Source organism: Pyramidobacter sp. CG50-2, assembly GCF_003612005.1.
GTDB lineage: Bacteria > Synergistota > Synergistia > Synergistales > Dethiosulfovibrionaceae > Pyramidobacter.
Genome location: NZ_RAWT01000003.1, coordinates 1 through 55106 on the forward strand (window position 1 = coordinate 1; position 55106 = coordinate 55106).

The window sequence follows — 55106 nt, forward strand, 5'->3', positions numbered from 1 at the left end:
TTTCAGTTGAGGGTCACTTTTGTATGCTCTTTTTTCGGACAATTTCCTCGTAACAGCTTTTCATCCCCTTGAATTTGCTCCGTTAGCGCAATCTTGATCGTTATTATGTGTTCGTAATGACTGCTTGCTGCTTTTGTCCTGTCAAAGTAAATGCAACCCCGTCGCATTTACTTTGACGAGGTTGCATTTACTCTGAAAATTTACCTTGTTCAGTGATAATGTCACTCGTAACTGTTCAAAGAAAGTGTCACGCTGAGATAATACCGTTCATGAAACAGGAGCGAATGACATTGTCATGTCAAAAGCTGATACAGTTTCTCGATTAAAATATTAAATGGGCAGAGCGTCCCGAGGAAGATTCACGGCGCCCTTAAATTCAAACTTTTTATAAGGATGCTTTGAGAGGACGCGGGAATTTTACGAAAAAGACGGGATTTCGATCGAGCAATATATACTAGGGCATCAGCAGATTGGGCAACCAGGTGGAAATCTGCGGCACCAGCGTCAGCACGATGAGCATGACGACCAGCGCGGGGAAGAAGGGCATGAAGCCTTCGAAAACCTCTTCGATCTTCTGGTGCGTGATGTCTGCAAGGATATACAGCCCCATGCCGACGGGCGGAGTGGCGATGCCGATAGTGAGGGCGAAACACATCAACACTCCCAGCTGGATCGTGCTGACGCCGAGTTTTTCCATCAAGGGCAGAAGGATGGGCGTGAGCAAGATCATGGCGCTGGAAGCGGACATGAAACAGCCCAGAACCAGAAGCAGCAGATCGATCAGAAAAAGCACGAGGTACTTGTTCTGCGTCAGGCTGAGGATCAGCGTCGCTAGTTTTGTGGGCAGCATCTCCATGGTGAGAATGTAGGACATGGTGGAGGCGAAACCGAACAGGATCAGGCTCGAGGCGGCCATGATCATCGAATCTCTGACGGCGTTCCACAGCGCGTTCCACTTCAGCGTGCGGTAAATGGCGCCCAGCAGCAGCGAGTAAAGTACGGCCACGACGCCGGCTTCGGTGGGGCTGACGGAACCGGAGGTCATGCCGATGACGATAATAACGGGAGCCAGCAGCGACCATACCGATTTTTTGAAGATGCGCCAACGTTCCTTCATAGGGGTGTAACTGCCGCGCGGAAAAATGTCGGGCCGTCTGATGGAGATGCGCGCGCAGACAAGCATCAGCGCCAGGCTGATGACGACGCCGGGAACAATGCCGGCGATGAACAGTTTGGCGATGGACGTGTTGGTAACGACGCCGAACATGATAAAGAACACGCTGGGCGGGATGATCGGCCCGACCATGGATGACGCCAGCGTGATGCCGGTGCTGTATCTCAAGTCATATCCCTTGTAGGTCATGGACTTGATCTCGATCGGCCCGAGCGCGGCGCAGTCAGCGGCGGCCGCGCCGGAAATGCCGGCGAAGACCATGGAACACAGACAGTTGACGTGCGCCAGTCCGCCGGGCCAGTGCCCCACGCAGGCATTGGCGAAGCTGAAGATCTGATCGGCGACGCCGCAGACGTCCATGATGTTGCCGGCCATCATGAAGAAGAAAATGGACAGAAGGCTCCAGGACATGGAACCGTCGATGACGCCTTGCGCGATCAGATACAGCGGCAAGTCTCCCAGCCAACAGCCCACGGCGACCGACGTACCCATGGCGACAATGACCGGCGCTTTGAGGAACAGCATCATGATCAGCGTTGAAATGAGACCGACGGATACCATTTACCGCTCTCCTCCTTCGGGCGCAGGACCGGATTTTTCAATTTTACCGACGGCGATGCGGTGCAGGTTGTACAGGCCGTTCCAAATGACGGCAAAACTCAGCAGATAGACGGGCAGCAAGTTGGTCTCGGGCGGGAAGGGAAGGTACTGTTCGGGCGTGCCCATGCCGACAAGGCCGGTGTAGTCGTAGGTGGCGTACAGCAGGATAAAGCCGAAAACGACGCAGGCGGCGTTGATGGCAAATTCAGTAAGACGCCGCAGCGTACGGGGGAGATAGTCCACGATAATGCCGACCCGGGGCTCGGTGTTCTTGAGGAAATGCGAGGCGACGCCGGGAATGATGGAGAACAAACCCAAAAACGTCAGCAGTTCCACCGTCCACGCGACAGGACGCCCCATCATGCGTGAAACGATCTGGAGCGTGGCCGTTGCGATCATGAGGCAGCCGTTCAGGGCGAGAATCCAGTCGATGATTTTTGCGATCTTCTTAGCCACAGGGATCTCCCTCTCTCAAAAGATTCTCTCCAGATGTGGAGCAGAGGGTCCCCCCGGACCCTCTGCTCCACATCGTACAGATGGGAAAGCTGGCTTACTGGATGGCGCGGATACGTTCGGCAAATCCTTTGGGGATATAGTTGCTGTTCTCGAGTTCTTCGAGAAAGCCGTCCATCTTCGCTCTCCATGGGGCGAGATCGACTTCGATGATCTCGACGTTGTATTCTTTTTTCATGAGTTCGATGATCTCGGCGCTGCGTTTGTTGGCCTGTTCGGTCACGTAGTCGCCGGCTTTGTCGACTTCGTCGAGAAGGATTTCCTGCTGTTCCGCTGTCAAACGCTGGAATTTACGGTCGTTCATGACCACGGCGACCTGCTGAGGGTATTCGTTCGTGACGGTCAGGCAGGGAGCGACTTCGCAGAATTTTTGAAAATAGGCGTCGACGACCGGGCACGTGACGGCATCCACTGTTCCCTGTTTGAGGGCGAGATACGTCTCGGAATAAGGAATGACGGTGACGGCGCAGCCAAGGGCTTCCCATGCCTTGACGCTGGTGGGGTTGGAGTTCATGCGCAGTTTCAGTCCCTGAAGGTCTTCCAGCGAGCGGATCGGTTTGCGCGAGGCGATGACCCGGAAAGGACCGCGCAGCCAGTTGCGCTTCCTGTCGACGACGCGAAGTCCCGCTTTCTTGAGCAGGGGCTCCTCGATTTCTTTCTCGACGTCGCTGAGCAGAAAACGCCGATAGTGCTCGTTGTCGCGAAATATGTAGGGCAGCGAGGACACGCGCACGAGGGGCGAGTACATATCGTAATAGCCGTAGCCGTCGGCGTAGAAATCCTGTACGCCGCGGACCATGTTCTCGATCTGTTTCTTGTTGTCGCCGAGAACTTCGCCGAAGTAACATTGAATCTCCACTTCGCCGTTGGTACGGGTTTTTACGTTCTCGGCCATCATCTTCAAAGCCTGGCTCTCGTAGTGATCCTCGATCATCTTGTTGCCGAGGCGAAGTTTCGTCGCGGCTTCGGAAGGAACGGCGTTCATGGCGGCGCAGACGCAAAGCAGGGACAGAGCGATACGTTTCAGCATCAGAATACTCTCCTTTTCGAAATTCACAGCGAATGGTTCGCTGTGTTCAGTGACAGAGAAAGGACTTTCGGTGGAAATCACTCAGCCGGCCATACGTAAGCGCCCGGCTGCCGGTTTTTGAGGCTGGGCAGCTGTTCGCGGATCTGATTTACATAATCGGGATCGATCTCGGCGTAGATGATCGTTTCGCGGTCTTCGGCGCAGGCGACCGTGACGCCCCAGGGATTGATGATCATGGAACGGCCGTAGGCCTGGAACGCCGGCTTCTTGCCGATCTGAGCGGGAGCGACCACGTAGCATTGATTCTCGATGGCGCGGGTTTTGAGGATGCATTCCCAGTGGTCCTTGCCCGTGAACAGCGTGTAGTTGGCTGGCACGAACATCACCTTCGCGCCTTGAAGGGCCATGATGCGGTACATTTCGGGGAAGCGCATGTCGTAGCAGATCGACAGCCCCACTTTGCAGAACTCGGTGTTGGCGACGACGATCTTATGCCCCGGTTTTTTCGTGTCCGACTCGCGCGTGGAAGGCCCGTTCTCGATCTCCACGTCGTACATGTGGATCTTTTCGTAGCGGGCGGCCAAATCTCCCCGAGGATTGTAAAGCAGCGTCGTGTTGTAGAGCCTGCTCTCGCCGGGAACGACTTCGCCGATACTGCCGCAGTGCAGCCAGATCCTGTGCTGCTTGGCTTTGGCGGCGAAAAATTCGCTCATCGGCCCGGGAATCGGTTCGGCGCTGGCGAAGACGCCATCCTTTGGGCCGCAGTAGTGAATGTTCTCCGCCATGGCGACGAACCGCGCGCCATGAGACGCCGCTTCGTCGATAAAACGGCCGACCTTGTCGAGATTGGCTTTCTTATCGGCCTGCGAGTCGATCTGCAGCACGGCCATTAAAAATTTGCTCATGGTCGGTTCTCTCCTTATTTGGCGTTTTTCTCGAAATATTCTTTGATCAGAGCGCCGGCGCGAGTCACGTCGGCCATATGTTCGCCCTTGGCAATGCGATCCTTTTTGCCGGGCTCGGCGTTCTGAATCTCGATGGCTTTCTTGCAAACAGCCGCGGCCTCGCCGGCGGGAAGCGCCACGAAACCGTTTTCGTCGGCCACGATGATGTCGCCGGGATTGACCGTTACGCCGCAGCAACTGACGGTCGTGTTGATCTCGCCGTCAAGACCGAACAGGCGCGTGGTGATGGCTGACAGACGGCGATACAATACGACCAGCCCCATCTCGCGGATCTCTTCGATATCGGTGGCGGCTCCGTCGACGATGACTCCTTCTACACCGCTGATGTGCAGCGCCCAGGAAACCACTCCGCCCAAAGCGGCGTACTGCTGGTCTCCGGCGCGGTCGATCACAAGCACGTCGCCGGGGCCGACCATTTCGGTGACTTTGTGCAGCAGGGTGGAATCATTGGACGCCAGCTTGACGGTCACGGCGCGCCCGGTAAACCTTTTGCCCGGGAGGGAGATAAAAAGCGGCGCAGTGTTAAAGCCGAAATTGCGGAAGTGCCCGATTGTCGCCGGTTCGGCCTCCTCGATGGCGGCAAGTTCCTCATTGGACAGAGTGACAACGCTGGGATTGATGATCATTGACGGTACGTCTCCTTTTATTGAGAATAAACGGAACGCGAACAGAAGAACCGGCCTTGCGCTGATAATAGATAACATTGTAAACAATACTCATGTGATGTCAATATTGCTGATTGATTCCGGATTCTGAATTGAAATGATTACTCCAGAAAATCGAGCCCCCCGAACTTCCATCAGTTCGGGGGACTCGGTCTTTATAAAGCGGATTGTGGCGCGCGGATTACTTTTTTCCCTGCTTCCACTTCTCGCGCAGGGCGGGGAGGGTGCCGTCGGCTTCCATGGCGGCGATGGCGCCGTCGAGTTTGTTTTTCAGCGCGGTGTTGCCGAGGTTGACGGCCAGCGCTTTGCCGGCGCCGGTGAGCTGGAAGGTGTAACCGCGCACGGCCTTGCCTTTGAAGCTGGGCAGTTCGAGGATCTTGTCGGCCACGGGCACGTCCATGAGGGTGAAGTCACTGCGGCCGGTGACGATGTCCCACAGGCACTCTTCGATCTTGGCGAAGTTTTTGATCTGGAAGCCGAGTTCGCCCGCCAGCGGCGTGAGGAAAACGTCCTGCGTGGTGCCGACGGGCACGCAGCCGCGCAGGCCGCGCAGGTCTTCGAGCTTTTTCACGGCGACGTTGGGCGCGGTGACGAAGGAGGCCATGGTGGGCACGTAGGGAGTGGAGAAGAGCACGCGCTTGGCGCGGATGGGCGTGGCGCTCATGCCGGCGGCGATGACGTCGGCGCGATCGGTGACCAGCGAGGGGATGACCATGTCGTAATGGCCCGTGTCGAGCCAGACGATCTTTTCGCCGAGACGGCGGCCGATCTCTTCCATCAAATCTTTGTCGAAGCCGTCCAATTCGCCTTTTTCGTTGAGGAACTCGTAGGGCGGGTAGGTACTGGCGGTGGCCACGCGCAAATCGGCGCGGGCCGCCAGCGGCACGGTTGCAAGCGCCGCAAGCGCGGCGACGGTTTTCCCGAAAAATTTCATCCTCATTGCCTCCTTGAAAATGACCGGCGTTGACGGCCGCTGTGCGATGAAAATGTTCCACGTGGAACATTTTCATCGCACGACAGTCGGCGGCTGGATCCCTTTTTCCGCGCCGCCGGCGCGGAAGCGCTCTTTCACTGCACGCCGTATTATAGAGCAAAGAAAATCGCCATGCAATAATAAAATTGCATGGCAAACGCTTTTGTTTTTGGACGGCTAATCGGCGATCAATTCGGCAAGGACGCGCAGCCCTTTTTCGAGTTGGTCGCGCGGCGGCGTGCAGAAGGCGACGCGCACGGCGCGGGCGGGCGGCGTTTTGCCGACGGCGAAGCGTTCGGCGGCGGCGACGCGGACGCCCCGTGCCAAAGCGGCCTGCTCGAACTGGACGCTCGCGAAGCGTCCGGGCAGCGTCAGCCAGCGGAAGATGTCGGCGTCGCCGCCGCGGCATATCGCGTCGGGCAAAATCGCGCGCACGAGACGGCTGCGCTCGCCGATGTGCCGCCGGTGCGCGACGATGATACGCTCGAACTGGCCGGAGGCGATGACGCGGGCCGCCAGTTCGGCCATCATCGGCACGACGCCGACGTTGAGGCTGTACAGCGCGCCGGCGACGGCCTCTTTGCAGGCGTCGGGCACGGCCACGCAGGCGGCGCGCAGCCCCGGAGCGATCACTTTCGACATCGTGGCGATGTAGAGGCTGCGCTCCGGCACGAAACTCGACACGGAGGGCACGCCGCGCTGCATGAGCTGGTTGGTGCCGTCCTCGATCAGCAGCGCGTCGTGGGCGCGCAAAACGGCGGCGATCTCGCGGCGGCGGTCTTCCGGGAGCGTGGCAGTGGTGGGGTTGTGGCAGGCGGAGATCAGGTAGACGCCGTGGATCTTTTCGCTGCGGCAAAGACGTTCGAGGTCGGCCGGTTCCATGCCCTCATCGCCGCTCCTGACGGGGACGAGTTTGACGCCGAACATGGCGGCGGCCGACTTGACGCCGGGATAAGTGTGGTCGTCCACGGCGATCTTTTCGCCGCGGCGGAACAGCGAGGCGAAGATGGCCGAGATCGCATTCTGGGCGCCGTTGGCAAACAGGATCTGCTCGCGGTGCGCCTCATGTCCGCACAGGCGCATGAACGTAACGGCGGCGTCCTTCTGCCACTCGTCCTCGCCCTGGGCGTGGAAGCTGAACAGCGCGGCGGCCTCGTCGCTGCGGAAGAGTGAGCGGGCCATCTCCAGCAGCGCGGCGTTGGCAGAATCCTCCGGCTGGACGCTGCCCATGTCGATAACGTGCACTCCTTCGGCGCGTTCGAGAAACCGTTTGTCGGTGAGCGCGCTGTACGCCACGAACGTGCCGCTGCCGACGGTGGCGGTGAGCAGCCCCTTGAGCTCGCAGAGCTTGAAGGCTTTGGCCACGGTACTGACGTTGACGTCGAGAAAGTCGGCCAGTTCGCGCTGCGGCGGCAGACGCGTGCCGGGCTTGAGCGCGCCCGACGCGATATCCTCCTCGAGCGTGCGCGCCAGCGTCAGATAGAGCGCGCGTTCGCTGCGGTCCAGCTTCGGCCGCCAGCTCATCGGATAGTCGTCGAAGAAATTGTAGGGCATGATCGTCACCTCGCCGTTCCATTATAGACGAGAGCCGCCGCCATTTCGCGTTTTGTTTTTGTTGTTTTCGCGGAAAGCAAGTTGACCGCGGTGTTATAATTTAACCGACGCACGATGAAGAGCCGCGTGTTTCGCTCTTTTGCCGCGCGTTTTTTATCGGCCGGCGCCGTGCCGAAGGCAGCGTGCGGGGCGGCCTGCCGTATCATGTGAAACAAGCGAGTTTGACAGTGCTAATACCGCTCTGTATAATGAAAAATAAGGGCTGGACGAATGCCCGGAGCCGCCGGCGGCAGTATGGACGGCGATTTTTTCGGACTGGAGGAGAGGCAGGCATGAAGAAAAAAAGAATATTGAACCTCGTGGTCTGTCTTTTCCTGGCCCTTTCGGTGCTCTGTTCGGTGGCGTATCTGTTCATCGAGGCCGTTCACGACTGCCACGGGCACGGCTGTCCCATCTGCGCGCAGATGGACGAGTGCGTCAAGGCGCTGGCGGGCTTCGCCGTCGGCGTGGCGGGCGCGTACTTTTACGCCGCGCGGTATGTCGGTGCGGCCTGCGCTTCCGCGCAGAGGAAGAGTCTCCGGCGCGAAAATGTGACGCTGGTGGCTCTGAAGGTCAAGCTCTCCAATTAGACGGCGCGCGTTTTTTCATGCGCGTGTCGGTTTGCAAGTCGAATTTTTGAATAGAATTGGAGAGATCCCTTAGATGAAGAAAAAATTTTTCGCTCTGTGTGCCGCGATGGTTTTCGCTTGCGGCGCCGCTTTTGCCGCTCCGGCGGCGGACGCTGAAAAGCTCAGCGTCATTTGTTCCAACTTTGCCGAGTACGATTTCGTCCGTCAGATCACGGGCGACCTGGCCAACGTGAAGATGCTGCTGCGCCCGGGCATGGAAAGCCACAGCTTCGACCCGACGGTAAAAGACATTCTCGACCTGCAGAACTGCGGGCTGTTCGTTTACGTCGGCGGCGATTCCGATGCCTGGGTCGACAAGGTGCTGGCCTCTTTCGACAAGGGCAAAGGCCCCCGCGTCGTGAAGCTGATGGACTTGGTGAAGACGGTTCCGGAGGAGATCGTCGAGGGCATGCAGCACGATCACGACCACGACGGCGGCAATGATCACGGTCATGCTCACCATGACCACGGTCCCGACTGTGACCACGGGCACGATCATGACGCCAAGGAAGAGGGGCATCATCACCACGACGGCGAGGAGCCGGAGCTGGACGAGCACGTGTGGACGGCGCCCGAAAACGCGATCCAGATCGTGAAGAAGCTCAGCGAAGTGGTTGCTGAGCTGGATCCCGGGAACAGGGGCCAGTACGCCAGCCGCGCCGCCGTGTATCTTGAGCAGTTGCGCCGGCTTGACGATGATTTCCGCAAATTGATCGAGGGCTCGAAGCGCCGCGAGATCATCGTCGGTGACCGCTTCCCCTTCCTGTACTTCTGCCGCGAATTTGGCCTGAAGTACTACGCTGCGTTCCCCGGCTGCTCGACCGAGACGGAACCGAATCCCGAGACGGTTGCTTTCCTGATCGACAAGGTGAAGCAGGACGGGATCCCCGTCGTGTTCCACATCGAGCTGTCGAACGGCCAGATGGCCCGCGCCATCGCCGACGCCACGGGCGCCCAGGTGCGGCTGCTGAACGCGGTGCACAACGTCAGCGCCGAGGATTTCGAAAAGGGGATCACCTACCTCGACCTGATGCGCCACAATCTGAACGTCCTCAAAGAGGCGCTGAACTAAAATGAGCCTCCTCGCGTGCCGTAATGCGAGCTTCGCCTACGACGGCAGGAAGGTCCTGGAGGACGTCAGCTTTGAGGTCTCCTCCGGCGGCTACCTTTGCATCGTCGGCGAAAACGGAGCCGGCAAGAGCACGCTGATGCAGGGACTGCTGGGCCTCGTCAAGCCGGTCGGCGGTTCTGTGGAAGTGGGCGCAGAGGCGCGCATGGGAGGCATCGGATATCTTCCCCAACAGACGGCGGTGCAGAAAGACTTTCCCGCCAGCGTCGAGGAAGTGGTGTTGTCGGGCCAGCTGCGGCGCTGCGGCCTGCGTCCCTTTTTCGGCAAGGGCGACCGTCGGGAAGCCGAGGCGAAGCTGCGGTTGGTGCGGATGCAGGATTTCAGAAAGAAATGTTTCCGCGATCTTTCCGGCGGCCAGCAGCGCCGGGTGCTGTTGGCCCGGGCCCTGTGCGCCACGCGTTCGCTCCTGCTGCTGGACGAACCGGCGGCGGGGCTGGATCCCCGCATGCAGGACGAAATGTACCAGATCCTGAACGAGCTGAACCGCGAGCAGGGCATGACGATCGTCATGATCACTCACGACGTGCGGAGCGCCCTGCGCTGCGCCCGGCAGATCCTTCATCTCAACGGCCGCCAGCTGTTTTTCGGCTCCGTTGAGGAATACTCGCAAAGCGCGGCCGGCCGCCGTTTTATCGACGGCGGCCCGTTCCGCGTCTTGAGCGGTGCGGCTGCGGAAGAGGGCGGGGCGAAGTTATGCTGAACGAACTTTTGCAGATGCTGTCCTATCCTTTCGTGGTCAACGCGCTGATCGTCGGCTGCCTGGTCTCGCTCTGCGCTTCGCTGCTGGGGACCAGCCTGGTCCTGAAGCGTTATTCGATGATCGGCGACGGTCTGGCTCACGTGGCCTTCGCGGCGCTGGCCCTGGCGAAAGCGCTCGACCTCGCGCCGCTGAGCCTGGCGATTCCCGCCTGCATCGTGGCGGCCTTCCTGCTGCTGCAGATCAAGAGCAGTTCGCGGATCCGCGGCGATTCGGCGACGGCCGTGCTGTGCAGCGGCGCGCTGGCGGTCGGCGTGGCGGCGGTCTCGCTTTCGACGGGAATGAACGTGGACGTGTGCAATTACATGTTCGGCAGCATTCTCGCCATGAGCCGTTCCGACGTGATCCTCTCGGTGGCGCTGAGCTGCGCGGTGCTGTTGCTCTACGTCTTGTTCTACAACCGCATCTTCGCCGTCACCTTCGACGAGACGTTCGCGCAGGCGGCGGGGATCCATACGGGGCGCTACAACATGATCATCGCCCTGCTCACGTCCGTAACGGTCGTTTTGGGAATGCGCATGATGGGGACGCTGCTGATCTCCAGCCTGATCGTTTTCCCGTCGTTGACGGCGATGCGGATCTGCCGCCGTTTCAGGAGCACGGTGCTGCTGTCGGCGGCGATCTCGGTCGGCTGTTTTTTCACGGGCATGTTCCTTTCCTATCTGTATTCGATTCCCACCGGATCGTGCATCGTGATCGTCAATATGGCGCTTTTCGCCGCCGCCGTCGCCGGCTCGCACTTTCACGGGTTCCGGCGGCCGCAGTGACGCAGGCGGGCTGAAAAGGACGATGAAAGAAATGATGAAATTCAGAGGAAAAAGCGCGTTTGGGGCGTTTCTGCTGGCGCTGCTCGCGCCGGCTCTTTTCGCCGCCGTGCCTCTGCCGGAAGAGGAGGCGGAGAAGCTGGAGGACTATCTGGCGGAGATCGACGCCCAGGCGGGGATGCTGATCCTCGAGGGGCCGGACATCTCGCTTTACAACTATCCTCACGACATCGAGAAGGACCGCGCCGCCTTCGATCCGCGTAAAATCGACATCGTCGTCGGCAACCGCCTCTACATGACCCAGATCAACGACTGGTTCCTGAACTTCGACAAATACGCGGGCAAGTCGGTGGAGATCGAGGGCTTTTACATGGACTTCGACGGCTTCACCTACGTGGGGCGCAAAGGGCCGATCTGCCCGTTCTGCACGGGCGGATACGTGAACTTCGAGTTCAAGTACGACCGCGACCTGTCGGCGCTCCAGTCCGAAAAGTCATGGGTCAAGGTGCGCGGTATCCTGCGCGAGGGCAGCGTGCCCTCCGTCTTCGAAAAGGACACGATGGAGCCTTTTTACTACATCGAGGCCATCACGGTCGAAAAAATGCCCAAAGTCGGCAAAGCGACCGTGCGCGACTGATACTATTTCTCAATTAAAAGGCTGAACCCAAGGGCGTTGCGAGGAAGATTCACAAAGCGAGCTGCGCAGACTGCGCAGCAGTCGAGGTAGTTCGAGCGACTGAACTCCCCCGCAGCGTCTTGAAACTATGTTAGTGCTTTTTATCAAGAAATAGTATGAGCGCCGCTGTAAAAGAACGGGAGCCTGAACCCTGCTCAAAGAGCAAGGGACAGGCTCCCGTTTTTCGTGGCGCGCCGCGTTTTTTATGGCTCAGCGTTCAAAGCCGAGCAGGCGAGCCGGCGTGTCGCGGAACATCATACCCAGTTCGGCGTCGCTGAAGCCCTGCGCCGCGAGCAGATCCGCGTATTGTAAAAGTCCCTCGTCGGAGTAGGGCGATTGCGGTTGCCCGAAATCGGTGGAAAGGATCACCCGTTCCACGCCGACGGCCCGGATCTGCGCGGCGATCGTCTCGATGGGCGTGCGTTTGTAATAGGTCGTGAAGTAACAATGTTCGACGATCGCCCCCAGCGCCGCGGCCTCGCGCTGCTGGTCCGTTGTGTAAACGTCGGCAGGATTGTCGGCGTGCGTCAGGATCACCTGACAGCCCGTCTTTGCGCCGGCGCGTGCCAGCGCCAGTCCTTCCGCGGCGCTGACATGCCCCGTGCCGACCAGCATCCCGCAGCGTTTCGCCGTTTCCAGCACCGCGAGCGCTTCGGGAACCAAGTTTCCCCGACCGTCAAGGACGTCAATGCACCTGCTCGGATCCGCGCCGGGCGTTCCGTTTTGCTTGCGGAATTCCTGATAGCTGCGCGAGTCCATCGTCGGGAACCAGACGATTCGGCCGCCCATCTTGCCGCTGGCGGCGACTGCTTCGGGATTGAGCCCGCCGACTGAGTTGTTCAGCGTCACGCCGCCGGCGAAATGCAGTTGTGCAAATTGCTCGTTCAGCAGCGCCGCGCGAGCCGCCGTGTCGGCGTAGTGGCATTTGATCAGAGCCCCCGCCAGCCCGGCGTCGCGAAAGCGCCGCGCCAGTTCGAGATCGCTGCATTTGCGCGCCGTCACGTCGGGCGAAGTGTGGACGTGCATCTCGTAAGCGCCGCGAAGACAGTCTCTCATGTGTTGTGCCTCCAGTTCGTCGCGAAAAAGCGCGCCCTCACAGCCCGCAGCGGGCGTACCGAGGGCGCGCTTTTCGGAAATCCAGTTTTTAATAGGGCAGATAGAAAGGGATGACGGCGACAATGACCAGATAGGTTACCAGCAGCATCGGCAGTCCTGCTTTGATGTAGTCCATGAACCGGTACTGCGTCCAGCCGACGGTCATCATGTTCTGCGGGGCGGCGAAAGGCGTGGCGTAAGACGCGGCGCCGGCCAGCGTGATGATCATGCAGATGGGATAAGGACTGACGTTGATCGCTTTGGCGATGGAAACGCCGATGGGCATGAACAACATGATCGTGGGAATATTGGACATCACCTGAGTGAGAATTACGGCGGCGATGAAGATCACCGTCGTGATCATGAACGTACTGGGATGTTCGCCGAGGATCTGCAAGATCAGTTCAGCCATGGCGGCGCCGGCGCCGCTTTTCTGCACGCCTGTGGAAATGGCGGTCAACGAACCGACCAGCAGCATGCAGTTCCAGTCGATGGCGGCGATGGCTTCCCGAACGGTCATGCACTTGGTGCCCATGATAACCAGCGAGCCGATCACCGCCGCCACGTGCATGGGCATCTTCTTGGGACTCAGCGCGATGACTACCAACACGGCGGCCATGGTGATGCAGGCGATGGCGGCCTTGTTTTTGTCGAAGGGTTTCTTCTCGACCTTGGCGAACTCGGGGACATATCCCGTGTCGGGCAGGAACTTCATGCCCACGAAAGTGAAGTACAGCGTGCCGAGAACGCAGATGCCGAGACCAAAGGGCGTGATGCCGAAGAACCCGAACGGCGTCAGGCCGAGGTCGGCCATGGCGTTGGCCGCGGAAGCGTTGGAACCGACGCCGACCAGCGTCACGAAGCCGCCGAATTGAGCGCCGAAAAGCAGCGCCATCAACGTGCGCGAAGGACCGCAGCCAGCGGAGAAACACATGGCCGTGACCAGCGGGGCCATGGCCGTCATCACGCCGATGTTGCTGCACACCGAACTGAGGGCGCAGGAAACGATCAGCGTGGCGAGGACGATGTTGCGCTCGCTTTTTCCCGTGATCTTCACCATCTTTTCGCCGATGATGTCGGTCAGGCCGGTGTGGAACAGCGACGATCCGACGATCATCATGCCGGCCAGCAACACGATGGTGTTGCTGTTGTAGCCCTTGAAGATGTCGCCGACGGGAATAATGCCCGCGTAGGCGTAAGCGATCGAAGCGCCGATGGCAGTGACGAGGATGGGCACCGGCTCCCAGATGAACAGAACGATCGTGGCGGCGAGAATGATCAGCGCGATTGCCATTTGGCTCATGATGGTGTCTCCTTTGGCGTTATTTGGCGAGCTTACGCGGGATACGCGCCGTCGATGATCTCGCAGCCTTTTTCTTCCAGCTTCTTGTCGACCCAGTCGCGCTTGGCGTGCCCCTCCTGAGCTGCCTTCAGCTTGCTTTGGTCCTGTTCCATGAACTTTCGCGCCGCTTCCAGCACCCTTTCGGCATCCTGGCGGGGAATGACGATCACGCCGTCGGGATCGCCGACGATGATGTCGCCGGGATTGACCATGATGTCGCCGCAGGCGATGGGAACGTTGATCTCGCCGGGCCCCTCCTTGAAGGGGCCGCCGGGCGTGGTGCCCGTCGCGTAGAACGGCACGCCGCCGTCATAAAGGCTGTCGATGTCGCGCATCGGTCCGTCGAAGACGAAACCGGCCACGCCGCGCGATTTGGCGTAGGCGGCCATGACCTCGCCCATCAGGGACTGGCTGCGGTCCCCCTCGTTGGAAACGACGACCACGTCGCCGGGTTCAATCATGTTCAGCGCCTTGTGCAGCATCAGATTGTCGCCGGGACGGGCCTTGACGGTCAGCGCCACGCCGACCATGTTGCCGTCGCCGGGCTTTGTCATCAGATGAATGTCGGAGTGGATGGCGCAGAGGCGGTTCATCGTATCGGCGATGTTGGAGGCGGGAATGTGACGGAACGCCTCGACGAGCTCTTGGGGCGGCAGGTTCCTTTTGGTGTACACGCGAAATCCTACGGACATGTGAAAAACTTCCTTTCCAAATAAGAGACAGATTTTAAGTGAGAAAACGCAGCCGAAAAAATGTTTACAGCTCTTCTTCCTCGGTATGGCTCTCCTCTTCGGCCAGGGCGGAGACGTTGCGGATTTTGCGCCAGCGGAAGATAAAGGGCGTCACGAAGGAGACGGCGGCGAGGATCAGAAAAACGCAGGAAATCGGCTTGCCGAAGAAGAACGACCATTTGCCGTCGCCGATCAGCATGGCTTGCTCGAAGTTGGCTTCGATCATCGGCCCGAGGATGAAGCCCAGCACGACGGGGGCCGTGGGCGTCCTGATCGTTTTCAGGAAATATCCCAGCAGGCCGAACGCCAGTACGACCCAGATGTCGAAAGGCTCGTTGCGCAGCGCATACGCTCCCACCGTACCGAGAATGAGGATGCCGCCGGAGAGCACCGTGGGCGAAATCTTCAGGATCCTGGGGAAAATCCTCACGCCGCCGAGGCCGATGGCGAGGAAGAAAAAGTGGGCGATGCCGAGGCTGAGGAACAAGCTGTAAATCAGCGGCGCCTGTTCCTGGAACAGGAACGGTCCGGGCTTCAGTCCCTGGATCGTCAGAGCGCCCAAGAAGATGGCTGACACCGCGTTGCCGGGGATTCCCAGCGTCAGCAGCGGCACCAGAGAACCGCCGACGACGGCGTTGTTCGAAGTTTCCGTGGCGACGACGCCGTCCATGCAGCCCGTGCCGAACTCTTCCTTGTGCTTGGAAAAGCGCATCGCTTCGTTGTAGGAGATGAACGTGGCGATGCTCGTTCCGGCGCCGGGAAGGATGCCGACGAACGTGCCGATCACCGCCGAACGCAGCAGATTCACCCAGCGTCTGGCAAACTCGCGCAGCGGCGGCACCTTGCCCGTCAAAGCGTTCATGCTCGACTCTTTCGCCTTTTTGACCACCATGTCGATCGCCTGTGGGAACGAGAACAGGCCGATCAGACAGGGTACGATCTCGATGCCGCCGTACAGGCCGGGAATGCCGTCGGCGAAACGCGGATAGCCCGTCAGCGGATCAGTGCCGAAGGTGCCGAGGAACATCCCCAGCAGCCCGGCAAAGAGACCGCGCGACATGGACTTGCCCGAGATGCTGGAAATGATCGTGATGCCGAAAACCATCACCGCGAAGTACTCGGCCGGGCCGAAAGACAGCGCTACCTTGGCCAGCGCCGGCGCGCAGAAGCTCAATACTGCGACGCTGAACAGCCCGCCGATGAACGAACTGATCGCTGCGATGCCGAGAGCCTCTACGGCGCGTCCCTTCTGCGCCATCGGATAGCCGTCCAGCGTCGTTGCCGCGCCGGCGGGCGTGCCTGGCGTGTTGATGAGGATGGCCGTGATGGCGCCGCCGTAGACGGAGCCGCAGTAAATGCCGCAGAGCATGGCGAATCCCGAGGCGGGCGCCATGCCGTAAGTGAGGGGCACCGCCAACGCCACGCCCATCGTCGAGGTCAGACCGGGCAGCGCGCCGATCACGATGCCGACCGCCGTGCCGATAAAGTTTGAGAGCAGCACGCTGGGAACCAGGGCGAGTTTCAAAGCTTCGAGCCAATCTAACATATGCGTCGCTCCTTCCTAATCGGGCAGAACGTTTGCCAGCAGTCCGGCCGGCAGCAGGACCCCGAGAACGTTGTGGAACACGTAGTACAGCAATCCGGCAAAGACCGCCGCGATGAGGACGTGGCTGACCTTCAGCCTGCGCTCGATCACCGTCATCCAGATGCCATAGAAAAGAAACGTCGCCACGATGAAGCCGAGAGTGTGGAACGACAACAGATAGCAGAAGAACGAGCCGATGGAAAAGTACTTGTTGAAACGGATCTCGTCGGCGGAGCCCTGCGACGTGTTGCGGATCTTCCAGGCGTAATACAGCGAGGTCAAGGCGCACAGCCCCATCAGGACCAGCAGCGCCTGCGGATAAGCGCGCACTTCGGCGGGCTCGTACAGCGATCGCCATAAGAAAAACAGGACGAAAACGACCTCGAGGGAAAGCGTTCTGACAAGAAACACGGGATTTTCCTCCTTCGCTGTGAAAAAGAGGGTCCCTGCGGGAACGAGGAACCCTCTTCATCGGTCGAAAAACTACTTGTTCGTCTTCACGCCGGTCTCGGCGATCACTTCGGCGATGTCCACCTTCTGCTGATCGACCAGCGCCGTGAAGTCGGCGCGGTTCATCCACATGTTGGCGGGCAGCCCCGCTTTGCTGTAAGCGTCGACGAACTCAGGATCCGCAAACGCCTTCAGGAAAGCCGCTTCGATCGCGGCCACCACTTCTTCGGGCGTTCCCTTGGGAGCGACAAGACCGCGCCAGGGGCCGTCCACAACCTCGATGCCCTTTTCGGCGGCGATGGGCAGCTCGGGATACTCCTCGAGACGCTTGGGAGCCAGCGTCAGCAGATAGGCGACCTGGCCGCTGCGCACCTGCTCGGAAAGCTCGGAAGGCGAGACGATCGTCAGGTCGACGTGGCCGCCCAGCATGGCCGTAATGGCCTGAGAACTGCCGTTGGTGGGCACGCAGACCCACTTCAGTCCGCTCTTCTTGAGCACGCGGAGCACGGCGAGGTGGTCGCTGGCCATGGCGCCGGAGACGCTGATCTTGACGCCGCCGGGGTTGGCCTGCGAGGCGGCGACAAGCTCTTCCCATGTCTTGAAGCGCTCGCTCAGGCAGGCGATCGTTTCCGGTTCGTACACCATATTGACGATGGGCGTAAAGGAATCGACCGTGAAATTGGTCTTCTTGGTCAGGGGCGCTATGACGACGCTGGGCCCCACTTCGCTGAGCGTATAACCGTCGGGGCGGGATTTGGCGACTTCGGCATAACCGGTCACGCCGCCGCCTCCGGGACGATTCTCGACCGCCATGGGCTGGCCGAGATATTTTTCGGCGACCTTTGCCGCCAGACGGGTGGTCATGTCGGCGGCGCCGCCGGCGGCGAAGGGAACGATGATCTTGACGGGCTTGGCGGGATAGTCGGCGGCGAAACCGCACGCGGGGATTAGAAACGCTGCTGTTGCGACAAGTAAAGCCGAAATGCGACGATTCATTTTCATTACGGGATCCTTCCTTTCGGTTTCAGATTTTAAAGCGGATCGGGATCATGTCCCGTGTCCGCCCAAAGCTGGAATTTATTTGTACTCTTTTTTCTCCCAAATGGAATAGATCGCTTCCATGGTTTGGGGCGCTACGCCGCTCAGTTCCTTGTTCATCCCAAGCGCCGCCGAACGGGCCAGACGCTCCTTGGCTCCGGCGGCGACCAACGGCTCGACGCCGACTTCTTTCATCAGTTCCATCGACTCGCCCACCTCGAAAGAACGCCGCTCCGAGTGGATCAGGTCGGCGCCGGCCATCCGTCGGGCAATGTCCTTGAACGACTCTTTGTCCATCGTGCCGGCGACGGAGTCCATGATGCGCTCCTCGACGCCGCATTTGCGGGCGAACAGGAACGTTTCGACAACCAGCGCTTCGAAGCCTTTCATGAAAACGCTGCGCACCAGCTTGATGCGCGAGGCTTCGCCGGCTTTCGAGCCGGCGCCGGCCAACGCGATCTTCATGCCGTAGGGCGTCATTGCCTCTTTCCAGCGTTCTGCGCCGTCGCCGGAGGCGAGCATCGGCACCTTGTGAGCGGAGACGACCAGCGAGCCGAGCATGGCCGAGTCCACGTACTGCGCTTTTTTCCCGGCGAACAGAGCCGCTTCCTTTTCTTTGACGTGGGGCAGCGCCGTGGTCACATCGACGAACAGCTGGCCTTCCTTCGCGAAAGGCAGCAGCCCCTCGGCCGTGGAGGCGGTGAAGCGCGCCGGCACGCAGATGACGACGATGTCGCAATTCTTCACGACCTCTTCGGCCGACGCTGCCGCCGCGACGCCGGCGTCGGCGCAGCGCTTGAGCACCGTGTCCTTGTACGCGCCGCCCATGTCGAGCGCTACGTCAAAGGCGCGAATGTCCCCGATCCCTTCGCTCTTCAGCCCCTTGCCCATGTGGTAGGCCGCTTCGCCGAAACCGATGTAGCCAAGTTTTACGCTCATCACATCGTCCTTCTTTCCTATATTTGAAAAAAAGATATTTAATAACTGAAATTATACTATCAGCAGATTATAGTCTTGTCAATCAAAAGAACGCTCTCCCATCGATTAATATACAGTATACATTCAAGGCTGCCGTTACTCGCACAGTCTGGCGGAACAAGTTGGAAGAACATCAAAAAAGAGAAGCGGGACGGCGCGCCGGAGACAATCTCAGCGTGCCGTCCCGCTTCTTTCGTGCGAGAGTCATGTTTTTCATTCGTATTTCCGCCGCGGATTTTTGGGGAACCAGCCTTTTCTGACGCGTTTTGCCTGAGCTTTCAGCTCGACGACGCTCCACAAATTGGTGGCGCCGAGAAAGGCGAGGATAGGCGAGGCGACGCCGCGCAGGCAGGCGGAAGCGGACAGGCAGATCAGCCCGGCCACGGCGAATAGCGGCCAGACGCGCGTCCCGAACCAATATTCCGCCTTGATCACGAGCGGATGGTAGGCGGCGATGATCAGCAGCGAAGCGGCGGCGAGAACGACGCCCTCATAGTTCAGATTCACCGCGCGGCGTCCTTCCGCGACGTCGGAAACGCCCGCAGCCCCTTGCCCGCGTAATAGGAAATGAAAATGAACAGCGCCATGATGGAGAAATAGCTGAACAACACCGCGAGATCGCTCTGCGTTTCGTCGAAGAAAGCGAACTGGCTGCGCAGCGTCAGGAATCCCCACACGTTCATGCGTCCGAAGGCGCGTGCCCCGCAGACGGCCAGCGCCGCCGCGCCGAAACGCATCAGCCAAGCGGCCGCGCCGCGATGGCCCTTGACCTCGAAGACGGCGCGCGTCATGCCTATGACCATGCTCCAGTGCAGGCCGATGTGGACGCTCATGAGCACCATGCCCCAGTAGGACGCGGCCAGATGCAGCGTACGGGCCGCGCCGACGCCGCGGGTGATGTCGAGGAAGGCGAAAACCGTCCCCGAGATCATCACGCCCGTGATCGTGATCACCGCGGCGTCGAGCAGCACCAGCAGGATCGCGAAGTCTTGCAGTACGCGCAGAAGCGTGTAACGCCCGCTGAGAAAGCGCGCGAACCAGTGCCGGTTGAGGACGGCGTGAACGATGAAAAGCACGCCGATAAGGGTGCCGAGGACCTCGTGGGCAACGTCGCCGACGACCTGATAGGCCAGCAGCGCGACCATCAGCGCCGTCATCGCGAAATCCACGGCAAGGCGCGTAAGCGCGTTGGCGTTCATGAAATTTTCTCCTCCTTGAATAAATCAGAAGATCTGCGGTCAAAGATTCTGCGCCGGCAGATCGTCGCGGTCGCGCGTACGGTAATAGCGCAGCCGCGCAGAGGTCTGCTGGGCGATCTGCCCTGTCAGCGAACCGCAGACGATGCCGCTGACCAGCAGAAACGGCAGGTAGGAGAGCAGCCCCGCGGTCTGCGTCACGGCAATGGCGGCCGCCAGCTGCCCGACGTTGTGCAGCGCGCCGCCGGCGGCGCTGCACAGCCACAGGCGACGTTCCGGGATGACGCGGCGCAGCGGCAGCGTGCCGGCCAAACAGAGCATTCCGCCCGACAGGCTGAAGATCAGTGCGGCCGCATTGCCGGTGAGCAGCGCGCCGAGCAAAATGCGGGCCAGCAGCACCAGCAACGTTTCGCGAGCGGTGCAGTGGTAGAGCGCCCAGACAGTGACGACGTTGGCCAGCCCCAGCTTGGCGCCGGGCACGGGGATGGGCGCGGGCAGAGCCATCTCGGCGGCGAAGAGGATCAGCGACAGCGCCGTGAGCAGCGCCAGTCGGGCGAAGTTTTTCGTGTTCATCTTTCCCTCCTATTGCGACAGACTGTCGAGCTCGCCCTCGCTGCGCGGCGCGTAGCGCACCGTCAGTCCGTGCGGCAGGCAGATCAGCGGTAGCGAGGCCGAGCGCAGCCAGCCCATTCTTACGCAGTCCTGCCCCGGACAGTCGGCGCACAGCACTTTGACGCGTCCTCGTTCGACGAGCAGGCGGTTATAACCGCCGCCGGGAGCGCGGATGTCGATGGTGCGCGAACCCGTTTCGCGGCTCAGGTCGAGGCGGGCGATCACTTTGCCGCGCTGCACGATCTCGACGATCCGGCCGGGTGGCGCGAACCAGCGCCACAGGCACCAGCCGATCAGGAGCAGCAGGGCGGCGGGGATGAATTTTTTCATCGCCGCACCACCGTCACTTTCGCGTCCGCGTAAGCGGGATCGACGGCGAAGCGCGCGTTCAGATCCTCGCTGACCCACAGTTCGCCGTCTTCGGCGAGCAGCACGAAGCCGGGACTGCCGTGTTCTTTCCAAAACGCGGCGGTTTTTTCCGCGCCCATGACGAAGTATGCTGTGGACATCGCGTCGCAGATTCTGCCTTCGGGGCCGACAGCCGTGGCGGAGATCACCCCGCTGCGCGCCGGGGCGCCCGTGCGCGGATCGAGGATGTGCCAGTAGATCTGGCCGTCGGGGCCGGTGAAGAAACGTTCGTAGCCGCCGGAAGTGACGACGGCCTCCGCCGCCGTGCGCAGCACGCCGATCAGGCCGCCGTCGGGGGACTTGATGCCGATGCGCCATCTTTGGCCGTCGGGGCGCACCCCTAGCGTCTGCACGTTGCCGCCCAGGTTGACCAGCGCCGATTCAACGCCCGCGGCGGCCATGGCGGCCAACGCTTCGTCGCCGGCGAATCCTTTGCCGACGGCGCCGAGGTCGAGCATGCTGCCTTCGTCGAGGCGCAGCGTTCGTCCAGAGAGGTGGACGCGCTCCGCGCCGGCGAGTTTGAGCAGTTCCGCCAATTCGGCGGCTTCGGGCACGCGGCGTTCCTCCGTCGTGAAGCCCCAGGCGCGCAGCGCGGGATAGAGCGTGGGGTCGAACGCGCCGTCCGTCAGGGCGTTCATGCGCAGTGCGAAGGCCGTCAGCGCTGCCGCGTCTTCGCCGACCTGTACCGGCGCGCCGCCGGCGGCGTTGAGGCGGCCGACGTCGCTGCGCGGATCGGTGACGGACAGCTCGCTTTCGATCTGTTTGACGCGCGCGCGGGCCAGCGACAGCGCCCTCTTGCCGCGGGGCCCGTACGCCGTCAGCGTGATCGGCGTGTCCATGGCGTAGAAGCTCACGCTGTGTTTCCGAGTTTTTGCGAATTGGTTCCAGCCGATCCATCCCCCCAGCGCCAACAGGGCGACGGCCGCAAAACTGAGAATTCTTTTCATGACGTTTCCGCCTTTTTGCGCCAGTCCTCGCCCGTGGAAAGCCGGAGCTGACGATTTTCTTCCGTGATTATGGTAGCACGCCGGCCGTTTTCCGAAAAGAGTCTTGCATTGTCCAAAACGGCGATTATAATAGAGGCATCTCAAAGCAGAGTAAAAACCGATGCGTCAAGTGCCGGCTGAACGGGGAGTTGACAGCTGGACGAAAAGCCTTCCGGGCTTGCGGTGTCGGGTTTTGCATCCCGCTGCTGCATATCGGGCGAGTCCGCCTCCTTATGTAGTAAGAGGAAATTACTGCGAAGGAGGCGCTTTTGTATGATGACATCAGGCAATCCGCGTTCGTTGGGCGCTGGCGAAAACCGTTGGCTCGCTTCGCTGCGCGAGTTCCGTTCCATCCGCGTGGTGGCGTTCTGCGGCGTCATGTGCGCGCTGGCCGTGATCCTCCGCGCCGTGGCCACCATTTCCCTTGGGCCGTATCTGAGGATCGGCCTGTCGGGCTTCCCGAACCAAGTGGTCGACTACCTCTTCGGCCCCGCCGCGGGGGCTTTGTTCTCCGGCGCGCTGGAAGTGATCAAGTTCATGATCAAACCCGAGGGCGTTTACTTTCCGGGTTTCACGCTCAGCGCCGTTCTGGCCGGCGTGATCTACGGCACGGTGCTGTACCGCCGCCCGCTCACGGTGACGCGCGTGTTCGTCGCCCATCTGCTCGTCAAGCTGATCGTCAACCTCGGCTGCAACACGCTGTGGCTCGTGATCCTCTACAAAAAAGCCGTGTGGGCCATTTTCCCCGCGCGCGCCATGACCAACCTGATCTGCCTGCCCGGCGACGTGCTGGTCACCTATCTGCTGCTGAAAACCGTCGAGCGCGCGATCCTGCCGCTTTTCGGCGGGCGTTTTTCGGGGCGCACATAAAAAACAGGCCGACCCTGCGGGGCCGGCCTGTTTTTTGGGGGAGGCTTTATCATTCTGATTCTTGATAGAAAGTATCGACATAGTTTGCCGGGTGCTGCGAGGGAGATCCGATAGAAGAGGCAGTGGACCTGTTCATTCTTCTTTCCGTTGATCCGGCGCTGAAAGCGAGATTCATAAACAAACGTGTTTGGTTCAATATCAAAACGGGGATTTGAGCTGATGGTTTATGCCGCTTCTCAATTTGTTGCAGACATAGAACCGTTTCTGTTTTACGTGCAGCATAAACTTAATGTGAAATGTTATTAATTAAAGTATTTTATTCTGAATATAATCAAAAGGGGATGGTTGGTTTTTTTATATTCAGTTTGTATAATATGGTAGGATTTGTCCGTATAAAAAGGGCATCCGTAATTTCTTAAAAGGGAGATGAGAAAAATGTCACGTGAGAAGGATGTTGCAAGAGGGCAGTGGAAGTCCAAGTTCGGCTTCTTGATGGCGGCGATCGGTTCTGCCGTTGGCTTGGGCAACCTCTGGGGGTTCCCCTATAAGATGGGAAAAAGCGGCGGCGGGGCGTTCCTGGTCGTGTACCTGGCAGTGGTCCTGTTGGTCGGTGTTGTCATTATGCTTGGAGAGTTGGCCCTGGGACGCAAGACCGGTAAGGGCGCCGTGGAGGCCTATCAGGCTCTCTCGAAGAAGTTCGCCTGGGTGGGATATCTGGGCGTGGCTTCGCCGTTTATCATTCTCGCTTTTTACAACGTCTTGGGCGGCATGGTCTTGAAGTACATGGTCGCTTTCGTCGAATCGATGTTCTCGGGGGGCGCGAATTTCGCGAACATCAAAAGCGGCGCTTACTTCGGAGAGTTCATCTGCAGCGGCTCCGACATGCTCCTCTATCTGGCGATCTTCCAGGTCCTCAACATCGTGGTCGTCATGAGCGGCGTCGAAAGCGGCATCGAGCGCTTCAACAAGTACGCCATTCCCGCCCTTGCCATCATTCTCGTCGGGCTGGCCGCTTACGTCTACACCTTCCCAGGCGCTGAGAAGGGTTTGGACTTCATGTTCAAGCCGAACTTCGCGGTATTCTCGGATCCTGAGATCGGCTTTTTCAAGGTCTTGAAAACGGCGGCAGGGCAGATGTTCTTCTCTCTGTCTCTCGGCATGGGAGTCATGATCACCTACGGTTCCTACCTGTCGAAGGAGCAGGATCTCTCCCGGGAGATGTACATCATCCCGCTGGCCGACACCATCATCGCGGTCCTGGCCGGTATGGTCGTCATGCCGGCGTGCTTTGCCTTCGGCCTTGCCCCTGCCGGCGGCCCCTCGCTGCTCTTTGTGTCTCTGCACGAGGTCTTCGTGACCGGTATGGGAGGCTTCAGCGGTTCCTTTGTGGGATTCCTCTTCTATTTCCTGGTATTCCTGGCCGCCATTTCCTCCTCGATGTCCCTGCTTGAAGTCTGCGTAGCCTACTTGCTTGACCGTCAGATCCGCAAGGGGAAGGCCCCCGCGCGCGCCACAACGACCATTGTCCTCGCGGCGGTGCTCTTTGTCGTGAGCTTCCCCGTCGCGCTGGACGGGCTGGGCAGCAACGTAGCCGGCGGCGCGGCGATGAACAGCCCCGGCGTGATGATGGGGCTCACGAAGGTTCCAGTGGCCTTCGACTGCTGGCTTGACTTCTACGATATGCTCTCCGAAGGCGTGATGATGCCTCTCGGCTCTCTGCTCATGAGCGTCATGTTCGGCTGGGTTGTGGGTACGAAGGTCATTGCCGACGAAGTGGCCCTCACGCCTGGCAAGAAACTCCGCTTTGAGTGGTTGGTAGATCTCTGCTTCAAGGTCATCGTGCCCGTTATCCTCGTCGTGGTGCTTCTGGCTCAGCTGCAGGACTTCGGGCTCATCTAGGGGATCTTCGAAAAACGTTCGGGTTCATATGGGGACCGGCATCGCGCACTCCAAGCGCGATGCCGGCCTTTTCTTTCCCTGCCCTTTTCGTTTTTTCAGTCATAGCGGCGGCGGGGATTGCGCGGATATTTGCCGTCGCGGACGCGTCGCGCCTGTTCCTTGATCTCGGCGATGGCCCAGAGGTTGACGGCCCCCGTAAAAGCAGCCAGATAACAGCCCGTGCCGCTGAGAAACAGCGAAGCTCCGATCAGCGCCGCGCCGGCGATCAGAAACAGCGGCCAGACGCGCTCGGAAAACCAGTATTCGCCCCAGATCACCACGGGATAATAGGCTCCCATGATGAACAGCGAGGCGGCGCCCAGCGCCGGGCCGGCCAAGTTCAGTTCCATGCCGCGTACCTCCGTGGATTTTCGGCGCTTGAAAAACGCCGGAATTTTTTGTAGATTACGTGCGGAAACGTCATTATTGTATCACCCCAAGGAGGAGAAAAACGTGAAAATCGCCGCACTCGATACGCCGTCGCTGCTGATCGATCGCGAGATCATGCGGGACAACATGCGGTTCATGCTCGATTACGCCGCCCGCCACGGCGTCAGGCTGCGCCCGCACACAAAAACGCACAAGATGCCCGCCGTGGCGCGCCTGCAGGTGGAAATGGGCGCGAGCGGCATCGCCGTGGCCAAAGTCGGCGAAGCCGAAGCCATGGCTGCCGCGGGGCTGGACGACATCTTCATCGCCAACGAAATCGTCGGCGCGCGGAAATGGGAGCGCATCCGCGCCCTGGCGCAGCGCGGCGTGAAAGTCGGCTTCGGCGTCGACAGTCCCGAGACGCTGCCCGGCATCCAAAAAGTTTTCTCCGGCGCCGACCGTCCCGCCGAAGTGCTGATCGAGATCGAAGTGGGCGAGCGGCGCTCGGGCGTCGTCGAGGAAAGCGGTTTCGCCGCTTTGCTGGAGGAGATCCGCCGCTGTCCTGCGGTGCGGTTCAAGGGGATCTTTTCGCACGACGGCAACAGTTATGGCGCCAAAGACCGCGAGGATCTGGTCCGTATCGCCGTCGGCGCGCAGGAGCGCACGCTGCGCTTCGCCCGCCTCGCCGCGGCGGCCGGCATGCCCTGCGAGACCGTCAGTTACGGGGCCACGCCGACTTTTATGAACGAAGTGCCGATCCTCGGCGGCATCACCGAACTGCGCCCCGGCACGTTCATCTTCATGGACGCCTCGCAGGGGCACGCCATCGGCACGCTGGCGCGCTGCGCCGCCACCGTGCTGGCGACCGTGATCAGCCGCCCCACGGCGGAGCGCGTCATTCTCGACGTCGGCGCCAAGGGACTGACCATGCAGCTCCGCAGCGAAGGCGTCTGCGCCACGCCGGGACACGGCACGCTGCTCGAGCATCCCGGCGTGCACATCGACAAAGTCTTCGACGAACACGCCATCGTCAACGACGCGGCGTTCCGCGAAAAGGTGCGCGTCGGCGACCGCGTGCGCGTCATCCCCGTGCACATTTGTCCTGTGTGCAATCTGTATGAATATGCCTACCTGGTCAGCGGCGACGAGGTGATCGACCGTCTGCCCGTGAGCGCGCGCGGCAAACTGCAATAGAAGCGGAGCGGCGGAGCCGTTCTTCGGCAGAAGTCTTTTTGGAAACGGCAAAAATGAAGAGGCGCTGATGCGCGTCAGAGTCTGGATCGAAGACTGTTTCTTGAGGATAATGTTCCACGTGGAACAATGAAAACATTCGCCGGTCGATGAGTCGAATCTCATCGACCGGCGAACGCTTTTTCGTCTTTTGGAAAGTCTCCGTTTATTTGCTCCAGCGGATCAGCAGGCCGTCGCAGGGGAGTTTCTGCACGTCCTTGAGATGGTAATATTGCGGGAATCCCGTCAGGTCGTCCGTGCCGGCCATGGTCAGGGCGCCGCGCGTGCCGTCCACGGCGGGAGCGACGACGATGCTGATCTCGTCGGCGAGCCCGCGGCGGATGAACTCGCCGTTGATCTGCGAACCGCCGCCGATGACGAACGTTTCGACGCCGCAGAGCGACTTGATCTTTTGCAAAAACAGTTCGAGGTCGAGATCGTCTTTGCCGGCGACGATGTAGGGCATCTGCAGATCGTTCAGATAGGCGAGGAACTCGGGCGCGCATTTTTCGGTGATCACCTCGACGATGGGCATGCGGCGCCCGGCGTAGTCCATGACGTTGCTCGGCCACCTCAGCTTACCCCAACGGTCGAAGGCGACGCAGATGATCGTGCCCTCGGGATAGCGGTACGCCGTGTCCTCGTACGTCACCGGCACGCCTTTGTACTTGGAAAGGTCGACTTCAGTCTTGGAAAGATCGACTTCAAGCCCGCTCTGGCAGGTCGTGCGTCCCAGCCCGTAAGCCTGGCCGTAGCTGAGCAGCAGGCGGTCGTATTCATCGCCGACCTTGTCGTAGTCGGCGCTCGGCTCGAACTCGACGTCGATCTTGCCGTCGATGGTCGTCATCATGTGGCAGATCACTTTTGCCCGGTCTTTCATCAATAACAGCTCCTTTGCCGAAGATGTTCAAACCTGAAGCGGTTCGATTATAGCCGATACCTTGCCGCCGAAGGATGTTTTTTTATCGCTCCGGCCGTTTTTTGTCCTGCGGCCGGCAGCCGTCGCAACCGCGGCAGCTGCCGCAATCGCCGGAACGCCGCCGGGTTCGCAGGGCAAGGAAGACGGCGGCGCCGATAACGCCGAGCGTCAGCCAGCTGGCGGCGTTCATCACGCCCACCCCAGCAGCGCGCCGGCCAGCCTGACGGCGTAAGCGCACAGCCACGCCGCGGCGCACTGGCCGACGACGATGCCGGCTGCCCAGCGTCCGCCCAGTTCGCGCCTGATCGCGGCGACGGCGGCCACGCAGGGCGTATAAAGCAGGCAGAACACCAGCAGCGCCGCGGCCGAGAGCGGCGAGATCAGCGCCAGCAGACGCTCCGTGCTGCCGAGCATGACCGTCAGCGTGGCGACGACGCTCTCCTTGGCGATGAAGCCCGTCACCAGCGCCGCGGACACGCGCCAGTCGCCGAAGCCCAGCGGCGCGAACAGCGGCGCGACGAAGCCGGAGACGGAGGCGAGCATGCTGTCCTGCGAATCGGCGACCGCGTTCAGATGAAAGTCGAACGTTTGCAGGAACCAGATCGCGATCGTGGCCATGAAGATGATCGTGAAAGCGCGCTGCAGGAAGTCCTTCGCTTTGTCCCACATCAGCCGCAGCACGTTCTTCAGAGCGGGCAGGCGGTAGTTGGGCAGCTCCAGCACGAAGGGCACCGCCTCGCCCTTGAAGACCGTGTTCTTGCTCAGCAGAGCGGCGAGGACGGCGATGACGATGCCGAGCGCGTACAGCCCGATCATGATCAGGCCGCTGTGCCGCGGGAAGAACGCCGCCGTGAAGAAACCGTAGATCGGCAGCTTGGCCGAACAGCTCATGAACGGCGTCAGCATGACGGTCATGCGCCGGTCGCGCTCCGACGGCAGCGTGCGGCTGGCCATGACGGCCGGCACCGTGCAGCCGAAGCCGATCAGCATCGGCACGATGCTGCGTCCCGACAGGCCGATGCGGCGCAGCAGATGATCCATGACAAACGCCACGCGCGCCATGTAACCGCTGTCCTCCAGCATGGACAGGAAGAAAAACAGCACGACGATGATCGGCACGAAACTGACGACGCTGCCCACGCCGCCGAAAACGCCGTCGACCACCAGCGAGCGAACGGCCGGATTGACATCCAGCGACGCCAGCAGCGCTGAGACCTCTGCGGTCAGCGCGCCGATGCCCTGTTCGAGAAAGTCCTGCAGCCAGGCGCCGACGACGTTGAACGTCAGCCAGAACACGGTGCCCATGATGGCGGCGAAAGCGGGAATGGCCGTGAAGCGCCCGGTCAGAAGGCGGTCGATGCGGCGGCTGCGCTCGCGCTCTTTGCTCTGCCGCGGCTTCACGACCGTGCGCCGGCAGAGCTTGCGGATAAAGTCAAAGCGCATGTCGGCGATGGCGGCGGCGCGGTCGAGGCCGCGCTCCCGTTCCATCTGCGCGACGATGCGCTCGAGCATCTCCTTCTCGTTCTCCGTCAGATGCAGCGCTTCCAGCACGAACCGGTCGCCTTCGATCAGCTTGCTGGCGGCGAAACGCACGGGGAGGCCCGCGTCGCGGGCGTGATCCTCGATCAGATGCATAATGCCGTGGATGCAGCGGTGCACGGCGCCGCCGTCTTCGTTGCGGTCGCAGAAGTCCTGACGGCCGGGGCGCTCCTGATACTTCGCCACGTGCACGGCGTGATCCACCAGTTCGCGGAGTCCCTCGCCTTTGGACGCCGAGATCGGCACCACGGGAATGCCCAATTCCGCCTCGAGTTCGTTGATACGGATCGAACCGCCGTTGCCGCGCACCTCGTCCATCATGTTCAGCGCCAGCACCATGGGCACGTTCAGCTCCAGCAGCTGCATGGTCAGATACAGACTGCGTTCGATGCTGGTGGCGTCGACGATATTGATGATGCCGGCGGGGTGTTCGTCAAGGATAAAGCGGCGCGAGACGATCTCTTCGCTGGAATAGGGGGAGAGCGAGTAAATGCCCGGCAGATCCGTGACCCGCGTGCCAGGATGCCCTTTGATCACGCCGTCCTTGCGGTCGACCGTGACGCCGGGAAAATTGCCCACGTGCTGGTTGGCTCCCGTGAGCCGGTTGAACAGCGTCGTCTTGCCGCTGTTCTGGTTGCCGGCCAACGCAAAAGTCAGCGCTGCGCCCTCGGACAGCGGGTGTTCGTCGGCCTTCGCGTGATAGCGTCCGCCTTCGCCAAGGCCGGGGTGCTCCGGCTCTTTGCGGCCGGGCGCGGGCGTTTCGCCGCCGTTCCGTTCCGCTTCGGTCAGCCCGCGGATCTGGATCCGCGCCGCGTCGGCGAGACGAAGCGTGAGCTCGTAATCGTGGATCATCAGTTCCATTGGGTCGCCCATGGGCGCGAACTGGGTGACGCTCACCCGCGCGCCGGGAATAACCCCCATGTCGAGAAAATGCTGGCGCAGCGCCCCCGCGCCGCCCACGGAAACGACGACCGCCGACTGGCCGATTTTCAGTTCGTCCAAGGTCATGAAAGATTCCCCCTGCCCCCTATTAAAGAAAAATCCCCTCACGGCGTTCGATCCTTTCGAGGGGATTCCGTTTGCCGCTTATTATATGGTATCGGCAACGATTTACAAGGGCGGAGGGCGGACGTCCAACGGCGGCGAAAAAAATGATCGGACGGCGTTCGCAGGGGAGGGGAGACGCGAGGACGCGGACGGAATTCCCTCAGTCTGCGGACGGTTCTGCCGTCGTGAATATAAAGTCAGGAATAATCAATCTCTTTATTCTCATTTTGTGATGTTTCTCCGGCCGTCCGACGCGGCTTTCCGGCCGCGGTATAATAAAGCTCGGCGCCGTGATACGGCGCCGAGCGAGGAAAGGAAGGCGATACACCATGAACATGAAAAGACGCGCCGTCGCGCTGTGCTGCATCGTGCTGCTGGCGTTCGTCCCGGGATGTCCGGCGGCCGCCGAACCGTCGCGGGACGCTTCCGGCTTTGTGCTGGTGGCCGAGGCCGTTCCCGACGTGATCCAGGAGATCCGCTACGCCACGACCTTCAACTTCGTGGGGCGCCGCATCGACGGCTACGAGCAGCCCTGCGCGCTGCTCACCCGCGAGGCCGCCGAGGCGCTGAAAAACGTCAGCGACGACCTGATCCGTCAAGGTTACCGGCTCAAGATCTACGACGCTTACCGCCCCCAGCGCGCCGTCGACCATTTCGTGCGCTGGGCTCGGGACGCCGGAGACGACTCGATGAAGCCTTGGTTCTATCCGGCGCTGGACAAGAGCCAGATCTTCGAAAAAGGCTACGTCAGCGCCCGATCCGCGCACTGCCGCGGCAGCACCGTCGACGTGACGCTGTTCGAGATGAGCTCCGGGCGCGATGCCGATATGGGCAGCCCGTTCGACTTCTTCGGCGAGATCTCGCGCTTCGACGGCACGCCGGCGCTGACGAAGCGGCAGCGCGCCAACCGCCGCCTGCTGCGCGACGCCATGACGAAGCGCGGCTTCCGCGCCATTTCCGGCGAGTGGTGGCACTTCACGCTGAAAGACGAACCCTGCCCGACGACCGCCTTCGACTTCCCCGTCAGCGCCGAAAGCCTGCGCGGCGGATCAGCGTCGGACGCGTCGGCGGGGGAGCGCGATGAAAACGTGAAGGAGCCGGAAGAAATCCCCGAAAAATGAAAACGAGCCGCCGTGCGGGAATTTTAAGATCCCCGCGCGGCGGCTTGCCGTTTCATTGTCATACTGATTCTTGATGAAAGTATCAGCATAGTTTTTGTGAATTTCGTCCGCAGCGCCTCTGTATTCGGCATTTTAATTGAGAAATAGTATGAGTCGTTTGCGCGGGCGTTTTCCGTTGAAGCTATTTTTCCGTGGCGGTCTTCTCCTTGCGGATCACGTCGTGCGCGCCGCCTTCGACGATGCTGGTGGCGCTGACGAGGGTGAGCTTGGCTTTTTTCTGGAGCTCGGCGATGGTGACGGCGCCGCAGTTGCACATCGTGGACTTGATCTTCAGGCAGGTGCGCTCCACGTTCTCCTTGAGCGGGCCGGCGTAGGGCACGTAGCTGTCCACGCCTTCCTCGAAGGAGAGCTTGCCGGCGCCGCCGAGGTCGTAGCGCTGCCAGTTGCGGGCGCGGTTGGAGCCTTCGCCCCAGTATTCCTTGACGAAGGTGCCGCCGACGAGCAGTTTTTCCGAGGGACTTTCGTCGAAGCGGGCGAAGTAGCGGCCGAGCATGACGAAATCGGCGCCCATGGCGAGGGCGAGCGTGATGTGGTGGTCGTAGACGATGCCGCCGTCGGAGCAGACGGGGATGTAGACGCCGGTCTTGCGGTAATATTCGTCACGGGCCTGGCAGACTTCGATGACGGACGTGGCCTGGCCGCGGCCGATGCCCTTGGTCTCGCGGGTGATGCAGATGGAGCCGCCGCCGATGCCGACTTTGACGAAATCGGCGCCGCACTCGGCGAGGAAGAGGAAGCCTTCTCGGTCGACGACGTTGCCGGCGCCGACCTTGACGGTGTCGCCGTACTCTTTGCGGATCCATTCCAGCGTCAGTTTCTGCCACTCGGAAAAACCTTCGGACGAGTCGATGCAGAGCACGTCGGCTCCGGCCTTGACCAGCGCCGGCACGCGCTCCTTGTAGTCGCGGGAGTTGATGCCCGCGCCGACGACGTAGCGCTTGTGGTCGTCGAGCAGTTCGTTGGGGTTCTCCTTGTGCTCGGAGTAGTCCTTGCGGAACACGAAGGCGGTGAGGCGGCCGTCCTTGGCGACGATGGGCAGCGAGTTGAGTTTTTTGTCCCAGATGATGTCGTTGGCCTCGCTCAGCGAGGTGCCGTCGGGGGCGGTGATGAGGCGGGCGAGAGGGGTCATGAAGCCGGACACTTTGTCGGCGGGGTCCATGCGGCTGACGCGGTAATCGCGGCTGGAAACGATGCCCACGAGTTTGCCGTTGGCGGTGCCGTCGTCGGTGACGGCGACGGTGGAATGTCCGGTCTTCTCTTTCAGGGCGAGGATGTCGGCCAGCGTGGCGTCGGGGCGGATATTGGAGTCGCTGGGGACGAAGCCGGCTTTGTGGCTTTTGACTTTGGCGACCATGGCGGCTTCGCTCTCGATGGACTGCGAGCCGTAGATGAAGGACACGCCGCCGGCTTTGGCGAGGGCGATGCCCATGGTGTCGTTGGAAACGGACTGCATGATGGCGGAGACCATGGGGATGGAGAGCTCGATGGCGGGAGATTCGCCCTTTTTGAACTTGACCAGCGGGGTGTGCAGCGAGACGTTTTCCGGCCGGCATTCGCTGGACGAGTAGCCGGGGATCAGAAGATATTCGTTGAAAGTATGCGCCGGTTCGTTGATGTAGGTTGCCATTCTAAACCTCCTGAAAGATGGGAATTCGCTCGCCGGGTGTTCCCGTGCCGAGTGGAAATTATGCCGCAGTATAAACGCATCGGTATTTTTTTGCAACCGCCGTTTTCAAAAAAACGGGACGCCGTCGCGACGAAAACCGACCGGTCCCGGGCCCGCGAAAATTCTGCTGCGCGGCCCCGGGCGAAAGGACTTTGCTTATTTTTTACATTCTACCAGAAATATGCAAGTTGAGCGCGCTCGGGCGGCATTTTTTGAAGGGGCCCGGACCACGGGACAGGATCCGCCGCGGAACGCGGGGAAAACAAGGCGAAGGCGCGCAAAAAGCCTGACGGTCGCTTGATCGCCAGGCTTTTTGCGTATGGAATGTTCCACGTGGAACATCGCCGATCATATGCTTTTCTTCGTGTCTTCCGTGATGTTTTTTACCCTGCCGTTCAAGCTCCACGGAGCGCTTCGAGCGCGGCGCCGATGTCGGCGGTCACGGCGATGGAGCGGGCGCGGATCTCCTCGGGGACGCTCTGCGGCCGCTCGTTGACGAGCGCGTACACGGCGTCGGGGTTCCGGAGCGTGCGGATCTGGAACGGGTACTTGATGATGCCCGGCGTGTTGGAGCCGACGCCGAGCTCGAGGTAAAGCACTTTTCCCGTTTCGTGTTTTTTCAGGAATTCCTCGTAGCGCCGCGCCGCCGCGCGCCAGCCTTCGTCTTCGACGAACGCGTCGTCGGAGCGCAGGTTCATGGCCATCGGCTTGCCGCATTTCGGGCAGAGCGGGATCAGCTTCGAAGGCACGCGCATTCTCGGCTTCTCATGCGAAGGCGGTTCGAGCCGGCCGCCGGCGTCGATGGCGAAACCCTGCGCCAGCACCATTTGCCGCACCGTCTCCCGGTTGTCGTAGGTGAGCCGGTGGCACGGCGTGGAGCACTGCCAGAGGCCGTAATCGCCCTGCGTGTAAAACAGCCGTTCCTTGTCGAAGCGCGCTTTCTGGAAGCAGTGATCGACGTTGGTGGTGACGACGAAATAATCCTTGTCGCGCAGCAGCGCGCGCAGGCGGCGATACGTCGGCTTGGGCGCGTCCATATAGCGGTTGACGTAGATGAAGCGGCTCCAGAACGCCCACTGCTCTTCGAGCGTCTCGTAACGGTAAAAACCGCCCGAGTACATGTCGGAAAAGCCGCAGCGCGCCGCAAAGTCGCCGAAGTATTTGCGGAACCGCTCGCCCTCGTAGTCGAAGCCCGCCGCCGCGGAAAGCCCCGCGCCCGCGCCGATCACCACCGTCGGGCAGTCGCGCAGCGCCGCGCGCAGCTTTGGGATTCCCTCGCGGGGGACTTCAGCGGGCGCCGAGGAGACGGGAATATATTTTTCGATCCAGTTCTTTGAAGACATCGAAGACGACCTCCATCCCTTTGTGCTCGGCAAGAAAACCTTTGACCGCGGCGACGGCGATAGCCGCCGCTTCCTCGTTGGGGAAGCGGAACTCGCCGGTGGAGACGCAGCAGAACGCGACCGAGCGCAGGTTCCTTTCCGCCGCCAGCTCCAGGCAGGAACGGTAGCACGACGCCAGCAGCCGGCGATCCTCGTCCGTGACCGCGCCGCCGACGATCGGGCCGACGGTGTGGAGCACGAAGCGGCAGGGCAGATTGTACGCGCCGGTGATCTGCGCGCGTCCCGGCGGCTCATTGCCGCCCCGCCGCTCCATAAGCGCCGCGCATTCGTTCCGCAGCTGTACGCCCGCCGCCGAATGGATGGCGTTGTCGATGCAGCCGTGACAAGGGACGAAACAGCCCAGCAGCGAGCCGTTGGCGGCGTTGACGATGGCGTCGGCGGCCAGCCGCGTGATGTCGCCCTGCCACAGGAAGATCCCCGGCTCGGCGGGGGAGAGCGACGCGATCGTGACCACGCCTTTCAGCCGCGTCTCCTCCTGCAGATATTCGTCTTGGATCCGCAGAAATTCCTCGGCAACGGGGGCCGGCTGACGCACGTTCATCAGCGCGCGCAGCATTCGTTTCCGTTCCTCGGGCGCGGCGGGGATTTTTACGTCGGCATATTGCGACGGTTTTTCGGCGAGCAGCTTTTCGATGAGCCACAGGCAGCGTTCCGACTGGTTCATGACGGCACCTTCCTTTCCATTTGTACGAATCATATGTCCATTGTAGCGCCGCCGCGTTCTTTTGTCCGAAAACGGCGCTCGAAAAAGTGTCAGGGGATTGACTTTATCTGATGAATTGCCGCCGTGCCGCCGAAAAAGACACGGCCGTTCGCTCCCGACGGCGCTATTTTAACCGCGGGACGTTTCCGAGCGGAAGAAGGCACAATACAGTGTCCGGGTCACCTCTTGGTAACGGAGGCTTCCGCGCCGGGCGTCGCGTTTTTGTTTATTGCGCTCTTGCCTTTGAAAAGATATAATCATTGAAGCCATGGCAAGCGGACAAAACCCCGCGGCGCGGAGCCGCCTCGCGCGTCCCCGGCGTGAAGTGGAACGGATGACCGCATGGGGAGGATCTGGAAAGGGAGGACCGATGAAAAAGAATTACTATGCCGAGAACCTCAATTCTCAGAAATTGTATCAGGTATATGAGACCTCTCTCCCGCGGATAAAGCAATATCTTGAAGCGGAGATCGAGTTTGTCAGAACGCGGCTGTCCGGGCGCGAGCGCGTTCTGGAGCTCGGCGCCGGGTATGGGCGAATTGTAAAAGAGCTTGCTCCTTGCTGCGCCTCTATCGTCGGTATGGATATCTCGGAAGAGAACGTCAAATTGGGAAAACGGTACGTGAAGGATTTCCCCAATGCGGACATGGTGGTGATGGACGTACACGACATGAGTTTCGACCGTCAGTTCGACGTCGTGCTCTGTTTGCAGAACGGCCTTTCCGCGATGAGAGCCGACGATAGGGTCATTAAGGATATCATCGGTTTGCTGGCTCCCGGAGGCGCGGCCTATTTCAGCAGCTACAGCGCGAAGTTCTGGGATTTCCGCCTGAAATGGTTTGAGGAGCAGGCTTCCAAAGGACTGCTGGGAGCGATCGATCCCGAAAGGACGAAAGACGGCGTTATCGTTTGCGCGGACGGGTTCAAAGCGGTGACTCACACGCCCGATGATTTTGAGAGGATCGGAGCGGCTTCCGGCTTCCCCTATCAGGTGACGGAAGTGGACGATTCCAGCGTTTTTCTGATAATTCACAAGACGTCATAAAACTGCGGCGGCGGAAGCGGGCGTCTTTGTTTTGCCGTCGTCTATGACATGAGATTTTTATTTAATAAGGGGGAAGAAAAATGTTGATTACCAGCGGATTTACCTATGTGGCGTTCCTCGTGTTCTTCGCCGGACTGCTCGTGTGGTGCCAGAAAGCGACCAACTGGAAAATCTTCGATTTCGTGCCGCCGATCGTCATGGTCTATCTGTTCAACATGCTCTTCTGCACGGTCGGCCTGTGGGACATGAAGGCCACGGCGCCGGCCTATTCGGCGGTGAAGAACAATCTGCTGTACGGCATGATCTTCGTGATGCTGCTGCGCTGCGACATCCGCAAGATGGTCAAGATCGGGCCGCGCATGCTGGCGATCTTCTTCTGCTGCGCCTTTACGATCATGGCCGGCTTTGTGGCGGCGTACGTGATGTTCAAGAGCAGGATCGGCGCCGAATCCTGGCGCGCCATGGGCGCTCTGTGCGCCTCGTGGATCGGCGGCTCGGCCAACATGGCGGCGCTGCAGGGCGCGCTGGAGGTGCCGGAGGGCGATTACGCCTGCGCGCTGATCGTCGACACGATCTATTACTCGGTCTGGATCGCGCTGCTGCTGATGGCGGTGCCGCTCGAGAAGGCGTGGAACCGTTTCTGCAACGCGCGCACGGTGACGTTCGAAGAGGCGGAAGACGCTCAGAAGGCCGCCGAGGAAGGCACGGCGAAGATGAGCGGCGCCACGCTCACCATCCTGCTCGGCCTGTCGCTGATGGTTTCGGCGCTGTCGCAGGTGGCGGGCAAGTACGTGGCCGGCCTGATGCCCGGCATGCTCAAGGATGTGTTCAACGGCTCCACCTGCACGATGCTGATCGTCACGGCGCTCGGCCTGCTCGCGGCGCTGTCGCCGATCGGGCGCATCGCCGGCGCCGACGCGCTGTCGACGATGTACCTTTACGCCGTCATCTCGCTGTTGGCTTCCCGCGCCGGACTGAACGAACTGCTCGACGCGCCGATGTGGCTGATGGCCGGGCTGTTCGTGTTCATCGTCCACATCGTCGCCATGGTGATCTTCTCGAAGCTGTTCCACTTCGACCTGTGCATGGTCTCCACGGCGTCGCTGGCCAACATCGGCGGCGCGGCCTCGGCCCCGATCGTGGCGGCAGCCTACAATCCCGGCTATACCGCTATCGGCGTGGTCATGGGCGTGATCGGCGCCGCGGCGGGCAACATTCTCGGCTTTGCGGCCGCGTATCTGATGAAAATGTTCGCGTGATAACAACGAAAAACGGCGCAGCCCCGTCCCCGCGGCGGGGCTGTTTTTGACGGAACGGAGGATCTGAATGGAACTGAACGGAAATTTTCACGCGCTTCACGCCGGCCTGCCGGAGGATGTTCGGCGCATGAAGGAACACGGGGATTTCGAAGGCGCTCTGGCGGCGATCGAGCGGCGTCTGGCTTGCGGGAATATGCCGGCGGAGATGCGGTACGCCCTGACGGCGCAGGCGGAGATGATCCGCCGCCTGCCGGGGAACTTCCCTTACCGCCGCGACGAGGCGCTGGAGTTGGTGCGGGCGCATATCGCCGATTTCGGCGCTGACGAGTTCGATGAGATGGTCCGCGACGGGCGCGTCGAATGGATCTACGTGAACGGCGAACCGCGCTATTTCGGGCGTTTTTTCGAGACGCTCTGCAAGGTGGACGCGCGTTTTGCCGCGCGGGCGGGCGTCGTCCCCGCCGGAACCGAGCCGCCGGACGAAAACGGCGAGTCGCGGCTCGACCGCGCCGCGCGCCTGATGCGCGAGAAGGGGAGCATGGCGGTGCGCTTTCGCTGCCGCGCTTCGCTGCGCGTCAAAGACGAGCTGTTCCGCCCCGGCATGAAGGTGAGCGCGGCGCTGCCATTGCCCTGCGCCTGTCCTTCCCAGAGCGGCGTTGCGATCGACTTGGTCTCGCCGCAGCCGTCGCTGCTCGCGCCGGAGGACGCGCCGCAGCGCGTCGTCGTCTGGAACGAGACGATGGAGTGGAATCACGATTTTTCCGTGGAGTTCTCGTTCACGCGCCGTCAAAACTTTGTCGATCTGTCCCGGCCGCCGCAGCAGCCCCGCGGCGAGGCTCCGCAGCTGGACGACACGGCCGAACTGCCGCCGCACGTGCTCTTTACGCCTTTCATGAAGAGTCTGGCGCGCGAGATCGCCGGCGGCGCCGAAACGGCGCTGGAAAAAGCGCGGCGTTTTTACGATTTCATCACGCTGAACGTGAAGTATCGCTTCATGCCCGATTATTTCTGCCTCGAGGACATCGCCGCCAGCTGTGCCCGCAACCTGACGGGCGACTGCGGCGTGCAGGCGCTGCTGCTGATCGCCCTGTGCCGGGTGTCGGGCATACCGGCGCGCTGGGAAAGCGGCTGGGTGACGCGGCCGAACTTCTGCAGCGGACACGACTGGATGATGTTCTACGCGCCTCCGTTCGGCTGGCTGTACGCCGATCCGTCCTTCGGCGGCGGCGCGGCGCGCGACGGAAACGAGGCGCGGCGGCAGTTTTATTTCGGCCATCTCGACCCGTGGCGCATGGCGGCCAACACGGCCTTTCAGGCGGATTTTCCCGTGCCGTGGGAAGGCTGGCGCTGCGATCCGTACGACAACCAGTCGGGCGAAATGCTCTGCGACGGGCGCGGTCTGCGCTGGTATGAGTTCACGAGCGCGAAAGAGGTCGTTTCCTGCGAGGAGTTGGAGTAATTCTGTTTCTTTGTTAAAAGACCACGCTCAGCAAAATGTGGTAATGCTTTCTATCGAAAATCAGTATAAAATAGATCGCGCGGACTTCATGCTCGTCCGCGCGATCCGTCTTTTAAAGGAGTTTTCGATCATGATGAGATTTGATATGCTTGGCGGCGTTTCGCTGCTGCTGGCTTTGCTGGCTGCGCCGGCGGCGGCGCGCCCGGCGCTGAACCTGACGGGCGAACGCATCGCCGATCTGGACGAACTTTCTCAGGTGCCGTCGTCGTATCTGCGCGGCGCGCTGAACGTGCGCTGGCTTGACGGAAAAAAACAGCACGAACTGGCCGCGGCGGCCATGGCGAAATTTTTTGCGCCGTGGCGCGGCGGCGCCGTGGACGATCCTCTCGTTTCCGGATGGGGCTTCGACGTGCTCGACGCGCCGCGCTGGGGCGAAAATCTGCGGCCGCTGACGGAGGAGAAAAAGATAGCCCTGCGCGGGCAGGCCGCCATGGATCGTTTCCCCTCCATGGACCGCGCCGCCGTCGCCGTCGTCAACACCAGCGCCCGGGCGCTGCCCACGGGACGTCCCGCTCTCGCCGATCCCGCCGCCGCCGGCGAAGGCTTCCCGTTCGATTACATGCAGTGCGGCGCCGTTTGGGCCGGCACGCCGCTGCGCGTGAAACACGCCGACCGCAGCGGCGCCTGGTATCTGTGCGAGTCCGGGCTGTTTTCCGGCTGGATCAGAGCCGCCGACGTGGCGCTGGCGGGGCGTTCGTTCATGGAGAAGTACGACACCGGCCGTTACGGCGTGATCGTGGCCGACGACACGCCGTTGCGCGACGCCAAGGGGCGCACTTTGGCCGTCGTTCACGCGGGCGCGATTTTCCCCGCGGCGGCGGAGCGCGACGGCATGCTGGTGCTGAACGTGCCCGTGCGCACCGCAAGCGGCACGGCAAGGATCGCTCATGCCTGTGCCGCCGCCGGAGCGGCGCAGCGTTGGCCGCTGCCGATGGACGCCGCCGGCGTCGGCGCTCTGGCCGACCGCTTCATGGGCGTGAATTACGGCTGGGGCGGCCTGTTCGAAGACCGCGATTGCTCGGCCACCATGCACGATCTGTTCCTGCCTTTCGGCATCGGCCTGCCGCACCACAGTTCCTTGCAGGCGAAGTGCGGCGTTTTCGTCGATTTGACCGGAAAGAGCAACGAGGAAAAACTGAAGATCATCCGCGCGCGCGGCGTCCCCTTCCGCACGCTGGTCGGCATGAAAGGGCATGTGGCCCTGTTCGTCGGGCTGTCGCCCCAGGGCGAGCCGGCGATCCTGCACAACCTGTGGGGCGTGCGGCTGGCGTCGGAGGACGATCCCGATCTGAGCGGGCGCATCGTGGTCGGCCGCGTTGTCGTCACCACGCTCCGCCCCGGCGTCGAGCGCCGCGGCATGGTTGCGCCCGGCGGACTGCTCGACCGCGTCACCACGCTGACCTTCTTGCCGGGCTTCGAGCCGGCGGAGAAGGGCTTGGGGGACGATCTTCAAAAAGAAAAACGGCGGCTTTGATCGTTATTTCAAAACCGCCGTGAGGCTGCCGTATTTCGTTCAGGCGCCTAAACCGGCCGCCGCAACGACGGCTCTTTATAGATCCCTTTTCAAGTAAATCATATCGATCAGCTGTCGACCATCTTCATATATGGGATGGTCATAATTCTCTACAAAGAAATTTTTGACGATGTGTGATCTTACAAATCCGCATCTTTCGTAGAAACGAAGTATCGCGGGAGTGTCGCCTGTCCCTGCGTATAACTCGCCGCCAGGCTCCTTGTAGTGATCAACGATAAAGGCAATGAGCTTTTGACCATATCCTTTCCGTTGGTATTCAGGAACGGTAACGATATTTTTAAGCTCGTATCTCCCTGCGTGCTCTTGCGTAACGACACAGATCGCCCTGACGTCGTCGTCGCATAAAGCGAACATGTCGCCGCGCTGCAAATATTTTTCTATCATATGGATCTGTTCATCCGCAATCAGCAGAAGTTCCATATACTTTGTTTTATCGCTATCATTGATTTTTACGATTTTCATGTGCCGTTTTCCCTTCCCGCTTCCCTATTATAGTTGTAAATCCATTATACCATTTGCACTTTCATGAGAAATCTTCGTCTGGCAAACGTCTTTTATCGCCCGCATCTGATCGAAACCTACGGCACGGGGCCGATGAAGAGCCGCGAATGTTACGCTGGCTCACTCCGCGCTTCGCTCGGTCAGGCCGCCGCCCCCGTCGCAGCGAAAGGATCTGGTGTCAGTCGATCGTCATCGTTTTTTGAAGCAGCGACCACGGCGACGCAGTGGGAATTTCAGAGCGTTTTGGGAATTTCCACGGTTACCCGCGGTCACGACGCTGCGCGCCATGTGCGAAGACGGAGCGCTCCGCAGGGAAGGGCGCGGCAGGAACACGCGGCATCGCTTGTCTTGATAACAACAGCCCGGGACTCGGTCGTCACGACCGAGTCCCGGGCTGTTTCTTGGCGTGCTTTGTTTACACGCCCAGCGCGTCGAGCCACTTTTTCAGGCTGGCGGCGCTGGGGCGGCCGTTGAGCAGCTTGCCTTCGCGGATATCGGCGCCGTGAGCGCTGCCTTGCAGGTCTTTGGCGGTGTTGCCGAAGCCGCTGCCGCCGGAGGTGGCGAACAGCACGATCGTCTTGCCGGCGAAGTCGCCGGCTTCGAGGAACGTGCGGATGATCGAGGGGGCGGTGTACCACCAGATCGGGAAGCCGAGGAAGATCACATCGTAAGCGGCGACCTTTACGTCTGCGTCGGCCATGGGGACGCGGCAAGCCTTGTCCTGCATCTCCACGGAACTGCGCGATTTTCCGTTCGTCCAGTCGAGATCGGCGGCGGTGTAGGGAACGGCCGGACGGATCTCGTAAAGATCGGCTTCGGCGGCTTCCGAAAGTTTTTCAGCCGCGGCGCGCGTGACGCCGCTGGCGGAAAAATAGGCAACCAGTTTTTTGCTCATGAAAGAACCCCTCCTTGAAAATTATGAGACAGGCATCAATTTAACGTTTCCGTTCGAAGAGGACCGTGACGTCGCCGTCTCCGAGGGCCTGCGACAGCCCTTCGGGATCGTCGGCGCGCCCGAGGTGCGTGTAGCTGTAAGCGCTGGGGAACGTCTCGTAAAACAGCACCAGACAGTCATCGCCGAAGAGCATGAAGTCACCGGCGCGGATTTGACCGGGACGCTCACTCCGAGTCGGCAACGGAGCGCCAAGAGCGGCGTATTTTTCGTTGCCGTTCAGGTCGCTCATGCGCAGTTCCAGCGGCAGCCGGGCAGTCAGCGCCCGAGTGGTGACGCTGTCGTCAAGGACGATGGTGAAGCTCTTGCCGGCAACCGTCACCGTGATCGTGAGTTTTTCAGCGGCTGCGGCGGGGCAAGCGGCGCTCATCAGCAGCAGCGCGGCGATGATCAGCGCGCGCACTGGCTATGCGCCTTTCCCCATCAAGCAGACTTCGTTCAAAACGAGACTGCCTTCGATCTCGCCGGCTTTTTCGGCACCGTCCATGGCGTGCGGTTCGGTGTTGGCCGACGTCGCCGGCGGGTAGACGTAGCGGAATCTGTAATTCGGAAGAAAACAGCGGGGCGGCGCGATCCAGCAGCGTCTTCCCAAATGGCGGACGAGCGTCCGCTCTTGCGATAGATTGTTGTACAGCGCGATCACCCCTTTTTTGCTCGATGAGGCCATTATAGGTTTTTCGCTTTACAATATCCAATGCTCATGTTAAATTCTTGGCAATGCCTGATAAGCATGCAGCAAGGAAGGACGTGGATTTATGGAACTGCGGGTTTTGCGCTATTTTCTGGCCGTGGCGCGCGAGGAGAGCATCACCCGGGCGGCGGATTATCTGCATCTGACGCAGCCGACGCTGTCACGTCAGCTCATGGATCTGGAGAAGGAGCTGGGCAAGAAGCTCTTCGTGCGCGGTTCGCGCCGCGTCAGCCTGACCGAGGAGGGAATGCTGCTGCGCAAACGCGCCGGCGAGATGATCGAACTGGGAGAGAAAACGCTGGCCGAACTGCGGCAGGACGGCGAGGCCATAAGCGGCGACGTGTTCATCGGCGCCGGCGAGACCGACGCCATGCGCATGGCTGGGCGGGCAGCGTGTCAGCTGCGCCGGGAAGGCGCGCGCGTCTGCTGCCATCTGTACAGCGGCAACTCCATCGACGTCGCCGAGCGGTTGGATCGCGGCCTGTTGGATTTCGGCATTTTGCTTGGTGCCATCGATACGAGAAAATATGATTCGCTGCTGCTGCCGGCGAAGGACATCTGGGGGGTGCTGATGCCCGCCGGCCATCCGTTGGCGAAGAAGAAATCCATCCGCGCCGAGGAGCTTTGGGACGAGCCGTTGATCCTCTCGCGTCAGGGCATGATCGAGTCTGACATCTCGCGCTGGCTGAAAAAAGGAATCGGTCAGCTTCATGTGGCCGCGACCTACAACTTGGTCTTCAACGCTTCGCTGATGGTCAAAGAAGGGGTGGGACTGGCGCTGACCTTTGACTGTCTCGTCAATACCGGCGGCGACAGCGGACTCATCTTCCGGCCGCTCTCGCCGAAAGTGGAGTCGGGGATGCAGGTCGTGTGGAAAAAATACCAGATCCATTCGCGCGCGGCGGAGCGGTTTCTCGCTGCGCTGCGCGCGCAGTGCGAAGCGGCAGGATGACTGCCGCTGACGGAGGAGAATCGGTCGTGCGCGACTTCCTGAAGGAAAAAGAAGCTTTGGAAAATCCAGTCATGCTGAAAGAGATCTGTCGCTTTGGGCTGAAAGTCTTGGCGGTCATCATGCTGTTTATCTTGGGAGTTCAGTCCTTTCTGAAGTGAGGGCTGATGCATTGGGATCCGAAAATTGTAAAGCCTATTGACACTATAAGAACGATTCCATATAATAACCAAGAAAATAAGTGCGTGCTCAAATTATTTTGCTGTCAAGGTAGGAATCGTGCGATACGCTCGGAGTCGAGGCGGCGTGGGGGAATTCCTAGTCTTGAAGTACGGGGGAGCCGGGGAGTGTTCGTGTAATGCAGTGTAAAATGTTTCTGTGTAAATAATTTTTTGCCATTTTCGACAGGGGGAGAGATTCCGCGATGAACGATTTCAAAAAGAAACTGGAGAAGAAGCTTCGCGATCCCGAGTACAAAGCGAAGTGGGACGCTTACGATCCCGAGTATCAGGTCATCAAGACTCTGATCGAGGCCCGCCGCAAGAAGAACGTCACGCAGAAGCAGCTTGCCGAGATGACGGGCATCACGCAGCCCGACATCAGCCGTCTCGAGAACGGACGCGGCAATCCGTCGCTACGGACGCTCAACAATCTTGCCAAGGGGCTGGGCATGGCGCTCAAGGTAGAATTTGTCGACGTCAAAAAGAAATAGCCGCTTTTTTGCCGGTTCATAAGGCGGCAAAAGAAATCCGCCGGGCGCTCCGTTTTTTTGGAGGCGTCCGGCGGATTTCTTTGCGTTTGATTTCAGCTGAGCAGCATGCGGTCGTTGTCCAGATTCTTCTGCACCGCTTCTTTGAAGCGGTCCAGAAGCGCGGGCACGGTCATGCGGGCGCGCTCCTCGCCGCGCAGATCGAAGAGAATGCGGCCGTTGTCCATCATGATCGTGCGCGAGCCGAGCGCCAGTGCCGAACTGATATTGTGCGTGATCATCATGCAGGTCAGCTTGTTTTCGGCGACGATGCTCTTCGTCAGCGCCAGCACCTTCTCCGCCGTGGCCGGGTCGAGCGCCGCCGTGTGTTCGTCGAGCATCAGCAGCTTCGGCGTCACCAGCGTCGCCATCAGCAGCGTCAATGCCTGGCGTTGGCCGCCCGAGAGCGTGCCGACGCGCGCGTTCATGCGATTTTCCAGCCCCAGACCGAGCGTGGCGACGCGGTCGCGCAGATATTTTTTCTCGCGCGCCGACAGGCCGAACGGCGAGACGTGCTCGTCGTTGCGGATGAAGGCCAGCGAAAGGTTTTCCTCCACCGACATCGACGGCGCCGTGCCCTGCATCGGATCCTGAAACAGACGGCCGATGAAATGGGCGCGCCGGTAATCCTTCATGAACGTGACATCCTGCCCGTCGAGCATGATGCGGCCGCTGTCCACGTAAAAAGCGCCGCTGACGGCGTTGATGATCGTCGATTTGCCGGCGCCGTTGGAGCCGATGACGGTCACGAACTCGCCGCGGTCGAGATGCAGCGAGAAGTCCTCCAGCACCTTCTTCTCGCCGGCCGTGCCGGGGTCGAAGGTCTTGCTGATCCTGTCGAGCGTCAGCATCGGCGGTTCGCCTTCTTCCGCAGCGCGAACTTCACGCGCGACACCAGCACCGGCCAGGAGATGGCCGCCGCCACGATCAGCGCCGAGAGCAGCTTGAGGTCGTTGGCCGACACCGACGAGGAAATGGCGCCGGCGATGATGAGCCAGTACACGGCGCCGCCCAGCAGCGCCGCAAAAACGCCGCGGCGCACCGACGGCCAGCGCATGGCGCCGGTGAGCACCTCGCCGATGATCAGCGAAGCGAGGCCGATGACGACCATGCCCGTGCCCATGGTGATGTCGCAGAACTGCTGGTATTGGGCGATCAGCGCGCCGGACAGGGCCGGCATGGCGTTGCCCAGGCACAGGCCGACGGTGATCGTGTACTGCGGATTGATGGACGAGGCGCTGACCATGCGCGGATTGTCGCCGGTGGCGCGGATCGAAAGTCCCAGCCGCGTGCGCAGAAAGAACACGAGCAGAAGTCCCACGATTACGGCTGCGCCCGCGGCGATCAGCAGGCGCGCCCAAGGCTGAACGGCGCGCGGCAGGACGGATTTCAGCAGAGAAAATACGGTGTCCAGACGCAGCAGCGTCAGATTGGCGCGGCCGCCCATGACGCGCAGGTTGACCGAGTAAAGCGCCGTCATCGTGACGATGCCGGCGAGGATCGACTGGATCTTCAGCTTCGTCTGCAAAAAAGCCGAGACCAGTCCGGCTCCCGCGCCGGCCAGCACGGCGCAGAACAGCGCCCAAAACGGGTGTCCCGCCGCCGTCAGCGCCGCCGAGACGGCCGCCCCCAACGTGTAGCTGCCGTCGACAGTCATGTCGGCGATGTTCAGCGTGCGGAAGGAAAGGTACAGTCCCAGCGCCACAAGGCCGTAGATCAGCCCCTGCTCGACGGCGCCGCGAACGAGAAGAAGACTCATGAAGACAAAAGCCCCGTCAGGCTATTGGGCGTACTTGGACACGTCGACGCCGATCGCGGCGGCCGTTTCCTTGTTGACCACGACGGAGACTTCGTGCAGCACTTCCACGGGCGTGTCGGCGATCTTCGCGCCGTTCAGCACGCGGATGATCATCTGCCCCGCCTGGCGTCCCAGGTTCGTGTAATTGATCCCGCTCGTGGCCAGACCGCCGTCGCGCACGAGCGAGTCTACCGCGGCGTAGACGGGGACCTTGTGCTCTATGGCTACCTGCGACAGCAGCGGCATGGCCAGAGCGGTGGTGTTGTCGTCGGGCACGTAAATGGCGTCGACCTTGCCCATCAGCGAGTTGACGGCGGGGACGACCTCGGCGGCGGTGGAGACGATCGCTTCGCGGAAGGCGATGCCGCGCTTCGCCATCTCGGCCTCGGCCTTGCGCGCCGTGTTGGTGGAGTTGGCCTCGGCGGTGTTGTAGATGACGCCGTAGTTCTTCAGGCCGGGCGTGAGCTCTTCGGCGAGGTCAAGCACGTTGCTGGGGTGAATGGCGTCGCTGACGCCGGTGACGTTGCCGTCGGGATGAGCGGGATCCTTTACCAGACCGGCGGCGACAGGGTCGGAGACGGCGGCGAAGATCACGGGGATCGTTTCCGTGGCCGCAGCGGCGCCCTGTGCGGCGGGTGTGGCGATGGGCACGATGACGTTCACTTCGCGGGCGACGAACTTCTGGCAGATGGTGCTGATCAGCGCCGGCGAGTTCTGTCCATTTTGATAGTCGATTTCGACCACGTCGGGGCCGTAGCCGGCCGCGTTCAGTTCGTCGAGGATGGCGAGACGCACTTCGTCGAGCGAAGGATGTTCGACCAGCTGGACGATGCCGACGCTGAACTTCGGAGCGGCCAGAGCCGCGGAGGCGCACAAGGCCATCAGGATGCAGGCCGTGAAGAGCTTTTTCATGATCATGACAAAAACCTCTCTTTCGAAAATGATTTTTTCGGGAACGGCAAAATTCACAACGGCCGACGCGTAATGCCGGGGCAGCGCCTTTCCTCCTTTCAAAAAACGAGGCCTGCCCCTGAACGGATACGTTCAAGGACAGGTCTCGAAAAAAGGCCTGCGGTGCCACCTTGATTGCCTTTCGCGAAAAAGGCCGCTCGCGGGATGCCAACACATCCCCGCTCTGTTACGGGAGCTCCCGTCGGGCCCTACTGGGCGATCTCTCGCCGTTGGGGTCCGCCCTCGGCGGTCCATTTGTCCGAGCCGCATTTCTGCCGGGATCTCAGCTGCCCCGGCTCTCTGTGAGCGCGCGCTGCGGTTTTATCTCCGCTTCTTCGGTTTGACGTTGTGAAGTTGTTGGGATTATTTAAGCACGAAATCCGAAAAAAGCAAGTGCTTTTTTACCGTCCGTCGCGGACGGTCGAGTGCGGATTCATGAGTTGATGTATAATAGCGCTGACATTGAACGGGGTTTTATCGTGGACGAGGGAGAAATATCATATGCTTGTTTCGACGAAGGGACGCTACGCTCTGCGCGTGCTGATCGATCTGGCCGAGCATCAGACTGGGGATTATGTGCCGCTGCGGGCGATCGCCGAGCGCCAGCAGATTTCCGAAAAATATCTGGAGGCCATTCTCAAGTCGCTGGTGCGCGGCAAGATCCTTACCGGCATGCGCGGCAAAGGCGGCGGCTACAAACTGGCCATTGCGCCGGAGGAGTTGACGGTGGGGCACATCCTGCGTCTGACCGAGCCTGCGCTGGCGACGGTGAGCTGTCTGGCGGAGCACGGCGAAAAGTGCGGCCGCCGCGAAGAATGCCGCACGCTGCCGATGTGGCAGGAACTTGACTCGATGATCCTCGCCTATCTTGACGGGCGCAAGCTGGCTGAGCTGACCAAAAAGGACGGTTCTGGCGCCGGCGGTATTTGAAAAAGCGAAATTTTCGGGCTTCCCGTGGTCGGAGCATTTCGGCGCGGGGAGCTTTTTTGACCTGAAATGAACTTCATGGGGTACAATATACTGACTCTGCGCCGTATTTGCGGTGAAGCGGCGGTGAATCGAGGAGTGACGGGATGAAAACTTCAATCAAAAAACTGCTCGAAGGCGTGCGCGACGGTGCGGTGCCGGTGGAGCAGGCGCTGCTGGCCCTGAAAGAAGCGCCGTTCGAGGACATCGGTTTCGCCAAGGTGGACCTGCACCGTCCGGTGCGGCAGGGCGCGGCGGAAGTGATCTACGGCGCGGGCAAAACGCCGCGGCAGATCGTCGCCATTCTCGGCGTCATGGCCCGTCACGGGCAGAACAACGCGATCATCACGCGCCTGTCGCCGGAAGCGGCGCGAGAGGTGAACGCCGCCTTCCCGATCGAATATCATGCCGAGGCACGGCTCGGGCTCGTTGGCGGCTTTCCGAAGCCCGACGGCATCGGCCGCGTCGTCGTCGCCACCGGCGGCACGAGCGACGTCCCCGTCGCCGAGGAGGCGGCGCTGACGGCGCAGATGCTGGGCAACGACGTGCTGCGCCTGTACGACGTGGGCGTGGCCGGACTGCACCGCACGCTGTCGCATCTCGACGATCTGATGAGCGCCAGCGTCATTATCGCCGTGGCCGGCATGGAGGGGGCGCTGGCCAGCGTCATCGGCGGGCTGGTCGACTGTCCCGTCGTCGCCGTGCCGACGAGCGTGGGCTACGGCGCGTCATTCGGCGGCGTTTCCGCCCTGCTCTCGATGCTCAATTCCTGCGCCAGCGGCGTTACGGTCGTGAACATCGACAACGGTTTCGGCGCGGGCTATTTTGCCAGCATGGTCAATCATATGGAGGTCAAAAAATGAAAACGATTTATTTCGACTGCGCGATGGGCGCGGCCGGCGACATGCTGACGGCCGCATTGCTGGAACTGGCGCCCGACCGGGAGGCGGCGCTCGCGAAGCTGAACGCGCTCGGCGTGCCCGGCGTGCGTTTTGCCGCGTCGAAGGGCGTCAAGTGCGGCATCACCGGCACGCAGATGACGGTCACGGTCGACGGCGAGGAAGAGGGCGCCGATGGGCACGAACATCATCACGAGCATTGCGGCTGCGGTTGCCGCCACGAGCATGGCGGACACGAACACAGTCACGATCACGACCACGGACATCGTCACGTCCACCGCGGCATGGCCGACATCGAGACCGTCGTCAACGGTCTGAACGTTTCTGAGAGCGTGCGCGCGCAGGTCCTCGAAGTGTACAAGATCATCGCCGCCGCCGAGAGCGCCGTTCACGGCGTGCCGGTGACGGAGATCCACTTCCACGAAGTAGGCGCCCTGGACGCCGTCGCCGACATTGCCGCCGTCTGCACGCTGATGGAGGATCTGGCGCCGCGCCGCGTGCTCGCTTCCGCTGTCAACGTCGGCAGCGGGCACGTGCACTGCGCCCATGGCGTCATGCCCGTGCCCGCGCCGGCGACCGCTCTGATCCTGCGCGGCGTGCCCATATACGGCGGCCACGAGAACGGCGAACTGTGCACGCCCACCGGCGCGGCGCTGCTCAGACACTTTGTCTCCGATTTTCGTCCCATGCCCGTGATGACCGTTTCGTCCATCGGCTACGGCATGGGCAAAAAGGATTTCGAAGCCGCCAACTGTGTGCGCGCCTTCCTCGGCGAAAGCGAGTAAACGCCTGAAAGGAACTGCTTCATGGATCAGCTTCACGAAAAGTACGAACGGCTCAAAGATTGTCTGCGCGGACTCGGCGGCGTCGCCGTGGCGTTTTCCGGCGGCGTCGATTCGACGTTTCTTTTGAAGGCCGCCCGCGAGGCGCTGGGCGACCGCGTCCTCGCCATTACCGCGCAGTCCTGCTTTTTCCCCCGGCGCGAGCGCGACGAAGCCAGCGAATTCTGCGCGCGCGAGGGCATCCGCCACGAGATCTGCGTCTGCGACGAACTGAGCGTTCCCGGCATTCGCGAAAACCCGCGCAACCGCTGTTATCTGTGCAAACGCTCTCTGTTCGAGAAAATGACCGCGCTGGCCGCGTCGCTCGGCTTCGATTGCGTCGCCGAGGGCAGCAACATGGACGACCTGGGCGATTACCGTCCCGGCCTGCAGGCCGTCGCCGAACTAGGCGTCGCAAGCCCGCTGCGCGAAGCCGAGCTGTACAAAGCGGAGATCCGCGCGCTTTCCAAAGAGCTGGGGCTGTCGACGTGGGACAAACCGTCCTTCGCCTGCCTCGCCTCGCGCTTCGTCTACGGCGAACCGATCACCGAAGAAAGACTGAACATGGTCGAGCGGGCCGAACAGCTGCTCCTCGACCTTGGACTCTCGCAGATGCGCGTGCGCGTTCACGGCGACGTGGCCCGCATCGAGGCGCTGCCCGAACAGTTCCCCCTGATCATGCAAAACCGCGCGCGACTCGCCGCCGAGTTCAAAAAGATCGGCTTCAGCTACGCCGCGCTCGATCTGCAAGGCTACCGTACCGGCAGCATGAACGAAACGCTGGCCGCAGAATAATTCGCGCAAAAAAGATCTCCGTTCCCGAACGATCGCTTCGGAAACGGAGATCTTTTTGATTTTCGTGGAATGTTCCACGTGGAACATGGCTGTTGGCGGCGCATGACTGGCGGTTCTCCGTTTGAATTCATTCGGTCCGTCCTTTTCCGCGGCGGGGCGCCTTTCTCCCGTGCAGAATATGCGTATGCACCCAGTCGAACGCGCGCGACTCGCCCTCGTCTTTCAGGACGCGCAGCGCCTCTTCGAGCAGCGCCGCCGTGTTGGGGTGGATGAGGTAATGGCTCTTGAACTTTTCGTAATACTCCCACGGCGCGGCGTCGGTGTATTTTTCGCCGAGATAGGTCATGCTGGCGGCGACGCGGTCGCAGAACATCTCCGCCACGTACTTCCGGGGCATCTCCATGCCGCACATCGGCTGAGCTTCGCCGTTTGCGTCGTCGCCGACGGCGTAGTCGATCCAGTATTCGAAATGGTGCTTGTTGCGTCCCTTGTGGTGCAGCCACGCCGCGCTGTATCCCTTGTCGAGGCGCTCGGCGTTGTTGGGGCTGCACGTGCCTTGGTAATACCTGGCGCCCACGAAAAATTCGACGGGCGCGTACTTCGACAGGTCGTGCAGCAGGCCTTGCCGGTACAGTCCGAGGCGGAAACAGAATTTCATCACCAGCAGCTTGTGCCGCGTGATCGTTTTGAAGTGGAGGAGCGGATGCATCGCTGTTCATCCTCTCTGTCGGTTTTGATGATTTTCGCTGAATCCGTCAGCGAACCGCGGTGGATTTTTTATTATACCCGAAGGAACTTTTGCGGAGGCGACGAAATCCATTTCTTTATGCGGTTAGCTTCCATGAGGCCGCGAAGTCACGCCCCTCGCACGGGCGCGTGAGTTGAAGCCCGAGACGCTGGCGGGGGCTCTGGCAAATGCAGTTTCTCCGAGAGATCGTCACCCCGCATCTTCATCGGCAGCTCAGAAGTCTCCTGCAACGCGATGTCTGCAAGCTTGCGCAGACGCCTCGAAGAGCCGATTAAAGGAGCCTGTCTCTTCTCCCTTCTATGGGATTTAGAGACAGGCTCTTCTTTTCGCGCGTTTATACCGGCCTCCGTGAAAAAGGCCGAAGATTTTCTGCCGCTTTTATAGCGCCGAAGGCGCAGCAAAGACTGCATGGAATCGCATGGCGCGCGTTTTTATGCGGCATGGCCGCATGGAGGCACGGCATTTTCAATTGAAGTTTGTGATTGAAGTCAACGTTACTTTGCGGCAGGAGCGGGTTCCTCTTTCTTGTCGGCCATGGAGTCCATCACTTTATCCTTGATTTCTTCGGCTTTCTCGACCGCTTTGTCGGTGAGTTCCGCAGCTTTCTCTTTGACTTCTTCAGCTTTTTCGACGACCTTGTCCTTGATCTCGGTTGCCTTGTCCTTCATTTCCTGCTTGATCTGTACGTTTCCGTCAGGCGCTTTCTCGAATGGGCCTGTCCCCTTGTAATAGCAATATCCCAGCACACACGCGGCAATTAGAAGAATGAGAAGAATCATTTTTTTCATCTTGGGTCACAGCTCCTCTTTTAAATTTGTGGCATTCTTTCGGATGCTACGACGACATTTTACTATATTTCTTCAGAATGGCAACCTGTGCCCTGAACAACGCAGTAGAATCAAGAGGCGAGACGTTTTCTCCCGGAGGCCGTGGCCAATATGGTGAACGGCCTCTTTCAGAAGCTTGCGGAGCGGCGCTCCGTTTCCGGCCGACGTCTTGCAGGAACGGGAAAAACGCAGGGCGCGCGTTTGAGGGGACGAAACTTACGAGGCGCTGTCTGCCCTTTTCATCTGCGAATCGGCGCTGCCTGATTTTCTTTCTCTCCCGGCGTTGAGGAAGATCCCCGCGAAGATCACGGCGGCGCAGACGATCTGGATCATGGAGAGCGATTCTCCCATAAAGACCATGGCGGCGAAAATGCTGACGACCGGCGAGCCGTTGAGGAACGCTCCCGTCGCGCCCGCGCCGATGCGCTGGATTGATATTTGCTGAAGCACGTACGCGCAGCTCGAACCGAGAATGCCGATGTACAGCGTACCGGCCAGGGCGCGCCCCGACAGCGCCAGGTTCATCGGCTGCCCAACGACGGCGATGAGCGCTGCGGTCAGCACGCAGGACGCGGCCATGTTGCACAGTGTCACCACGATCGGCGAGGATTTTGCGATCTTTTTGCCCAGCACGGTCATCACCGAGCAACAGAACGAGGCGCAAAATTCCATCAGGTCGCCTTTGTTCAGCGACAGATTGGCCAGCAGCGACAGGTCGCCCTTGCAGAGCAGACAGACCGCCCCGCTCAGCGCGAGAACGATGCCGCAGACGCGCCGCGGCGTCAGCCTTTCGCCGAGGAAAACGGCGGCCAGGATGGTCGTGATCAGCGGCGACGTGGCGAAGATGATGGCGATGTTTGTCAACGACGTGAACTTGATCGCATAGAAAAAGCAGAGATTGTTGAGCAGTACCCCGGAAATGCCCATCAGCACGGAAATCGCCAGATCGCCGCGGTCTGGCAGCAAACGCCGCTCACGGCCGTACGCCAGCGGGGCAAGGATGACGACGGCGATAGCCGTGCGCAAAAGCAGCAATTCCAGCGGCGGCATCTCACGCAGCGCATAAGTGGCCGGCACGTTCATAAAACCCCAGATCAGCAGCACGAGCGTCATTGGCAGATAGCGCCGCAACGTTGAATTGTTTTCGTTCATCGGATCACCTCGGAAAATGTGCCGAACGCAAAAGGACGTTGGCCAAAACGACCTTATTTTACCGCTCTGACCGCGAAATGACAGACGGAAATAAAAAACTTTTCCGAACGTGCAGAACGCGCGCGATCGGTGAAAATCGAGGTAAAAACTTGCCAAGCGGCGTTGGCTCGTCTAAAATAAACAAATATCTTCGCTCCTGTTTTTGACCGGTGGGTGAAAACAGATCTCGCCATCCGGCAGTTGAATTTTCGGACAGAAAAAGCGGCGGACCATGATTCCGTGAGGAGGCGCTGAGGCATGAAGAAAATATGGCGGTGGCTGCTGGCAGCGCTGGCATTCTGCGCGGCGCCGGCCGGCGCGGAAGACAAACCGTACGTGGTCCTGGCGCTGTCCGGCGGCGGCATTAAGGGGTACGCTCACATCGGCGTGCTTCGGGAACTGGAAAAGGAAGGCGTTGGCGTCGCCGGCATCGTCGGCACCAGCATGGGGGCCATCGTCGGCAGTCTCTATGCCAGCGGCAGAACGCCGGCGGAGCTGGAACGAATCGTCATGGACGTCAATCTCGGCGAACTGGTCACGGCGAGCGGCGGTAATTATTTCAACCTTTCCGACAAAGCTACGCGCGACATCAGCATGATCCGTCCGGAAATCTACACCGACGTTCACAACAAAGTGGCGGGACCGCTGGGATTCGTTGCCGGCACGAGCGTGCTCGAGTACATCGCTCAGCTGCTTTCCCACGTGACCGTGACCGATTTCCGTCGTCTGCCCATACCGTTTGCGGCTGTTGCCACCGATCTTGTCAGCGGCGAGAAAGTGGTGCTGCGCCGCGGCTCTCTGGCTTCGGCTGTGCGCGCTTCCATGTCCATTCCCGGCGTGTTCGATCCGTGGGAGATCAACGGCCGCCTGCTCGTCGACGGCGGCATGGTCTCCAACATGCCGGTGGAGACGGCCAAAGAGCTGTTCCCCGGCTATCCCGTGATCGCCGTCAACCTCACCAGCGAGCTGGAGCCGCGCGAAAAGCTGAGCACCGTGTTCGACGTGGTCAGCCAGTCCATCACCATTCTCACCATGCAGAATGTGCGCCGCGAGGCGACGTTGGCCGATTTGGTGATCAGTCCCGGCGTGAAGGAGTACCCCATCCTCGGCACTTCGCCTGCCGCCGAGATTATTCAGCAGGGGCGCGACGCTGCCGTCAAGGCGTTGCCGCAGATCCGCGCGCTGTTGAAGAAAGCGCCGCGGCGCCCCGTGAAGGAAAAGGAACTGGCGCTGCCCAAGCCGCCTCATGTGATGGGCGTGCATGTCGTGGGAGTGCCCGAGAAAATGGGCAAGGAGATAGAACGGGAGCTGCTCAAGGTCTGGCTGGGGCGCCCCGTGCCCATGAAGGAGATCGTCGCTGCCAGCGCCAACATCGCCAAGCGCGAGGACGTCCGCAGCGTCGATTACGATCTGCTGAATACCGAGCGCGGCGTCATCGTGCTGCTCAAGGTGCAGCGTTTTCCCGCACACCGCTATTCGCTCGGCGGCTATGCCAGTACCTACAGCGACATGGGATGGCTGGTGATCGGCAGCCGTCGTTACGATTTGTTCACGCCCGGCGACACGCTGCAGTCGAGCTTCTACCTTGGCCAGCGCTGGGGCGCGGATTTCAACTATTTCTGGGATATGGATGTGTCGCACAGCTCCTTCTGGGAGGCGGGCCTGTCGGCGTCTCATTTCAGGATCGACGCGTCCGGCGCTCCGCTTGAATGGCAGCGCTACAACTTCGACGTGCAGCGTCACTTTACGTTGCACGAACGTCTGCGCCTTTCCGCCGGCGTGTCGGCCACGGCCGCGCGTCGCGTGGAAGGAGGCGAAAGCGCCAACTACGTGGCGCCGTTCCTCGAAGCGACGTTCAACCTGATGGACAATCCCGACGATCCGGTCAACGGGTGGCTGCTGAACGCGCGCTCGATGTGGCCTTCCGAGACGGGGACCATGCTGATGCGGCTCAGCCTCACAGGGCGCCGCCGTATCAGCTCGAAACTCATGGCTGAGCTCCAGGGCGGCTTCGCGGAAGGCGACATGGACGATAAGCGCCTGTTCAGCGCCTATCTTGGCGCCCGCGAAGAACTGTACAGCCTGGCGGAGCACCCCATCGAGGCCGAGCGCTTTGCCTGGTGGCGCGCCAAGCTGCGCTACCCGCTGTCGCAGACCA

59 protein-coding genes and 1 riboswitch (1 of these 60 running past the window's edge) are annotated in these 55106 nt (G+C 60.8%); of the genes, 22 read left to right on the plus strand and 37 right to left on the minus strand.

The window, feature by feature from the left end:
* Positions 1 to 454 precede the first annotated feature (454 nt).
* The 6 genes from D7D26_RS00905 to D7D26_RS00930 form a co-directional block, all read right to left on the minus strand.
* Positions 455 to 1735 (minus strand): TRAP transporter large permease, encoded by a 1281-nt coding sequence (locus tag D7D26_RS00905; protein WP_120371667.1) that lies wholly within the window; start codon positions 1733 to 1735, stop codon positions 455 to 457.
* Positions 1736 to 2230 (minus strand): TRAP transporter small permease, encoded by a 495-nt coding sequence (locus D7D26_RS00910; protein WP_120371668.1) that lies wholly within the window; start codon positions 2228 to 2230, stop codon positions 1736 to 1738.
* Between the two features lie 94 nt (positions 2231 to 2324).
* On the minus strand, positions 2325 to 3317 hold the full coding sequence (locus D7D26_RS00915) for a TRAP transporter substrate-binding protein (protein ID WP_078015024.1): 993 nt from the start codon (positions 3315 to 3317) through the stop codon (positions 2325 to 2327).
* Between the two features lie 77 nt (positions 3318 to 3394).
* Positions 3395 to 4222 (minus strand): carbon-nitrogen hydrolase family protein, encoded by an 828-nt coding sequence (locus D7D26_RS00920; protein WP_120371669.1) that lies wholly within the window; start codon positions 4220 to 4222, stop codon positions 3395 to 3397.
* A gap of 14 nt (positions 4223 to 4236) precedes the next feature.
* On the minus strand, positions 4237 to 4908 hold the full coding sequence (locus D7D26_RS00925; RefSeq protein ID WP_158606212.1) for an RraA family protein: 672 nt from the start codon (positions 4906 to 4908) through the stop codon (positions 4237 to 4239).
* Between the two features lie 220 nt (positions 4909 to 5128).
* Positions 5129 to 5881, minus strand: a complete 753-nt coding sequence (locus D7D26_RS00930; protein ID WP_158606213.1) for a transporter substrate-binding domain-containing protein — start codon at positions 5879 to 5881, stop codon at positions 5129 to 5131.
* A 19-nt stretch (positions 5882 to 5900) separates the two neighbouring features.
* Here D7D26_RS00930 and D7D26_RS12220 point away from each other — a divergent pair, with 19 nt between their 5' ends.
* Positions 5901 to 6101 carry a hypothetical protein gene (locus D7D26_RS12220; protein WP_158606214.1) on the plus strand — a complete coding sequence of 67 codons (201 nt, stop codon included), beginning with the start codon at positions 5901 to 5903 and terminating at the stop codon, positions 6099 to 6101.
* On the opposite strand, the gene D7D26_RS00935 is transcribed toward D7D26_RS12220, so the two are convergent.
* Both D7D26_RS00935 and D7D26_RS00940 read right to left on the minus strand, forming a co-directional pair.
* Complete coding sequence (locus D7D26_RS00935; RefSeq protein ID WP_147413017.1) at positions 6098 to 7474, minus strand: aminotransferase-like domain-containing protein; 1377 nt, start codon at positions 7472 to 7474, stop codon at positions 6098 to 6100. The genes D7D26_RS12220 and D7D26_RS00935 overlap by 4 nt on opposite strands.
* A gap of 5 nt (positions 7475 to 7479) precedes the next feature.
* Positions 7480 to 7680, minus strand: a complete 201-nt coding sequence (locus D7D26_RS00940; RefSeq protein WP_078015029.1) for a hypothetical protein — start codon at positions 7678 to 7680, stop codon at positions 7480 to 7482.
* A 126-nt stretch (positions 7681 to 7806) separates the two neighbouring features.
* Between D7D26_RS00940 and D7D26_RS00945 the strand changes: the two genes are divergently transcribed.
* From D7D26_RS00945 to D7D26_RS00965, 5 genes are all read left to right on the plus strand, one after another.
* Entirely contained in the window at positions 7807 to 8103 is a 297-nt protein-coding gene (locus tag D7D26_RS00945; protein ID WP_078015030.1) for a hypothetical protein, read from the plus strand.
* 73 nt (positions 8104 to 8176) lie between these two features.
* Entirely contained in the window at positions 8177 to 9214 is a 1038-nt protein-coding gene (locus D7D26_RS00950) for a metal ABC transporter substrate-binding protein (RefSeq protein ID WP_078015031.1), read from the plus strand.
* A 1-nt stretch (position 9215) separates the two neighbouring features.
* Entirely contained in the window at positions 9216 to 9971 is a 756-nt protein-coding gene (locus D7D26_RS00955; RefSeq protein WP_078015032.1) for a metal ABC transporter ATP-binding protein, read from the plus strand.
* Positions 9965 to 10795: a metal ABC transporter permease gene (locus D7D26_RS00960; RefSeq protein WP_120371672.1), complete on the plus strand. Its 831-nt coding sequence runs from the start codon at positions 9965 to 9967 to the stop codon at positions 10793 to 10795. Before D7D26_RS00955 ends, D7D26_RS00960 begins: the two co-directional genes overlap by 7 nt.
* Positions 10796 to 10826: 31 nt before the next feature.
* Entirely contained in the window at positions 10827 to 11429 is a 603-nt protein-coding gene (locus tag D7D26_RS00965; protein WP_143521658.1) for a hypothetical protein, read from the plus strand.
* Positions 11430 to 11678: 249 nt separating this feature from the next.
* On the opposite strand, the gene D7D26_RS00970 is transcribed toward D7D26_RS00965, so the two are convergent.
* From D7D26_RS00970 to D7D26_RS01025, 12 genes are all read right to left on the minus strand, one after another.
* Positions 11679 to 12524, minus strand: coding sequence for a DUF6282 family protein (locus D7D26_RS00970; RefSeq protein ID WP_120371673.1), 846 nt, complete (start codon positions 12522 to 12524; stop codon positions 11679 to 11681).
* An 88-nt stretch (positions 12525 to 12612) separates the two neighbouring features.
* On the minus strand, positions 12613 to 13866 hold the full coding sequence (locus tag D7D26_RS00975) for an SLC13 family permease (protein ID WP_120371674.1): 1254 nt from the start codon (positions 13864 to 13866) through the stop codon (positions 12613 to 12615).
* A gap of 32 nt (positions 13867 to 13898) precedes the next feature.
* Positions 13899 to 14597, minus strand: coding sequence for an RraA family protein (locus D7D26_RS00980; protein WP_120371675.1), 699 nt, complete (start codon positions 14595 to 14597; stop codon positions 13899 to 13901).
* Between the two features lie 64 nt (positions 14598 to 14661).
* Entirely contained in the window at positions 14662 to 16182 is a 1521-nt protein-coding gene (locus D7D26_RS00985) for a tripartite tricarboxylate transporter permease (RefSeq protein WP_120371676.1), read from the minus strand.
* A gap of 15 nt (positions 16183 to 16197) precedes the next feature.
* Complete coding sequence (locus D7D26_RS00990; protein WP_120371677.1) at positions 16198 to 16632, minus strand: tripartite tricarboxylate transporter TctB family protein; 435 nt, start codon at positions 16630 to 16632, stop codon at positions 16198 to 16200.
* A gap of 72 nt (positions 16633 to 16704) precedes the next feature.
* Entirely contained in the window at positions 16705 to 17673 is a 969-nt protein-coding gene (locus D7D26_RS00995; protein ID WP_120371678.1) for a Bug family tripartite tricarboxylate transporter substrate binding protein, read from the minus strand.
* Between the two features lie 75 nt (positions 17674 to 17748).
* Positions 17749 to 18648 carry an NAD(P)-binding domain-containing protein gene (locus tag D7D26_RS01000; RefSeq protein ID WP_078015041.1) on the minus strand — a complete coding sequence of 300 codons (900 nt, stop codon included), beginning with the start codon at positions 18646 to 18648 and terminating at the stop codon, positions 17749 to 17751.
* A 252-nt stretch (positions 18649 to 18900) separates the two neighbouring features.
* The gene (locus D7D26_RS01005; protein WP_078015042.1) at positions 18901 to 19194 is read right to left on the minus strand and encodes a DUF4491 family protein; all 294 of its coding nucleotides are present in this window, start codon (positions 19192 to 19194) and stop codon (positions 18901 to 18903) included.
* A complete protein-coding gene (locus D7D26_RS01010) occupies positions 19191 to 19886 on the minus strand; it encodes a DUF4405 domain-containing protein (protein ID WP_078015043.1) in 696 nt (231 codons plus the stop codon). Before D7D26_RS01010 ends, D7D26_RS01005 begins: the two co-directional genes overlap by 4 nt.
* A 39-nt stretch (positions 19887 to 19925) precedes the next feature.
* Positions 19926 to 20456: a Gx transporter family protein gene (locus tag D7D26_RS01015; protein ID WP_078015044.1), complete on the minus strand. Its 531-nt coding sequence runs from the start codon at positions 20454 to 20456 to the stop codon at positions 19926 to 19928.
* 9 nt (positions 20457 to 20465) lie between these two features.
* The gene (locus D7D26_RS01020) at positions 20466 to 20825 is read right to left on the minus strand and encodes a NusG domain II-containing protein (RefSeq protein WP_078015045.1); all 360 of its coding nucleotides are present in this window, start codon (positions 20823 to 20825) and stop codon (positions 20466 to 20468) included.
* Positions 20822 to 21850: an FAD:protein FMN transferase gene (locus D7D26_RS01025; RefSeq protein WP_078015046.1), complete on the minus strand. Its 1029-nt coding sequence runs from the start codon at positions 21848 to 21850 to the stop codon at positions 20822 to 20824. Before D7D26_RS01025 ends, D7D26_RS01020 begins: the two co-directional genes overlap by 4 nt.
* A gap of 144 nt (positions 21851 to 21994) precedes the next feature.
* Positions 21995 to 22097: riboswitch (THF riboswitch) on the plus strand.
* A 65-nt stretch (positions 22098 to 22162) separates the two neighbouring features.
* Here D7D26_RS01025 and D7D26_RS01030 point away from each other — a divergent pair.
* Both D7D26_RS01030 and D7D26_RS01035 read left to right on the plus strand, forming a co-directional pair.
* Entirely contained in the window at positions 22163 to 22759 is a 597-nt protein-coding gene (locus tag D7D26_RS01030; RefSeq protein WP_078015047.1) for a folate family ECF transporter S component, read from the plus strand.
* Between the two features lie 435 nt (positions 22760 to 23194).
* Entirely contained in the window at positions 23195 to 24658 is a 1464-nt protein-coding gene (locus tag D7D26_RS01035; protein WP_233543420.1) for a sodium-dependent transporter, read from the plus strand.
* 95 nt (positions 24659 to 24753) lie between these two features.
* Here the strand turns inward: D7D26_RS01035 and D7D26_RS01040 are convergent, their stop codons facing one another.
* On the minus strand, positions 24754 to 25047 hold the full coding sequence (locus tag D7D26_RS01040) for a DUF4491 family protein (RefSeq protein ID WP_078015049.1): 294 nt from the start codon (positions 25045 to 25047) through the stop codon (positions 24754 to 24756).
* Positions 25048 to 25150: 103 nt separating this feature from the next.
* Between D7D26_RS01040 and D7D26_RS01045 the strand changes: the two genes are divergently transcribed.
* Complete coding sequence (locus tag D7D26_RS01045) at positions 25151 to 26260, plus strand: alanine racemase (RefSeq protein WP_078015050.1); 1110 nt, start codon at positions 25151 to 25153, stop codon at positions 26258 to 26260.
* A gap of 202 nt (positions 26261 to 26462) precedes the next feature.
* On the opposite strand, the gene D7D26_RS01050 is transcribed toward D7D26_RS01045, so the two are convergent.
* The 3 genes from D7D26_RS01050 to feoB form a co-directional block, all read right to left on the minus strand.
* Entirely contained in the window at positions 26463 to 27176 is a 714-nt protein-coding gene (locus D7D26_RS01050) for a dihydrofolate reductase family protein (RefSeq protein WP_078015051.1), read from the minus strand.
* Positions 27177 to 27258: 82 nt separating this feature from the next.
* The gene (locus D7D26_RS01055) at positions 27259 to 27405 is read right to left on the minus strand and encodes a FeoB-associated Cys-rich membrane protein (RefSeq protein ID WP_143521659.1); all 147 of its coding nucleotides are present in this window, start codon (positions 27403 to 27405) and stop codon (positions 27259 to 27261) included.
* Entirely contained in the window at positions 27405 to 29762 is a 2358-nt protein-coding gene (feoB, locus tag D7D26_RS01060) for a ferrous iron transport protein B (protein WP_078015052.1), read from the minus strand. The genes D7D26_RS01055 and feoB overlap by 1 nt, the downstream gene beginning before the upstream one ends.
* Before the next feature lie 368 nt (positions 29763 to 30130).
* On the opposite strand from feoB, the gene D7D26_RS01065 reads away from it, so the two are divergent.
* Entirely contained in the window at positions 30131 to 30922 is a 792-nt protein-coding gene (locus D7D26_RS01065) for a M15 family metallopeptidase (RefSeq protein ID WP_078015053.1), read from the plus strand.
* A gap of 181 nt (positions 30923 to 31103) precedes the next feature.
* Here the strand turns inward: D7D26_RS01065 and D7D26_RS01070 are convergent, their stop codons facing one another.
* From D7D26_RS01070 to D7D26_RS01080, 3 genes are all read right to left on the minus strand, one after another.
* Positions 31104 to 32609: an IMP dehydrogenase gene (locus D7D26_RS01070; protein ID WP_078015054.1), complete on the minus strand. Its 1506-nt coding sequence runs from the start codon at positions 32607 to 32609 to the stop codon at positions 31104 to 31106.
* Between the two features lie 434 nt (positions 32610 to 33043).
* On the minus strand, positions 33044 to 33991 hold the full coding sequence (locus D7D26_RS01075; protein ID WP_120371681.1) for an SIR2 family NAD-dependent protein deacylase: 948 nt from the start codon (positions 33989 to 33991) through the stop codon (positions 33044 to 33046).
* Positions 33936 to 34715: a protein-ADP-ribose hydrolase gene (locus D7D26_RS01080; protein WP_120371682.1), complete on the minus strand. Its 780-nt coding sequence runs from the start codon at positions 34713 to 34715 to the stop codon at positions 33936 to 33938. Before D7D26_RS01080 ends, D7D26_RS01075 begins: the two co-directional genes overlap by 56 nt.
* 409 nt (positions 34716 to 35124) lie before the next feature.
* On the opposite strand from D7D26_RS01080, the gene D7D26_RS01085 reads away from it, so the two are divergent.
* From D7D26_RS01085 to D7D26_RS01100, 4 genes are all read left to right on the plus strand, one after another.
* A complete protein-coding gene (locus tag D7D26_RS01085) occupies positions 35125 to 35799 on the plus strand; it encodes a class I SAM-dependent methyltransferase (protein WP_078015056.1) in 675 nt (224 codons plus the stop codon).
* Between the two features lie 80 nt (positions 35800 to 35879).
* A complete protein-coding gene (locus D7D26_RS01090) occupies positions 35880 to 37058 on the plus strand; it encodes a DUF819 family protein (protein ID WP_078015057.1) in 1179 nt (392 codons plus the stop codon).
* A gap of 67 nt (positions 37059 to 37125) precedes the next feature.
* Complete coding sequence (locus D7D26_RS01095) at positions 37126 to 38517, plus strand: transglutaminase-like domain-containing protein (protein WP_078015058.1); 1392 nt, start codon at positions 37126 to 37128, stop codon at positions 38515 to 38517.
* A gap of 130 nt (positions 38518 to 38647) precedes the next feature.
* Positions 38648 to 40051 carry an SH3 domain-containing C40 family peptidase gene (locus D7D26_RS01100; protein WP_158606215.1) on the plus strand — a complete coding sequence of 468 codons (1404 nt, stop codon included), beginning with the start codon at positions 38648 to 38650 and terminating at the stop codon, positions 40049 to 40051.
* Positions 40052 to 40126: 75 nt separating this feature from the next.
* Here the strand turns inward: D7D26_RS01100 and D7D26_RS01105 are convergent, their stop codons facing one another.
* From D7D26_RS01105 to D7D26_RS01120, 4 genes are all read right to left on the minus strand, one after another.
* The gene (locus tag D7D26_RS01105) at positions 40127 to 40573 is read right to left on the minus strand and encodes a GNAT family N-acetyltransferase (protein ID WP_120371683.1); all 447 of its coding nucleotides are present in this window, start codon (positions 40571 to 40573) and stop codon (positions 40127 to 40129) included.
* A 454-nt stretch (positions 40574 to 41027) separates the two neighbouring features.
* Positions 41028 to 41507: a flavodoxin gene (locus D7D26_RS01110; protein WP_120371684.1), complete on the minus strand. Its 480-nt coding sequence runs from the start codon at positions 41505 to 41507 to the stop codon at positions 41028 to 41030.
* A 40-nt stretch (positions 41508 to 41547) separates the two neighbouring features.
* On the minus strand, positions 41548 to 41967 hold the full coding sequence (locus D7D26_RS01115) for a cyclophilin-like fold protein (RefSeq protein WP_199674632.1): 420 nt from the start codon (positions 41965 to 41967) through the stop codon (positions 41548 to 41550).
* A gap of 3 nt (positions 41968 to 41970) precedes the next feature.
* The gene (locus D7D26_RS01120) at positions 41971 to 42231 is read right to left on the minus strand and encodes a hypothetical protein (RefSeq protein ID WP_120371685.1); all 261 of its coding nucleotides are present in this window, start codon (positions 42229 to 42231) and stop codon (positions 41971 to 41973) included.
* Between the two features lie 88 nt (positions 42232 to 42319).
* On the opposite strand from D7D26_RS01120, the gene D7D26_RS01125 reads away from it, so the two are divergent.
* The 3 genes from D7D26_RS01125 (at position 42320) to D7D26_RS01130 (ending at position 43916) form a co-directional block, all read left to right on the plus strand.
* The gene (locus D7D26_RS01125; protein ID WP_120371686.1) at positions 42320 to 43207 is read left to right on the plus strand and encodes a LysR family transcriptional regulator; all 888 of its coding nucleotides are present in this window, start codon (positions 42320 to 42322) and stop codon (positions 43205 to 43207) included.
* 26 nt (positions 43208 to 43233) lie between these two features.
* The gene (locus D7D26_RS12725) at positions 43234 to 43365 is read left to right on the plus strand and encodes a hypothetical protein (RefSeq protein WP_255415957.1); all 132 of its coding nucleotides are present in this window, start codon (positions 43234 to 43236) and stop codon (positions 43363 to 43365) included.
* Between the two features lie 263 nt (positions 43366 to 43628).
* Complete coding sequence (locus D7D26_RS01130; protein ID WP_009163915.1) at positions 43629 to 43916, plus strand: helix-turn-helix domain-containing protein; 288 nt, start codon at positions 43629 to 43631, stop codon at positions 43914 to 43916.
* A 92-nt stretch (positions 43917 to 44008) separates the two neighbouring features.
* Here D7D26_RS01130 and D7D26_RS01135 read toward each other — a convergent pair whose 3' ends face one another.
* From D7D26_RS01135 to D7D26_RS01145, 3 genes are read right to left on the minus strand one after another with little or no spacing between them, the layout of a single operon-like run.
* A complete protein-coding gene (locus tag D7D26_RS01135; protein WP_120371687.1) occupies positions 44009 to 44803 on the minus strand; it encodes an ABC transporter ATP-binding protein in 795 nt (264 codons plus the stop codon).
* A complete protein-coding gene (locus tag D7D26_RS01140; RefSeq protein WP_120371688.1) occupies positions 44797 to 45711 on the minus strand; it encodes an ABC transporter permease in 915 nt (304 codons plus the stop codon). The genes D7D26_RS01135 and D7D26_RS01140 overlap by 7 nt, the downstream gene beginning before the upstream one ends.
* A gap of 21 nt (positions 45712 to 45732) precedes the next feature.
* A complete protein-coding gene (locus D7D26_RS01145) occupies positions 45733 to 46668 on the minus strand; it encodes an ABC transporter substrate-binding protein (RefSeq protein WP_147413018.1) in 936 nt (311 codons plus the stop codon).
* Positions 46669 to 47202: 534 nt separating this feature from the next.
* On the opposite strand from D7D26_RS01145, the gene D7D26_RS01150 reads away from it, so the two are divergent.
* The 4 genes from D7D26_RS01150 (at position 47203) to larE (ending at position 50182) form a co-directional block, all read left to right on the plus strand.
* A complete protein-coding gene (locus D7D26_RS01150; protein ID WP_120371690.1) occupies positions 47203 to 47631 on the plus strand; it encodes an RrF2 family transcriptional regulator in 429 nt (142 codons plus the stop codon).
* A gap of 143 nt (positions 47632 to 47774) precedes the next feature.
* A complete protein-coding gene (larB, locus tag D7D26_RS01155) occupies positions 47775 to 48530 on the plus strand; it encodes a nickel pincer cofactor biosynthesis protein LarB (protein WP_120371691.1) in 756 nt (251 codons plus the stop codon).
* Positions 48527 to 49351, plus strand: coding sequence for a LarC family nickel insertion protein (locus D7D26_RS01160; RefSeq protein ID WP_120371692.1), 825 nt, complete (start codon positions 48527 to 48529; stop codon positions 49349 to 49351). The genes larB and D7D26_RS01160 overlap by 4 nt, the downstream gene beginning before the upstream one ends.
* A 21-nt stretch (positions 49352 to 49372) precedes the next feature.
* Positions 49373 to 50182 (plus strand): ATP-dependent sacrificial sulfur transferase LarE, encoded by an 810-nt coding sequence (gene larE, locus D7D26_RS01165; protein ID WP_120371693.1) that lies wholly within the window; start codon positions 49373 to 49375, stop codon positions 50180 to 50182.
* A gap of 127 nt (positions 50183 to 50309) precedes the next feature.
* Here the strand turns inward: larE and D7D26_RS01170 are convergent, their stop codons facing one another.
* The 3 genes from D7D26_RS01170 to D7D26_RS01180 all read right to left on the minus strand — a co-directional run bounded on the left by D7D26_RS01170 (position 50310) and on the right by D7D26_RS01180 (position 52909).
* Complete coding sequence (locus D7D26_RS01170) at positions 50310 to 50891, minus strand: DUF5662 family protein (RefSeq protein ID WP_078015839.1); 582 nt, start codon at positions 50889 to 50891, stop codon at positions 50310 to 50312.
* A gap of 533 nt (positions 50892 to 51424) precedes the next feature.
* Positions 51425 to 51718: a YtxH domain-containing protein gene (locus tag D7D26_RS01175; RefSeq protein ID WP_078015834.1), complete on the minus strand. Its 294-nt coding sequence runs from the start codon at positions 51716 to 51718 to the stop codon at positions 51425 to 51427.
* Between the two features lie 255 nt (positions 51719 to 51973).
* Complete coding sequence (locus D7D26_RS01180) at positions 51974 to 52909, minus strand: DMT family transporter (protein ID WP_078015833.1); 936 nt, start codon at positions 52907 to 52909, stop codon at positions 51974 to 51976.
* Between the two features lie 297 nt (positions 52910 to 53206).
* Here D7D26_RS01180 and D7D26_RS01185 point away from each other — a divergent pair, with 297 nt between their 5' ends.
* Positions 53207 to 55106, plus strand: partial view of a patatin-like phospholipase family protein gene (locus D7D26_RS01185; RefSeq protein WP_120371694.1) — the 5' portion only. It continues 218 nt past the right edge of the window; the window shows 1900 of its 2118 coding nt (coding positions 1-1900); the start codon lies at positions 53207 to 53209; the stop codon falls past the right edge of the window.

Excerpts from the sequence above, each read along its gene's own strand:
- D7D26_RS00905 (WP_120371667.1), bottom strand. The coding sequence starts at position 1,735 with ATGGTATCCGTCGGTCTCATTTCAACGCTGATCATGATGCTGTTCCTC.
- D7D26_RS00915 (WP_078015024.1), bottom strand. The coding sequence starts at position 3,317 with ATGCTGAAACGTATCGCTCTGTCCCTGCTTTGCGTCTGCGCCGCCATG.
- D7D26_RS00920 (WP_120371669.1), bottom strand. The coding sequence starts at position 4,222 with ATGAGCAAATTTTTAATGGCCGTGCTGCAGATCGACTCGCAGGCCGAT.
- D7D26_RS00925 (WP_158606212.1), bottom strand. The coding sequence starts at position 4,908 with ATGATCATCAATCCCAGCGTTGTCACTCTGTCCAATGAGGAACTTGCC.
- D7D26_RS00930 (WP_158606213.1), bottom strand. The coding sequence starts at position 5,881 with ATGAAATTTTTCGGGAAAACCGTCGCCGCGCTTGCGGCGCTTGCAACC.
- D7D26_RS12220 (WP_158606214.1), top strand. The coding sequence starts at position 5,901 with ATGACCGGCGTTGACGGCCGCTGTGCGATGAAAATGTTCCACGTGGAA.
- D7D26_RS00935 (WP_147413017.1), bottom strand. The coding sequence starts at position 7,474 with ATGCCCTACAATTTCTTCGACGACTATCCGATGAGCTGGCGGCCGAAG.
- D7D26_RS00940 (WP_078015029.1), bottom strand. The coding sequence starts at position 7,680 with ATGATACGGCAGGCCGCCCCGCACGCTGCCTTCGGCACGGCGCCGGCC.
- D7D26_RS00945 (WP_078015030.1), top strand. The coding sequence starts at position 7,807 with ATGAAGAAAAAAAGAATATTGAACCTCGTGGTCTGTCTTTTCCTGGCC.
- D7D26_RS00950 (WP_078015031.1), top strand. The coding sequence starts at position 8,177 with ATGAAGAAAAAATTTTTCGCTCTGTGTGCCGCGATGGTTTTCGCTTGC.
- D7D26_RS00955 (WP_078015032.1), top strand. The coding sequence starts at position 9,216 with ATGAGCCTCCTCGCGTGCCGTAATGCGAGCTTCGCCTACGACGGCAGG.
- D7D26_RS00960 (WP_120371672.1), top strand. The coding sequence starts at position 9,965 with ATGCTGAACGAACTTTTGCAGATGCTGTCCTATCCTTTCGTGGTCAAC.
- D7D26_RS00965 (WP_143521658.1), top strand. The coding sequence starts at position 10,827 with ATGATGAAATTCAGAGGAAAAAGCGCGTTTGGGGCGTTTCTGCTGGCG.
- D7D26_RS00970 (WP_120371673.1), bottom strand. The coding sequence starts at position 12,524 with ATGAGAGACTGTCTTCGCGGCGCTTACGAGATGCACGTCCACACTTCG.
- D7D26_RS00975 (WP_120371674.1), bottom strand. The coding sequence starts at position 13,866 with ATGAGCCAAATGGCAATCGCGCTGATCATTCTCGCCGCCACGATCGTT.
- D7D26_RS00980 (WP_120371675.1), bottom strand. The coding sequence starts at position 14,597 with ATGTCCGTAGGATTTCGCGTGTACACCAAAAGGAACCTGCCGCCCCAA.
- D7D26_RS00985 (WP_120371676.1), bottom strand. The coding sequence starts at position 16,182 with ATGTTAGATTGGCTCGAAGCTTTGAAACTCGCCCTGGTTCCCAGCGTG.
- D7D26_RS00995 (WP_120371678.1), bottom strand. The coding sequence starts at position 17,673 with ATGAAAATGAATCGTCGCATTTCGGCTTTACTTGTCGCAACAGCAGCG.
- D7D26_RS01000 (WP_078015041.1), bottom strand. The coding sequence starts at position 18,648 with ATGAGCGTAAAACTTGGCTACATCGGTTTCGGCGAAGCGGCCTACCAC.
- D7D26_RS01010 (WP_078015043.1), bottom strand. The coding sequence starts at position 19,886 with ATGAACGCCAACGCGCTTACGCGCCTTGCCGTGGATTTCGCGATGACG.
- D7D26_RS01015 (WP_078015044.1), bottom strand. The coding sequence starts at position 20,456 with ATGAACACGAAAAACTTCGCCCGACTGGCGCTGCTCACGGCGCTGTCG.
- D7D26_RS01020 (WP_078015045.1), bottom strand. The coding sequence starts at position 20,825 with ATGAAAAAATTCATCCCCGCCGCCCTGCTGCTCCTGATCGGCTGGTGC.
- D7D26_RS01025 (WP_078015046.1), bottom strand. The coding sequence starts at position 21,850 with ATGAAAAGAATTCTCAGTTTTGCGGCCGTCGCCCTGTTGGCGCTGGGG.
- D7D26_RS01030 (WP_078015047.1), top strand. The coding sequence starts at position 22,163 with ATGATGACATCAGGCAATCCGCGTTCGTTGGGCGCTGGCGAAAACCGT.
- D7D26_RS01035 (WP_233543420.1), top strand. The coding sequence starts at position 23,195 with ATGTCACGTGAGAAGGATGTTGCAAGAGGGCAGTGGAAGTCCAAGTTC.
- D7D26_RS01040 (WP_078015049.1), bottom strand. The coding sequence starts at position 25,047 with ATGGAACTGAACTTGGCCGGCCCGGCGCTGGGCGCCGCCTCGCTGTTC.
- D7D26_RS01050 (WP_078015051.1), bottom strand. The coding sequence starts at position 27,176 with ATGAAAGACCGGGCAAAAGTGATCTGCCACATGATGACGACCATCGAC.
- D7D26_RS01055 (WP_143521659.1), bottom strand. The coding sequence starts at position 27,405 with ATGAACGCCGCCAGCTGGCTGACGCTCGGCGTTATCGGCGCCGCCGTC.
- feoB (WP_078015052.1), bottom strand. The coding sequence starts at position 29,762 with ATGACCTTGGACGAACTGAAAATCGGCCAGTCGGCGGTCGTCGTTTCC.
- D7D26_RS01065 (WP_078015053.1), top strand. The coding sequence starts at position 30,131 with ATGAACATGAAAAGACGCGCCGTCGCGCTGTGCTGCATCGTGCTGCTG.
- D7D26_RS01070 (WP_078015054.1), bottom strand. The coding sequence starts at position 32,609 with ATGGCAACCTACATCAACGAACCGGCGCATACTTTCAACGAATATCTT.
- D7D26_RS01075 (WP_120371681.1), bottom strand. The coding sequence starts at position 33,991 with ATGTCTTCAAAGAACTGGATCGAAAAATATATTCCCGTCTCCTCGGCG.
- D7D26_RS01080 (WP_120371682.1), bottom strand. The coding sequence starts at position 34,715 with ATGAACCAGTCGGAACGCTGCCTGTGGCTCATCGAAAAGCTGCTCGCC.
- D7D26_RS01085 (WP_078015056.1), top strand. The coding sequence starts at position 35,125 with ATGAAAAAGAATTACTATGCCGAGAACCTCAATTCTCAGAAATTGTAT.
- D7D26_RS01090 (WP_078015057.1), top strand. The coding sequence starts at position 35,880 with ATGTTGATTACCAGCGGATTTACCTATGTGGCGTTCCTCGTGTTCTTC.
- D7D26_RS01095 (WP_078015058.1), top strand. The coding sequence starts at position 37,126 with ATGGAACTGAACGGAAATTTTCACGCGCTTCACGCCGGCCTGCCGGAG.
- D7D26_RS01100 (WP_158606215.1), top strand. The coding sequence starts at position 38,648 with ATGATGAGATTTGATATGCTTGGCGGCGTTTCGCTGCTGCTGGCTTTG.
- D7D26_RS01105 (WP_120371683.1), bottom strand. The coding sequence starts at position 40,573 with ATGAAAATCGTAAAAATCAATGATAGCGATAAAACAAAGTATATGGAA.
- D7D26_RS01110 (WP_120371684.1), bottom strand. The coding sequence starts at position 41,507 with ATGAGCAAAAAACTGGTTGCCTATTTTTCCGCCAGCGGCGTCACGCGC.
- D7D26_RS01120 (WP_120371685.1), bottom strand. The coding sequence starts at position 42,231 with ATGGCCTCATCGAGCAAAAAAGGGGTGATCGCGCTGTACAACAATCTA.
- D7D26_RS01125 (WP_120371686.1), top strand. The coding sequence starts at position 42,320 with ATGGAACTGCGGGTTTTGCGCTATTTTCTGGCCGTGGCGCGCGAGGAG.
- D7D26_RS01130 (WP_009163915.1), top strand. The coding sequence starts at position 43,629 with ATGAACGATTTCAAAAAGAAACTGGAGAAGAAGCTTCGCGATCCCGAG.
- D7D26_RS01135 (WP_120371687.1), bottom strand. The coding sequence starts at position 44,803 with ATGCTGACGCTCGACAGGATCAGCAAGACCTTCGACCCCGGCACGGCC.
- D7D26_RS01140 (WP_120371688.1), bottom strand. The coding sequence starts at position 45,711 with ATGAGTCTTCTTCTCGTTCGCGGCGCCGTCGAGCAGGGGCTGATCTAC.
- D7D26_RS01145 (WP_147413018.1), bottom strand. The coding sequence starts at position 46,668 with ATGATCATGAAAAAGCTCTTCACGGCCTGCATCCTGATGGCCTTGTGC.
- D7D26_RS01150 (WP_120371690.1), top strand. The coding sequence starts at position 47,203 with ATGCTTGTTTCGACGAAGGGACGCTACGCTCTGCGCGTGCTGATCGAT.
- larB (WP_120371691.1), top strand. The coding sequence starts at position 47,775 with ATGAAAACTTCAATCAAAAAACTGCTCGAAGGCGTGCGCGACGGTGCG.
- D7D26_RS01160 (WP_120371692.1), top strand. The coding sequence starts at position 48,527 with ATGAAAACGATTTATTTCGACTGCGCGATGGGCGCGGCCGGCGACATG.
- larE (WP_120371693.1), top strand. The coding sequence starts at position 49,373 with ATGGATCAGCTTCACGAAAAGTACGAACGGCTCAAAGATTGTCTGCGC.
- D7D26_RS01170 (WP_078015839.1), bottom strand. The coding sequence starts at position 50,891 with ATGCATCCGCTCCTCCACTTCAAAACGATCACGCGGCACAAGCTGCTG.
- D7D26_RS01175 (WP_078015834.1), bottom strand. The coding sequence starts at position 51,718 with ATGAAAAAAATGATTCTTCTCATTCTTCTAATTGCCGCGTGTGTGCTG.
- D7D26_RS01180 (WP_078015833.1), bottom strand. The coding sequence starts at position 52,909 with ATGAACGAAAACAATTCAACGTTGCGGCGCTATCTGCCAATGACGCTC.